The organism is Streptomyces sp. MAI_2237 (assembly GCF_054189285.1).
This window is the reverse complement of the sequence record NZ_JAJPGQ010000005.1, coordinates 784224-841768: the sequence shown is the minus strand read 5'-3', so window position 1 is coordinate 841768 and position 57545 is coordinate 784224. Positions and strand designations below refer to the sequence as shown.

Below are 57545 nucleotides of genomic sequence, written 5' to 3'. Positions count from 1 at the left end.
CCCTCCAGCAGGTCCAGCGGCTCGAAGCCGGTCACCACGATCGGCACCCGGTAGCGGGCGGCGATCGGCTCGTACTCGCGCCAGCCCATCACCGCGCATACGTGTCCGGCCGCCAGGAACGCCTGCACCTCGCAGTCGGGGTCCTCCAGCAGCGCGGTCATCGCCGGCGGCACCAGGACGTGGCTGACCAGCAGGGAGAAGTTCGTCAGCCCCAGCCGGGCGGCGTGCAGGACGGCCGTGGCGTTGGCGGGCGCCGTCGTCTCGAAGCCGACCGCGAGGAAGACGACCTCCCGGTCGGGGTTCGCCGCGGCCAGGCGCACGGCGTCCATCGGGGCGTACACCACCCGGACGTCCGCGCCGCGCGCCCGCAGCGACAGCAGGTCGGTCTCGCTGCCGGGCACGCGCAGCATGTCCCCGAAGCTGGTGAAGATCACGCCGGGGCGGGCGGCGATCGCCATGGCCCGGTCGAGGGTCTCCAGCGGAGTCACGCACACCGGGCAGCCCGGGCCGTGGATCATCCGCATCCCGGCGGGCAGCAGCTCGTCGATGCCCTGGCGTACGAGGGTGTGGGTCTGCCCGCCGCACACCTCCATGATCCGCCAGGGCCGGGTGGCCGTGCCCCGCAGCTCCTCCAGCAGCCGCCGGGCGAGCGCGGGGTCGCGGTACTCGTCGAGATACTTCATCGGTGCGTGAGGTCGAGCCGGATGTCCACGACGCCCTCCACGGCCCGCACCGCCCGCGCCACGATCGGCACCAGGGTGCGGTCGGGCAGCACGCCGCCCAGGGTGACCACGCCGTCGGCCACGCTCACCGTCAGGGGAGTGGTGATCGGCAGGTGGCCCAGCACGCTGTGGCGGACCTCGTCGGCGATCTCCTCGTCGTCCCGCAGGAAGACCTTGAGCAGATCGCTGCGGCTCACCACCCCTTGCAGGATGCCCACCGAATCCACCACCGGCAGCCGCTTGACGTGCCGGCGGGCCATGATGCGGGCCGCCTCGGCGACGGAGGCGTCGGCGTGCACGGTCACCGCGGGGGTGCTCATCAGCTCGCCCGCGGTCAGCGCGGCAGCCTTCTCCCGCTCGGTGCGCTCCGCGTTCTCCTCGCCGCCGTCGCGGAACTCCTCCTTGGGCAGCAGATCCGCCTCGGAGACCACGCCGACGACCCGGCCCTCGCCGACGAGGACGGGCAGGGCGCTCACCTTCCACTGGTCGATGAGGCCGACGACCTCCTTGAAGGAGGCGTCGCGCCCGACGGCTATGACGGTCTGCGTCATCACATCGCTCACGGTGTACGGAGATTCAGGCACGGTGGCCTCCCGCGGTCGGGCCCGAGGTACGGACGACGGTCAGGTCGAGGAAGTGGGTGGAGCACGAGATGCACGGGTCGTGGTTGCGGATCGCCCGCTCGCACAGGTCCGTCAACTCCTCGTCGCCCACGTCGCCTTCACCGATGGCGGCCTGGGCCAGCCGGCGCAGGTCGTCCTCGATCGCGCCCTGGTTCTGAGCGGTGGGCGGCACCATCGTCGCGTCGGCGACGAGGCCGTCGGCGTCGATCTCGTAGCGGTGGTAGAGCACCCCGCGCGGGGCCTCCGTGGCACCGTGCCCGACGCCCGCGACCGGCGGCACCTCCACGTAGGGGGACGCGGGCGGCTCGTAACCGTCGATGATGCGCAGCGCCTCGCCGACGGCGTACACCACCTCCACCGCCCGCACCAGGATGGACCGGAACGGGTTGCGGCACACGGCGCCCTCGCGCGGGTCACCGAGCCCCGCCGCCACGGCGGCCTGCCGCGCCACCGGCGACAGCAGGGAGCCGCTGACCGCGAACCGGGCCAGCGAGCCGGTCAGGTGCAGCCGCCCGTCCAGCCGCGAGTGCAGCGCGGTGGAGTGGGCCACATGGGTCTCGGTGACATGCTCGAGGAACTCCCGCACCGGGAAGGAGCCGCGGCTGCCGTCGGCGCGCAGCACGGTCGGTGTGCCGCCCTCGATCGCGTACGTGTCGGCCGCGGCCAGCGCCAGCAGGTCCGCATCCGTGTGCCCCTCGGGGAAGTCGAAGCCCGCCACCCAGTGCACGGTCTCCCACGCGTCGTCCAGCGCCTGCTTCAACTGCTCGCGCAGCGGCCGCAGTTCGGCGTGGGTCGGGGCGCGGTGGAAGCCGCCCAGCCGCACGTTGATCGGGTGCACGGCACGGCCGCCGACCAGCTCCATGATGTCGTTGCCGGCCTTCTTCAGCCGCAGTCCCCGCTCCACCTCGGCCCGGTGCGTCCGGGCGAGCTCGATCGCGCTGGGACGGCCCAGGAAGTCCGGGGCGTGCAGCAGATAGATGTGCAGGGCCTGGCTCTCGATCCACTCGCCGCAGTACAGCAGCCGCCGCAGATCCCGGATCACCGGGTCCACCTCGACCCCGCAGGCGTCCTCGATCGCCGCGCAGGCGCTCATCTGGTAGGCCACCGGGCAGATGCCGCACACCCGGGCGGTGATGTCGGGCGGCTCGGTGTAGGACCGGCCGCGCAGGAACGCCTCGAAGAAGCGTGGCGGCTCGTAGATCTCCAGCCGCGCCTCGGTGACCGTGTGGTCGTGGACGTGCAGGCGCAACGCGCCCTCGCCCTCGACCCGGGACAGCGAGCCGACGTGCAGGACACGGGATCCGCGGTGCGTCACTTGCCCAACTCCTTGTCGAAAGCAGGGGCGTTGAAGGTGTGCAGGAAGCGCTCCACGGCGTCGTCGTCCAAGCCGTCGCGGCGCAGTACGGGGATCAGCGCGGGCAGGTTCACCGAGCCGGACGGCCCGAAGCAGCCGAAGCAGCCGCGGTGGTAGGCCGGACACAGGGCCCCGCAGCCGGCGTGCGTGACGGGACCCAGACAGGGCGTGCCGTGCGCGACGGTCACGCAGACCGTGCCGCGTCGCTTGCACTCGAAGCACACGCTGTGGTCGGGGATGTCCGGCTTGCGGCCGGCCAGGAACGCGGTGAGCACCTCGATGAGCTGGCGCCGGTCGATGGGACAGCCGCGCAGCTCGAAGTCGACGTCCACATGGGTCGAGACCGGGGTGGAGGTGGCGAGCGTCTCGATGTACTCGGGGTGCGCGTAGACGGTGCGCCGGTACTCGTCGACGTCGGCGAAGTTGCGCAGGGCCTGGATGCCGCCGGCGGTCGCGCACGCCCCGATCGTCACCAGGTGCCGGGAGGCGGCCCGGATCTGACGGATGCGCTCGGCGTCGGAGGGCGTGGTCACCGAGCCCTCGACCAGGGACAGGTCGTAGGGGCCGGGCTGCACCGCGCTGGTGGCCTCCAGGAAGTGCGCGATCTCCACCTCGCCGGCGAGCGCGAGAAGTTCGTCCTCGCAGTCCAGCAGCGTGAGCTGGCAGCCGTCGCAGGAGGCCAGCTTGAACACCGCGAGTTTCGGCGCCATCTCACAACTCCCTTACCGCGAGCAGGGGTTCGGCGTGCGCCCAGTCCACGACGGGGCCCGCCTGGCACACCAGCACGGGTCCCAGCTGGCAGTGCCCGCAGTGCCCGGTCGCGCAGCGCATGTTGCGTTCGAGCGAGACCTGCACCCGGTCGTGGGGCACGCCGTGCTGGATCAGTTCGCGTGCGGTGGCCCGGATCATCGGCTCGGGCCCGCACACGAACGCCGTCGTCTCCTCCGGCTCGAAGTGGGCCCGCCCCAGCAGCTGGGTGACCACGCCGACGTCCCCGCGCCAGTCCGGCTCGGGCTGGTCCACCGTCACCCCGGTGTACGCGGTGGCCCAGCTCGCCACCTCGGCGCGGGCGATCAGGTCGCTCGGGGTGCGCGCGCCGATCAGGACGTTGATGCGCCGGTACGCCTCCGGCTCGGCCAGCGCGCCCAGGATCAGCGGGCGCAGCGGCGCGAAGCCGATGCCGCCCGCCACGATCATCACGTCCCGCCCGCGCGCCCGCTCAAGCTCCCAGCTGGTGCCGTACGGCCCGCGGATGCCGACGACGTCGCCGACCCTGGCCGCGCACAGCCCGTCGGAGACCGCGCCGACCGACCGCACGGTGTGCGCGAGGCCGCCCGTGGCCTGCACCGAACTCACCGACACCGGGATCTCGCCGCGGCCGAAGGCATGGACCATCGCGAACTGTCCCGGCAGGAAGTCCGCGAGCGGGCGGCCGACCGGCTCGAACCGCAGCGTGACCGTGTCCGCGGTCTCCGGGCGCCGGGAGATCACACGATGGGGGACCGGTACGGCGGTCATCGCTCTTCCTTCGTCTCGTAGATGCCGTAGAGGTCGACGAGCCGGGCGCGCGCCGCGTTGAGCCGGTGCGCCAGCACCCGGCCCACCCAGTGCTCGACCGCGCGCCCGAACTCGGCGTCGTTCAGGCACATCAGACGGACGGCGACCGCGTCGAACTCGTAGGCCCGCAGTGCCGTCACGGCTCCCGCGCCGAGCTGCCACACGAACGGCTCGTACAGCCAGGACCAGCCGACGAGGTCACCGGTTCCGATGGTCTCGATGACCGGCGGCCGGCGGCCCGGCACGTGCATGTCGAGAGCGACCGTCCCGCTGCGGACGATCCAGAAGCGGTCGGCGTGCCCGCCTTCCTCGAACAGACGGGCGCCCTGCGGGAACTCGGCCTCACGGCCGATGCGCAGCAGCCGCTCGCGGTGCTCGGCGGGCAGAGCGTGGTTCATGCGCAGGGCGATCGAGGGGGGCATCAGTCGGTCTCCGTTTCGAGTTCGGCCTTGAGCGCGGCCACTTCCTCGGTGATGTCGATGCCGACCGGGCACCAGGCGATGCAGCGCCCGCAGCCCACGCACCCCGAGGTGTCGAACTGGTCGTGCCAGGTGGACAGTTTGTGAGTGAGCCACTGCCGGTAGCGGCTGCGGGCCGAACGGCGCACCGGCCCGCCGTGCAGATAGGAGAAGTCCAGGTCGAAGCAGGAGTCCCAGCGCTGCCAGCGCTCGGTGTGGTCACCGGTCAGGTCGGTGACCTCCTCCGTGGTGGTGCAGAAGCAGGTCGGGCACACCATGGTGCAGTTGCCGCAGGTCAGACAGCGCTCGGCGACGTCGTTCCAGCGGTCGGCGTCCAGGCTCGAGCCCAACAGCGTCCGCAGGTCGACCGGCGGCAGCGAGCGCCCCATACGGGCCCGGGCACCTTCCACCGAGGCCCGGGCGGTGTCCTCGGTGACCGGGTCGGCCGCGCGATGCGGCACCTGCTCCAGCAGCCGGGCGCCCTCCTCGCTGCCCACCCGCACCAGGAACCGGTGCCCGTGCTCGTCCACGACCTCGGTCAGCGCCAGGTCGTATCCGGGGTCGGCGGCGGGTCCGCCCCCCGTGGAGACGCAGAAGCAGGTGGCGCCGGGCTCGGTGCACTCGGCGGCGATCAGAAGCGCCCCGGAGCGCCGCCTGCCGTAGCCGGAGTCCTCGAACCGCCCCCCGGTCAGCACCCTGTCCTGGATCGCGATGGCCCGCAGATCACAGGGCCGCACGCCGAGGAAGGCGTACGACGGGTCGGCCGGCTCCTCCGCGCCGAAGACGACCTCGCCGTCCGGCTTCCGGTCGGCGCTCCACAGCCGCTCCCGCGGCGGGTGCAGGAAGTTCTTCCAGGACTGCGGCCCCGCGCTGTGCGCGAAGGCGGCGCCGTCCTCCCGGCGCACGAGCCGGTAGCGCCCGGCCTCCAGCTCGACTCCCCAGCCGAAGGGCAGGGCGTCCGCGGAGGTCATCTCCGCCAGCACCACCGCTCCGTCGCGGACGGTCGGTCCGACGACGGTCCGCCCTTGTGCCACCAGTGCCGCGACCAAGGCGTCCAGGCCCTTGCGGTCGAGCACGGCCGGCGCTGCGGTGGCGGTCATGACGGTCCTCCTCGTCGAAAGGCGGGTCGTACGGATCCACTTTCAGATTGGGTCGGGGAGGCAGGCCCGTGGCAGGGGCCGACCGGCCCTCCCGCACGAGCCGACCGGGTCCTCGCCCCGGGACGACCCGAACCCCCAGGGCCTGTCGTTTGGATCAGGTCGGCTGCGGGAGACGGTGCGTCATGGCCGACCAGACCCCGCGACGCCGAGCCGATCCAAACGACAGGCCCTAGGGCAGGGGCTCGCCCAGTTCGCCCTCGACCGCTCCCGCCATCGCCCGCAGCACGTCCAGCGTCCGCCGCGCCTCCGCCTCGTCGACCTCGGTGATCGCGAAACCGACGTGCACGATGACGTACGTCCCCACATCCGCGTCCGGCGTGCAGCTCAGACAGACCTCACGGCGTACGCCCCCGAAGTCCACCGTCGCCATCCGCAGTCCGGCGTCGTCGTGCACCTCCACGACCCGCCCCGGAATCCCCAGGCACATCCGTCCTCATCCCTTCGCGCCCAGCCGCGCCGCCGCGACCGCCGCCTGTCCGTAACTGATCCCGCCGTCCCCGACCGGCACCTCGCCGCCGACCAGCACCCGCAGCCCCTGCGCGTGCAGGCGCCGCTTCACCTCGGTCAGCAGCCGGCGGTTGACGAAGCAACCGCCTCCCAGACACACCGTGTGCGGCGCGCCGTCGGCCACCACCTGGGCGACCAGCTCCGCGGTGACGATCCCGAGCGTCAGATGGAAGGCCGCTGCCAGGGTCTCCACCGGTTCCCCGTCCAGCCGCCGCCGCAGCAGGTCCGCGACGGTCGGCGTGGGGTCGTACACCCACAGGCCCTGCGCCCGCACGATCCGGTGCGCCAGCGGCACCGCGTGCAGATCGCCGGCCGCCGTCTCCAGCAGGACGGCCGCCTCGCCCTCGTACCCTGTCCGGTCGCACAGTCCCAGCAGGGAGGCGACCGCGTCGAAGAGCCGTCCGGCGCTGGAGGCGCGCGGGCAGTTGACGTCCCGGGCCACCATCGCCCGTACCGCGACCACCTCGGCCGGGTCGAGCCGGTCGGTGAAGGTCCGGGTGAGCCAGGGGTACGGCCGCGGGGAGCCGAGTGTCTCCCCGCCGAGCAGCAGGCCCAGGGCCGTACGGGAGGGGTGGCGCACCGCCGAGTCGCCGCCCGGCAGGGGCGCGGTCGCGAACCTGCCGACGCGGCGGTAGCCGCCGAGGCCCGCGACGAGGATCTCGCCGCCCCACAGGGTTCCGTCGTCGCCGAGCCCCAGGCCGTCGTAGGCGACCCCGATGAACGGGCCGCGCACCCCGTGCTCGGCCGCGCACGCGGCGACGTGCGCGTGATGGTGCTGCACCGCGATGCGCCGCACCGGCTGCTCCTTCGCCCAGCGGGTCGACAGATAGCCGGGATGCAGGTCGTGGGCGAGGACGGTGGGCTCGATGCCGGTCAGCCGCTTGAGGTGTTCGTACGACGCCACGAACGCGTCGTGGGTCGTGACGTCCGCCAGGTCGCCGGTGTGCGGCCCGAGGTGGGCGCGGCCGTCGGCGGCCAGCGTGAACGTGTGCTTGAGCTGGGCGCCCACCCCGGCGACCGGCCGCTCGGCGCGCAGCGGCAGGGGAGCGGGGGCGAGGCCGCGGGCGCGGCGGACGGTGATCCGGGTCCGTCCGGCGAACTGCACGACGGAGTCGTCGTAGCGGGAGCGGATGGACCGGTCGTGGGTGAGGAAGCCGTCGGCGACACCGGCGAGCGCGTGCCGTGCCTCGGCGTCGTCGATGCAGAGGGGCTCGTCGCTCAGGTTGCCGCTGGTGACCACGAGCGGGCGGGCGAGTTCGTCCAGCAGGAGGTGGTGCAGCCCGGTCGTGGGCAGGAACAGGCCGACGCGCGTCAGACCCGGGTGCACCTCGGCCGCCAGCGGGGGAGCGCCGTGCCACCTGCGCCGGGCCAGCAGCACCACGGGGCGTTCCGGCGAGGCCAGCGCGGCCCGCTCGGTGGCGCCGACGCGGGCCAGCCGGTCCGCGGTGGGCAGGTCGGGGACCATCACGGCGAAGGGCTTCGCGGGCCGGCGCTTGCGCCGCCGCAGTTCCGCGACGGCCGCGGACTCGCCCGCGTCGCACACCAGTTGGTAGCCGCCCAGGCCCTTCAGCGCGACGATCCCGCCGTCGGCGACCGTCTTTACGGCTGACCGCAGCGCCTCCTCGCCGCGCAGCTCGTCCCAGGCCAACCGCGGCCCGCAGGCCGGGCAGGCGACGGGTTCGGCGTGGAAGCGGCGGTCGGCCGGGTCGGCGTACTCGGCGGCGCAGTCCGCGCACAGCGGGAAGTGCCGCATGGTGGTGCGGACCCGGTCGTAGGGCAGGTCCTCGATGATCGAGGCCCGCGGGCCGCAGTCCGTGCAGTTGATGAAGGGGTAGCGGTGCCGGCGGTCGGCCGGGTCGCGCAGCTCGCGCAGACAGGCGTCGCAGATCGCCGCGTCCGGGGGGATCTCGCGGGGCGCGGCGTCCGGGGCGCCGGGCGGACTGTGCCGGACCCGGAAGCCGGCGGGCAGATGCGCCCGGGCGTCGTCGCTCAGCCGGATCCGGCGCACCCGCGCCAGGGCCGGGGCGTTCGTGCGCAGGCGGTCCGCGAACTCCTCGACGTCCCGGCACGGGCCCGCGACCTCGCCCTCCACGTGCCCGTCGACATTGGCCACCCAGCCGTCCAGGCCCAGCGCGGACGCGGTGCGGTACACGAACGGCCGGAAGCCGACGCCCTGGACGATGCCCTCCACCTGGAAGCGCCGTACGGTCATGTCCCGCTCCCGGCCGTGATCTCGTCCTCGACCGCCGTCACGAGCGGCTCCACGGCAGCGGCGACCGCGGCGGACAGGCCGGTGCCGAAGTCGCTGTCGGCGCCCTCGACGGCGTAGACCACGAGATGTTCCGGCAGCAGGCCGAGGACGCGGGCCAGCTCGACGGCCTCGCCCAGCCCCAGCCCGTGCGAACTGGTCGCGGACGACGGTGCGATGTGCCCGGCGTCGAGTTCGAGGCGGTGCACGCGGCCGGGGGTGCCGGGGTGGGCGTGCGCCGCGTCCACGACCACGGCGAGCCGGGCGCCCTCCCACAGGCCGATCAGCCGCCCGGGGTCGCCGTCGCAGGTCGCGAACACCGTGCCGGCGGGCAGCGGATGGTCCGCCGCCCGCTCCTTCAGACGTGCGACCACGGCCCAGCCCACGCCGTCGTCGCGCCGGAACTCGTTGCCGACGCCGATCACGGCGATACCCGTGCGAGTCCTCATGCCCCTCACGGTGGTTCGCCGCGCCCCACCCCGGCATGGGCCGAACGGACCCGTACACCGGGCCGACCCTCCCCACCCAGCACACCGACCGCCCGCGCGGCCTTCCCCTTCCCCGAAGCCACCGGGGCAGGAGGGCTGAGGGCGCCTTACGGCCGGGTGACATGTCGCCGTGCTCACAGGGCGCGACGGTGACCGGGTGCCGGGCCGGCACGCAGCCTCGGACGTCACCTGCCACGGCGACCGCGGGCGCCGTACGGCCCGGGCGGCCTGTCGCCAGGTGCCGGGTATGTGTGGTGCCCCGTGCGTCAGTCGGCCACCACCGCCACCGCGCAGTGGACCCTGCCCAGGAGTGCCGACGCCGTGTGGCCCGTGCGGTGACCGAGGACCAGGAGGCCGGCGGTCGTGGAGCCGTGGGTGAGGGCGTGGGCCGGGGGGAAGCACAGGACGTCCGGCCACACCTCGACGTCCGGGTGTCTCGCCCGCCACGGCCGCAGGGCGTCGGACAGCAGCTGCACCTCCTGGTCCTCCCACCTCGCACGGTCCTCCTCGGGTACGGCGAACGGCGTCCCGGCGGCCTCGGCGGGCAGCGTCCAGGCGTGCACCGCGTGCAGCCCCGCACCGCGCAGCCGCGCCGACTCGAAGGCGAAGCCGATCGCCGCCTGTGCCGGGTCCCGTCCGTCGACGCCGACCGCCACCCGGCCGGGCAGCCTGTCCGGGGCGCCGGGCACGAAGACGACGGGCCGGCCCGGCACCGCGGTCACCGCGCCGTCCGTGTCCGCCGCGGGAGAGGGCCGTACCAGCAACTCGACGTCCCGGCCCACCCGGTGGGGCTCGGCGAGGTCGTCCGAGGACAGTGCCAGCCCGCGCAGCCGCGCCTCCCGTTCGGCCCATGCCACCGCGGCCCGTCCCGCCGCGGAACCGTCGTCACGCGCGACGACCACACGCCCCATGCCGTGTCCCCTTTCCGTCCGCCGGACCCCCACCGTGCCCTCCGGACGCCGCCCGCGACAGAGGGCCGAACGGTCCCCGCCCGAAGACCCGGCGGCCCATATCGCCGCCCCGGGCAGGGGACCACGCTGGGACCGAGGAGCAGTCCGAGCGCTGGAGGTGCGCACATGCTTCCGCCTGTCATCGCCGGAGTCGACGGCTCCGCCGAGAGTCTCGCCGCCGCGGAGTGGGCCGCCCGGGAGGCGGCCCGCCGAGACCGGCCGCTGCGGCTCGTGCACGCATGGAACTGGGGTCCGCGCCAGGACGAGGGCGAGCCGGCCACGGCCGCCCAGCGGTTCCTGGCCCGCCGCGTCCTGCGGGACGCCGAGCACCGTGTCCGCCGTGTCTGCCCGGGCGTCAAGGTCGAGGACGAGCAGGTCGAGGGACCCGCGACGGCCGCCCTGCTGAAGGCCGCCGAAGGAGCCGACCTGCTGGTGCTGGGCTCGCGCGGTCTCAGCGGCTTCACCGGCTTCCTGGTCGGTTCCGTCGCCCTCGGTGTGGTGGCGCGGGCCGCAGGGCCCGTCGTCCTGGTCCGGGCGGACGAGGAAGCCGCCGACGAGCACCTTCCGGGGCCCGAGGGCCGGGCGTCCGAGGAGACCGGGTACCGCGACGTCGTCCTCGGCATCGACCTGAACGACCCCTGCGACGACGTGATCGAGTTCGCCTTCGAGGCGGCCCGGACGCGCGGTGCGCGCCTGAAGGCCGTCCACGCCTGGCAGCAGCCCTCCGCGATCGGCCTCGGCCCGGGCGATCTCGGACTGGTCGCCGAGTCCGAGCGGCCCGGGGAGTGGCTCGGCTTCCTCGGCGCCGTGCTCCACGTGTGGCGCGACAAGTATCCCGACGTCGAGGTCGTCGAGACCGTGACCGAGGGCCGCCCGCAGTCCGTGCTGGTCCGCGCCGCCTCCGGCGCGAGCCTGCTGGTCGTCGGCCGCCGCACCACCGAACACCCGACGGTCCCGCGCACCGGTCCCGTCGCGCACGCCGCCATCCACCACGTCGGCTGCCCCGTGGCCGTCGTCCCTCACGCCTGAGAGGCCTCTTCAATGAGCACGCCCGTGAAGTACGTGTACCGATTCGCAGAGGGCGGCCGCGACATGGCCGACCTGCTCGGCGGCAAGGGAGCCGGACTCGCCGAGATGACCCGGATCGGTCTGCCCGTCCCGCCCGGATTCACCGTGACCACCGAGGCCTGCAAGGTCTACCTCAAGACCGGCGAGGAGCCGCCCGAGCTCGGCGTCGAGGCCGCCCAGGCGCTCGCCGGCCTGGAGCAGGCCATGGGCCGCAGCCTCGGCGCGGCCGACGACCCCCTGTTGGTGTCCGTACGCTCCGGTGCCCGTTTCTCCATGCCCGGCATGATGGACACCATCCTCGACATCGGACTCAACGACCGCTCCGTCACGGGCCTCGCCGAGGCATCCGGGCAGGAGAGGTTCGCGTGGGACTCCTACCGGCGGCTCATCCAGATGTTCGGCCACACCGTGATGGGTGTCGACGGCGACCTCTTCGAGAAGGCCATGGTCGGGCACAAGAAGAAGGACGACCACGACCTCGACACCGACGACCTCAAGCGGCTCACCGAGGAGTTCAAGGCCATCATCCGCGAGGAGACCGGCGAGGACTTCCCGCAGGACCCGGCCGTCCAGCTCTCCCGCGCCATCCGCGCGGTCTTCGAGTCCTGGAACACCGAGCGCGCCCGCGTCTACCGCCACCGCGAACACATCCCCGAGGACCTCGGCACCGCCGTCAACGTCCAGGCGATGGTGTTCGGCAACCTCGGCTCCGACTCCGGCACGGGCGTCGCCTTCACCCGCGACCCCGCCACCGGCGAACGCGGCCGGTACGGCGACTACCTGCCCGACGCGCAGGGCGAGGACGTCGTCGCCGGCGTGCGCGACGCGCTGCCGCTGAGCGAACTCGGCAAGCTCGACCCGGAGGCCTACGCCGAGCTCGGCAGGCACCTGCACACCCTGGAGGACCACTACCGCGACCTGTGCGACGTGGAGTTCACGGTGGAGCGCGGCAAGCTGTGGGTCCTGCAGACCCGTGTCGGCAAGCGCACCGCCGAGGCCGCCTTCCGCATCGCCCACGACCTGCGCGAGGAGAGCACCATCACCGCCGACGAGGCCCTGGTCCGGGTCGACGGCGCCGAGCTGACCCGGCTGATGTTCCCCCGCTTCGACGTCAAGGCCACCGACCGTCCGCTGGCCCACGGCGTGCCCGCCTCGCCGGGCGCCGCGGTGGGAGCCGTCGTCTTCGACTCCGCCGAGGCCGTACGCCGTGCCGCGGCCGGCGAGCACGTGATCCTGGTCCGTCGGGAGACCACCCCCGACGACCTGCCCGGCATGATCGCCGCCGAGGCGGTGCTGACCAGCCGGGGCGGCAAGACCAGCCACGCCGCCGTGGTCGCCCGCGGCATGGGCAAGGTGTGCGTGTGCGGCGCCGAGGAGCTGGCCGTCGACACGGTGGCCCGGCAGTTCACCGCTCCGTCCGGCACCGTGGTCCGCGAGGGCGACGTCGTCTCCGTCGACGGCACCGCGGGCACCGTCCACCTCGGGGCTCTGCCGCTGACCGCGTCCGAGGTCGGACGCGCGCTGGAGACCGCCACCGCCTCCGACACGCTCACCGACGCGGTCCTGGGCGCCCTCGCCCACGCCGACTCGGTGCGCCGTCTGGAGGTCCGCGCCAACGCCGACACACCCGAAGACGCCGTCCGCGCCCGTGCGCTGGGCGCGCAGGGCATCGGCCTGTGCCGTACCGAGCACATGTTCCTCGGTGAGCGGAGGGCGCTGGTCGAGGCGATGATCCTGGCCCGCGACGACACCGCGCGCGAGCGGGCGCTCGACGCCCTGCTGCCGCTGCAGCGGGCCGACTTCACCGCCATCCTCGAGGCGATGGAGGGGCTGCCGGTGACGATCCGGCTGATCGACCCGCCGCTGCACGAGTTCCTGCCCGACCGCACGGAACTCGCCGTCCGCCTCGCCCGCACCGAGCACCCGGACGAGCACGACCGCGAACTGCTGGCGGCCGTCGAGCGGATGCACGAGCAGAACCCGATGCTGGGCCTGCGCGGCGTCCGCCTGGGCCTGGCCGTGCCCGGCCTGATGGCCATGCAGGTGCGGGCGATCGCCGAGGCCGTGGCCCAGCGGCTGCGCGACGGCGGCACCCCGCGCGCCGAGGTCATGATCCCGCTGGTCGGCACGGTCGAGGAGCTGCGGCTGGCCCGCGACGAGGCGCAGACCGTGCTCGGCGAGGTGCAGCGGGAGACCGGTCTGACCCTCGACTGCCCGATCGGCACGATGATCGAGCTGCCGCGCGCCGCGCTCACCGCGGGACGCATCGCCGAGGTCGCCGACTTCTTCTCCTTCGGCACCAACGACCTCACCCAGACCACGTGGGGCCTGTCCCGTGACGACGCGGAGGCGTCCTTCTTCCCCCTGTACATCGACAAGGGCGTCTTCTCGGTGTCGCCCTTCGAGACGATCGACCAGGAGGGCGTCGGACGGCTGGTGGAGATCGCCGTCGAGGCCGGCCGGGCCGTCAACCCCCGTCTGGAGACGGGTGTGTGCGGCGAGCACGGCGGTGACCCCGAGTCGATCCACTTCTTCCACCGCGCGGGCCTGGACTACGTCTCCTGCTCGCCGTTCCGGATCCCGGCGGCCCGGCTGGAGGCGGGACGCGCGGCTCTGACGGAGACCACCGGCACGAGTGACAGCAGGTGAGAGACCCCGGGGACGGCGAGTGGGCTCGCCGTCCCCGGGTACCCGCCGCCGCATGGCGTTGGACAGGAGGACGGCGCGGTCGCGCCAGGCGCCGGTGCGGCCGCGCACGCGCTCGTCCCTGGGACGGGCGCTGCTGCGTTGGGCGACCACGACCGATCACAAGGTCATCGGCAATCTGTACCTCACGACCGCCTTCTCCTTCTTCCTCTTCGGCGGCATCCTGGCACTGCTGATGCGGGCCGAACTGGCCCGTCCCGGGCTGCAGTTGGTCAGCCAGGAGCAGTACAACCAGCTGTTCACCATCCACGGCACGGTCATGATGCTGCTGTTCGCGACGCCGATGTTCGCCGGGTTCGCGAACGCGGTGATGCCGCTGCAGATCGGCGCCCCGGACGTGGCGTTCCCGCGGCTGAACGCCCTGTCGTACTGGCTGTACCTGTTCGGCGGGCTGACGGTCGTCTCCGGGTTCCTGGCGCCCGGGGGAGCGGCGGCCTTCGGCTGGTTCGCCTACGCGCCCCTCAACAGCGCCGTCCACAGCCCCGGAGTCGGCGGTGACCTGTGGGTCATGGGACTGGTGGTCACCGGTGTCAGCACCACGCTCGGCGCCGTCAACTTCATCACCACGATCCTGTGCCTGCGCGCCCCCGGCATGACCATGTTCCGGATGCCGATCTTCACCTGGAACGTGCTGTTCACGTCGATCCTGGTGCTGCCCGCGTTCCCCGTGCTGACCGCCGCCCTGCTCGCGCTGGAGGCGGACCGCAAGTTCGGGGCGCGGATCTTCGAGGCCGCCTCCGGCGGAGCACTGCTGTGGCAGCACCTGTTCTGGTTCTTCGGCCACCCCGAGGTGTACATCGTGGCGCTGCCGTTCTTCGGCATCGTCTCCGAGATCATCCCGGTGTTCAGCCGCAAACCGATCTTCGGCTACGTCACCCTCGTCGGCGCGACCATCGCCATCACCATGCTGTCCGCGGTGGTGTGGGCCCACCACATGTTCGCCACCGGCGCCGTCCTGCTGCCGTTCTTCTCGCTGATGTCGTTCCTGATCGCGGTGCCGACGGGCGTGAAGTTCTTCAACTGGATCGGCACGATGATGAGAGGCTCGCTGTCCTTCGAGACGCCCATGCTGTGGTCGTGCGGCTTCATGGCGACCTTCCTGCTCGGCGGCATGAGCGGGGTCCTGATCGCCTCCCCGCCGCTCGACCTCCACCTCACCGACTCGTACTTCATCGTCGCCCACCTGCACTACGTCCTGTTCGGCACCGTGGTGTTCGCGATGTTCGCCGGGTTCTACTTCTGGTGGCCCAAGCTCACCGGGAAGATGCTCGACGAACGCCTCGGGAAGATCCATTTCTGGACGCTGTTCGTCGGTTTCCAGACCACCTTCCTCGTCCAGCACTGGCTGGGCGAGCAGGGCATGCCCCGCCGCTACGCCGACTACCTGGCCGCCGACGGTTTCACCCTGCTCAACACGATCAGCTCGATCGGCGCCTTCCTGCTGGGCCTGTCCACCCTGCCGTTCCTCTACAACGTGTGGAAGACGGCCCGGTACGGCGAGAAGGTCGACACCGACGACCCCTGGGGTTACGGCCGTTCCCTGGAGTGGGCCACCTCCTGCCCGACGCCGCGGCACAACTTCACGGCCCTGCCCCGGATCCGTTCCGAATCACCGGCGTTCGACGCCCACCACCCGGAGGTCGGGGCGGCGCAGCAGACGGAACGGAGCGGTTGATGCGTACCGAGTCCCGGCTGTTCGCCGGTGTCGCCGTCTTCTTCGCCGTCACCGCGGCCGGCTACGGGTGGCGTTCGCGTGAGCCCGCGGGCACGGCCGCGTTGGGCATCGCCTTTCTCATGGCCGCACTCGTGGCGCTCTTCCTGCACATCCAGTACCGCCGCCGCGGATTGCGTGCCCAGGACCGGCCGGACGCCGAGATCATCGAGACGGCGGGCCCGCTGGAGTTCTTCTCCCCGCACAGTCCCTGGCCGATCGTCGTCGCGCTCGGCGCGGTCCTGCTCGCGCTCGGCGTCGTGTTCGGGCTGTGGCTGGCCCTGCTCGGGCTGGGCGTGCTGGGGACGGGCGTGTTCGGCATGGTCTTCCAGTACGCCGACCGCCCCGACCCGGGCTCCGAGCCGTCCGGGCCCGCCGCCCCCTCGCCCGATCAGCCCTTCAACTCACGGTCGCGCTGAGCGGCCTCGCCGTTCGCGGGGAGCTCGCCCTCGGTCGCGACGCGCGAGTCGTCGCCCGGGACCTCCCCGTGGCCCGGTTCCTGGACCCGGTGGGCGTAGTACCAGGAACTCAGCGCGGCCCGCAGCCGCTCCACCCGCCCGACGTCGGCGCGGCGCTCGGGCGACGGCGAGGGCAGCGGTCGGGCCTCCCGGCGCGCCCGGAGCACGTACTGCTTCCGCTCGTCGAGCGGCTCGTGGTCCTCGGTGAAGCCGCCCGTGATCGTCTGCCGTACCGCCCCCGTCTCCTCGCCCTCGGCCAGACGCTCCAGCTCCGCCTCCTGCAAGGCCAGGCACACGCGCTTGGTGACCACCGCCGCCAGCGGTGGCAGCACCACCACGGCGATCCGGAACACCCAGGTCAGCGTGTTCAGGGAGACCCTGAACGTGTGCGCGAGGATGTCGTTGCCGCCGGCCAGGAGCAGCACGCCGTAGAAGCAGATGCCGGCGACGCCGAGGCCCGTCCGGGCGGGGTTGTCCCGGGGCCGGTCGCACAGGTGGTGCTCCCGGTCGTCGCCGGTCACCCACCGTTCGAGGAAGGGATACGCGTACAGCACGGCGAACAGGGCGAGCGGCAGCACCACGGCGGGCAGCAGGACGTTCCACATCACCGTGTGCCCGGCCACCGTCGTCTCCCACGGCGGCACCAGCCGCAGCGAGCCCTCCAGGAAGCCGACGTACCAGTCCGGCTGCGAACCCGTCGACGCCATGTCCGGCCGGTAGGGGCCGTACACCCACACCGGATTGATCTGCGCGACTGCGGCCAGCACCGACAGCAGGCCGAACACCATGAAGAAGAGCCCGCCCGAACTGGCCGCGAACTGCGGGACCAAGGGCTTGCCGACGGCGTTGCGGTTGGTGCGGCCCGGGCCCGCCCACTGGGTGTGCTTGAGGTAGAACACCAGGATCAGGTGGACGGTGACCAGGGCCAGCAGCAGGCCGGGGATCAGCAGGATGTGCAGCGAGTACAGCCGCGGGATCAGCTCGTGCCCGGGGAACTCGCCGCCGAAGACGAACATGCTGAGGTACGTCCCCGCGACCGGGATCGACAGCATGACACCCTGCGCGATCCGCAGGCCGGTGCCCGACAGCAGGTCGTCCGGCAGCGAGTAGCCGGCGAAGCCCTCGGCCAGCGCCAGCACGAACAGGGTCACGCCGATCAGCCAGTTGACCTCGCGCGGCCGGCGGAACGCGCCCGTGAAGAAGATCCGCAGCAGGTGCACACCGATGGCCGCGACGAACACCAGCGCCGCCCAGTGGTGCAGTTGCCGGATCAGCAGACCGCCCCGCACGTCGAAACTGATGTCGAGGGTGGAGCGGTACGCCTCCGACATGCGCACCCCGTCCAGCGGCCGGTACGAGCCGCCGTAGACGACGTCCGTCATGGAGGGGTGGAAGAACAGTGTCAGCCAGACGCCGGTCAGCAGCAGGACGACGAAGCTGTAGAGGGCGATCTCGCCCAGCAGGAAGGACCAGTGGTCGGGGAAGGCCTTGCGCAGCAGCTTCCCGCCGTCGTACACCGGAAGCCGCGCGTCGAGCGCGTCAGCGGCCCGCTCCGCCGCGGGCAGGGCGTGGTCACTCTTCCTGGGCAGCACGGCGCACGGGTGCCCGTGCGCCGTGACCGGAAACTCCCTAGGTGCGGTCGCCCTTCGGCTTGCCCCGCTGGTCCGGGGTGCCGTGCGGGGGCGGGCTGGACGGCTGGGGAGAGGTCGCCGGAGAGACGGGGGAGCCCGTGGTGCGGCCGTGCTGCTCGGGACGCAGCGCCGAGGGGTCGCCCGACGTCGGCTCGGCGCCCGCGCGCAGCTGCTCCCGCCGGGCCGACAGCACTTCGGTCACCGGCAGCCGGTCGGCGTGGGCGCGTTCGTAGGCCAGCAGCTCGTCGACTTCGTCGGCGGTCAGCGACCGTACCCGGCTCTCCAGGCCGCCCAGGGGAAGATGGTCGTAGTCGGGCAGCGGCAGGGCGGCGCGGGCGGAGTCGGTCATGGCTCTCACTTCCTCTCGGGACGCCGGTGGAGGCCGCGGACTCAGTGACCGCCCGAGCCGAACGACCCGCTGTTGCCGCCGGTCCAGCGCGGCCGTTCCTGCGAGGCGGCGGACCGGGTCGGCGAGTTGCCGTGCCCCGGCAGCTCGTGCGGGGTCAGCCGCTGGTCGGAGCGGGGCACCTCGTCGGGCTCACGGACCTCCCGCACCTCGCGGACCGGCCCCCCGTCCGGCAGTCGGGGCTGCTCCTGCGGACTCGGCGGACCGGGCTCCCGGCGTCGGATGCGTGAGCCCATGAGGAAGGCGCCCAGCAGCAGGGCCACGACCACCACGCCGGCCGCGATGAGCCCCAACGCGGAGGCGCTGCTTGCGGCGATGTCCATCGATGCGCTGTTCATGACCCGCGGGTACCCCGAGCCCGGCGCGTGAACCGGGCCGGGCGCCCGGGCGGCGCGAACCGCGCGGTCGCCGGCGGCCGGGTGTTTGACGGCGAGGGCTCCGGCTACCCGAATCGGGTGACTACGACAACGACCCAGCAGGAGCTCTTCCAGTTCCTGGAGGACCGCTTCGCGTGCGCCCAGGCGTGCACGGAGTGCGCACGCGCGTGTGCTCTGCGCGCGAGCCTCGTGGACCCGGACGGCACGGAGGAGCAGGAACTCGTACGACGCAAGGGCATCATGTGCGCGGAGGTGTGCGACGCGACCTGTCGTGTGCTGTCCGAGCAGAACCGGCTGGACGAGGCGGGCATCCGCATCCAGCTGGAATGGTGCCGCACGGTGTGCCTGGAGGCCGCGCACGCCTTCGACCGGCTGGCGGGCGCCGAGGACGGCGCGAAGGCCTGCCGGGAGTGCGCGCAGGCCTGCACGGACTTCCTCGCCACCCTGCGCTGACGCTCCGCCCGGCTCTTTCCGCATCCTCGCCATTCCCAATTACTGGAACACGTTCTACGGTGTGCGCCGTCAGGACCGGCCTGGGATGCCTGGAGGCGCCGTGCACCTCGAATACACGCCCGAGCAGCAGCGGCTGCGCGCCGAACTGCGCGACTACTTCGCCGAGCTGGTGCCGGACAACGCCTACGCCCGCCACGCCGACCCCGCCGCGCAGAAACGCTTCTACCGCGAGACGATCCGCCGCCTCGGCACGGACGGCTGGCTCGGGGTGGGCTGGCCCGAGGAGTACGGCGGCCGCGGCCTGACGGCGATGGAGCAGTTCATCTTCTTCGACGAGGCCGCGCAGGCAGGCGTCCCGCTGCCCCTCATGGCGCTCAACACCGTCGGCCCCACGATCATGCGGTACGGAACGGACGAGCAGAAGGCGTACTTCCTGCCCAAGGTCCTCTCCGGCGAGATCGACTTCGCCATCGGCTACAGCGAGCCCGACGCCGGCACCGACCTCGCCTCGCTGAAGACCCGCGCCGTGCGGGACGGCGACGCGTACGTCGTCAACGGGCAGAAGATCTGGACGACCAACGGCGACACCGCCGACTGGGTGTGGCTCGCCACCCGCACCGACCCGGACGCCCCGCCCCACAAGGGCATCACCATGCTCCTCGTCCCCACCACCGACCCCGGCTACTCCTGCACCGTCATCACCACCCTCGCCTCCCACGACACCACCGCCAGCTACTACGAGAACGTCCGCGTCCCCCTTTCCCGCAGGGTCGGCGCCGAGAACGAGGGCTGGCGGCTGATCACCAACCAGCTCAACCACGAACGCGTCACCCTGGCCGCCCACGGCACCATGGCCATCCGCGCCCTGCACGACGTGCAGCGCTGGGCCATGGAGACCAAGCTCGCCGACGGCCGCCGCGTCGTCGACCTGCCCTGGGTACGCCGCCGCCTCGCCCGGACGCACACCCGGCTCGACGCGATGAAGCTCCTGAACTGGCAGATGGTCAACGCCGTCCAGAACGGCACCCTCACCCCGCAGGACGCCTCCGCGGTCAAGGTGTACGGCTCCGAGGCCCGCCGGGACGCCTACGCCTGGCTGATGGAGATCGTCGCCGCCGCCGGCGCCCTGAAGGAGGGCTCCGCGGGCGCGGTGCTCCACGGCGAGCTCGAACGCGGCTACCGCTCGGCCGTCATCTTCACCTTCGGCGGCGGCAACAACGAGATCCAGCGGGAGATCATCTCCTGGATCGGCCTGGGGATGCCCCGGGTTCGGCGTTAGCCTGCGGACATGGGTGATCCCGGGCTGTTCACACCGAACTCCGTGACCTGGCAGATGCACGGCGACCCGATGATGTGGGTCGCCGGCATCCGCGCGCTCTACCTCCAGGCCCTGCACCCGCGCGCGGTGCGCGGCGTCATGCAGAACTCCGACTTCCGCCGGGACGCCTGGGGCCGGCTGATGCGGACCGCCGACTTCGTGGGCACCACGACGTACGGCACCACCGAGGCCGCCGAGCGCGCCGGCGCCCGGGTGCGCAAGATCCACCGCATGCTGTCGGCCGTCGACCCGGACACCGGCGAGCGGTACGGCGTCGACGAACCCGAGCTGCTGCTGTGGGTGCACTGCGCCGAGATCGACTCCTATCTGCAGGTCCTGCGCCGCTCCGGCTTCCGTCTCACCGACGCCGAGGCCGACCGCTACATCGGCGAACACCGCGTCAGCGCCCGCCTGGTGGGCCTCGACCCGGACGCCGTCCCCGCGAACCAGGCCGAGATGAACGCCTACTTCGACAAGGTCCGCCCCGAACTCGCCGTCGGACCCGAGGCACGCGAGGTGGACGACTTCCTGCTCCGCCCGCCGACGCACCCCCTCCTGGTCCCGGCGCGCGAGGTGCTGTGGCGGCGCGTGGCGCACCTGGCGTACGCCGCCCTGCCGCCGTACGCCCACGAGCTGTACGGCAGAGCGGCACCGAAACCCGAGACCGTCACCCTGCGCCTGCGGGCCACGGGCAACCTGCTGCGCTGCGTCCCCGCACGTGTGCGCTGGCAACTGCCGCCCAAACACATCCTGCGGGCGATGGACCGGCTCGGCCCCGGGTCCCGTCCGGCACCGTACAAACTCGGACGATAGGTCGCCATACTGGACGAGCCAGGGGTGGGCGGGGCGAAGAGGTACGGGGGCGGTCGCGGACGATGGGGGACAGCAGGCTGATCCAGGGCCGGTACCGGCTGCTCGACCTGATCGGGCGGGGCGGTATGGGCGAGGTGTGGCGGGCCCGGGACGAGTCGCTCGGCCGGCATGTCGCCGTGAAGTGCCTGAAGCCCCTCGGGCCCCACCACGACCAGGCCTTCGCCAGGGTGCTGCGGGAGCGGTTCCGGCGCGAGGCCCGGGTGGCCGCCGCCCTCCAGCACCGCGGTGTGACCGTCGTCCACGACTTCGGCGAGACCGACGGCGTGCTCTTTTTGGTGATGGAGCTGCTGGAGGGCCGCAACCTCAGCCAGCTGCTGGAGGACAACCAGCACCACCCGCTGCCCGTCCCCGACGTCGTCGACATCGCCGACCAGGTCGCCGCCGCCCTCGCCTACACCCACAAGCAGGGCATCGTGCACCGCGACCTGAAGCCCGCCAACATCGTGCGACTCACCGACGGCGCGGTGAAGATCTGCGACTTCGGCATCGCCCGCCTCGGCCACGACATCGGCTTCACCTCCCGACTGACCGGCACCGGCGTCGCGATGGGCACCCCGCACTACATGTCCCCGGAGCAGATCGGCGGCTCCGAGGTGGACCACCGCAGCGACCTGTACTCGCTGGGCTGCGTCCTGTACGAGATCGCCACCGGCGTGCCGCCCTTCGACCTCGACGACCCCTGGGCGATCCTCGTCGGCCACCGCGACACCCCGCCCCGGCCGCCCCGCAGCCACCGCGCCGAGCTGCCCGAGTACCTCGAGCGGATCATCCTCGACCTGCTCGCCAAGCGGCCGGAACAGCGCCCGCCGGACGCCCAGGAGCTGGGCCGCCGCATCGGCCTGGCACGTACGACACCGGCGTACGTGCCGACCGTCGTCACCCCGCGGCCGGCTCTCGACCCGCCCGGGCAGCGGCCCGCGGGCACGCCCCGCCTGCCGTCGTGGACGCGCGGCATGACCATGGGCCACAAGGCCACGGGTGCCGGCCCGGACGCCGGCCCGCGCGACGCCGGCGCCGGGCTGACCGGCGAGTGGACCCCGCGCCCCGACGCCGCACGACCGGGCGCAACCGCGCCGGAGCCCGCCCCGGAGACGCTCACCGCGCTGGCCGGACGGCACAACGCCGGGCTCGCGCTGGCCCGTTCGGGCCGCTGGGCCGAAGCCGGGGACGTGCACCGGGCGGTGGCCGCCGACCGCGCGCGGCTGCTGGGGCCCGAGCACCCCGACACGCTCGCCAGCCGCTACGAGGTCGCCTTCACCCTCAGCCGCACCGGCCACGCGGCCGACGCCCTGCGGGAGTACAAGTTCGTGGCCGCCGCGAGAACGCGTGCCCTGGGCGCCGACCACCCCGACACCCTGGCCGCCCGCCAGGAAATGGCGTACGTACTGGGCCAGTTGGGCCGCCACTTCGACGCGCACCAGGTGTACACCGCCGTCCTCGCCGCCCGTGAGCGCGTCCTGGGCGCCGACCACCCCGACACCCTGCGCTGCCGCCACAACCTCGCCTTCAACCTCAGCAGGCTCGGCCGCCAGGAGGACTCCTACCGCATGGCCCGCGACGTGGCCGCCGCCCGCGCCCGCGTCCTGGGGCCCGAGCACCCCGACACCCTGGTCACCCGCTACGAGGTCGCGTACGCGCTGGGGCAGTTGGGGCGCTGGCAGGAGGCGCTGCAGGCCTACCGCGAGGTCGCCGAGGCCCGCGCCCGCGCCCTCGGCCCCGACCACGCCGACACCCTCGCCGCCCGCTACGAGATCGGCATCAGCCTCGGCAGGCTCGGCCGCAGCGAGGACGCGCTGGCCCTGTACCGCGCACTCATCGACGACCGCACCCGGGTCCAGGGGGCCACCCATCCCGAGACCCTGCGCGCCCGGCACGGTCTCGGCGTCAACCTCGGCCGGCTGGGCCGCTGGGAGGAGGCCCTGGCCGAATCCCGCGACGTGTGCGCGATCCGCGAGCGCGTCCTGGGGCCCGAGCACCCCGACACCCTGGTCAGCCGCCGCGAGGTCGCCGTCGGCCTGGGCTGGCTGGGCCGCTGGGCCGACGCCCTGGCCGAGTACCGGCGGGTGGCCGCCGCCCGCGAGCGCGTCCTGGGCGCCGAGCACCCCGACTCCCTCGCCAGCCGCAACGACGAGGCCCACTGCCTGGAGCAGCTCGGCCGCGGCGCGGAGGCCGTCGAGCTGTACCGCAGAGTCGCGGTGCTGCGCCAGCGGCAGCAGGCGTCCGGCGGGCAGTGATCGCGTCGCCGCGTCCGCATTGCCGACGAGGGCGGCACCGGCTGCTCACCGCTCGGTGTCCCTCTCTGGCCGATCCGGATCACCGCGTGTTACCAAGAACCATGACCGCACACGAGGCACACCGCAGCTACGACGCCGTCGTCGTCGGCGCCGGCCACAACGGCCTGGTCGCCGCCGCCTACCTGGCCCGCGCCGGACGATCCGTGCTGGTCCTGGAGCGCCTCGGGCACACCGGCGGCGCCGCCGTCTCCACCCGGCCGTTCGCCGGCGTGGACGCACGGCTGTCGCGCTACTCGTACCTGGTCAGCCTGCTGCCGAAGAAGATCGTGCGCGACCTCGGCCTGGACTTCCGCGTCCGCACCCGCACCATCTCCTCGTACACCCCCGTGGAACGCGCCGGCCGGGCCACCGGACTGCTGGTCGGCGGCGGCGAGAGGCGCACCCGGGAGGCCTTCGCCCGGCTCACCGGCTCCGAGCGCGAGTACGAGTCATGGCAGCGCTTCTACGGCATGACGGGCCGCGTCGCCGAGCGCGTCTTCCCGACCCTCACCGAGCCGCTGCCCACCCGGGACGAACTGCGCCGCCGCATCGACGACGAGGAGGCGTGGCGCACCCTCTTCGAGGACCCGATCGGCGTCGCCGTCGAGGACCGCTTCGCCGACGACCTCGTGCGGGGCGTGGTCCTCACCGACGCCCTCATCGGCACCTTCGCCGACGCCCACGATCCCTCGCTGGCCCAGAACCGCTGCTTCCTCTACCACGTCATCGGCGGCGGCACGGGCGCGTGGGACGTCCCGGTCGGCGGCATGGGCGCGCTGACCGAGGCCCTGGCCACGGCGGCCCGGGAGGCGGGCGCGGTCGTCGTCACCGGGCACGAGGCGGTGCGCATCGCCACGGACGGGCGAGCCGCCGAGATCACATACCGCACGGCCGACGGCGAGGCCACGGTCGGCGCCCGCCACGTGCTGGTCAACGCCTCCCCGCAGGCCCTGGCCGAGCTGACCGGTGACGCGCCGGCCGCCCCCGCCGAGGGCGCCCAGCTGAAGGTGAACATGCTGCTCAAGCGGCTGCCCCGGCTGCGTGACGACACCGTCGACCCGCGCGAGGCGTTCGCCGGCACCTTCCACATCGCCGAGGGCTACGAGCAGCTCGCCACCGCCCACGCCCAGGCCGCCGCGGGCCGGCTGCCCGCCGCACCGCCCTCGGAGATCTACTGCCACTCCCTGACCGACCCCACGATCCTCGGTCCGGACCTCGTCGAGCAGGGCTACCAGACGCTCACCCTCTTCGGCCTGCACACCCCGGCCCGGCTCTTCGAGGCCGACAACGACTCCGTACGCGAGGAACTCCTGAAGTCCACCCTCGCCCAGCTCGACGCCCACCTCGCCGAACCGCTCGCCGACTGTCTGGCCGTCGACGCGGAGGGCCGCCCCTGCATCGAGGCGAAGACCCCTCTGGACCTGGAGCGCGACCTGCGCCTGCCCGGCGGCAACATCTTCCACCGTGCCCTGGCCTGGCCCCACACCCAGGAAGGCACCGGCCGCTGGGGCGTGGAGACCGGTCACGACAACGTCCTGCTGTGCGGCGCCGGAGCGGTACGCGGCGGCGGCGTGAGCGGCGTCCCCGGCCACAACGCGGCGATGGCGGTCCTGGAGGCGACCGGCGCATGACCTCCCCGGCCGGAGACTTCTACGACTCGCCGGCCCCCGACTACCACCGGATCTTCCCGGACTGGGAGGCGAGCATCGCCCGTCAGGCCGCCGTCCTGGACGGCCTGCTCCGGAGCGAACTGGGCCCGGGGCCGCACCGGTTGCTGGACTGCGCCTGCGGCATCGGCACCCAGGCGATCGGGCTGGCCCGCACCGGACACCGCGTCGTCGGCAGCGACCTGAGCCCCGTCGCCGCCCCACGGGCCGCCGCCGAAGCCGCGGCCCGCGGCCTCGAACTCCCGGTCACGGCGGCCGACATGCGCCGGCTGCCGTTCCGGCCGGGCACCTTCGACGCGGTCGTCTGTGCCGACAACTCCATCGCCCACCTCATGACCCCCGAGGACACGGCCGTGGCGCTGGGCGAGATGTGGCGGATGCTGCGCGACGACGGGCTGCTCCTGCTCACCCTCCGGGACTACGACGCCCTCCGGCGCACCCGTCCCGCGTCGACGCCGCCGCAGGTGTCGTACGGCCCCGACGGCCGCACGATCACCTTCCAGCTCTGGCACTGGCATGAGAACGGCGAGCACTACGACCAGGAGTACTTCCAGCTCCTGCCGCAAGGGGAGGGCTGGGAGGTCCGCCTCCGGCGTGCCGCCTCCCGTGCGCTGTCCCGGGAGCAGCTGGTGGAAGCCGCGAGCACGGCGGGGTTCGACGGCCTCGACTGGCGTACGCCGGACGCCACCGGCTTCCGCCAGCCGGTTCTGACCGCCCGAGCGGCAGGCTAGGACGGCATCGCGCCCAGTCCCGCCACGAGGAGTTCGACCAGGCGGCGGGCGTCGTAGGCGGGGTCGCTCTCCGCGCCGGCGCACAGGTTGCCGACGCCGCGCATGAGCTCGTAGGCCGTCAGCCCGGTGCGGATCTCGCCGGCGGTCTCCGCCGCGGTGAGGAGCTGTGCGCAGACGGGCACGAGGCGGTCGAGGAAGTAGGCGTGCAGCGTCTCGAACCCGGCGCTGTCGGACTGCAGCACGCCGGCCAGCCCGTGCTTGGTGACCAGGAAGTCGACGAACCGGTCGATCCAGAGTGCCAGCGCGGTGTACGGGCTCCCGCTGCTCTCCAGGAGGGCGGGGCCGGCCTCGGCACAGGCCTCCACCTGGTGCCGGTACACCCCGATGATCAGGTCCGCCCGGGTGGGGAAGTGCCGGTACAGCGTGCCCAGCCCGACGCCCGCCTCGGCCGCGATGTCCCGCACCGGCGCGTCCACGCCCTTGGCGACGAAGACCGCGGCGGCCGCTTCCAGCAGCGTCTCCTTGTTGCGCCGGGCGTCCTTGCGCCGGGACGGGGCCCCGCGCCCGCCCGTCTCGTCGCTGTCGCCGTCGCCGTCGATCACAGCGTTGATTCCTTCCACCGTCGCCTTGCAAAAACGGAACACGGTTCCGTATCGTCGTACCGGAACGAGGTTCCGGTTCTGTTCATTCTGGCAGAGCGCGAACCCGGTCACCACCCCTGCCATGAGGAGACACGGACATGCAGTACCGCACCTTGGGCCGCACCGGTGTGCAGGTCAGCACGCTCGCCCTCGGCGCCATGAACTTCGGCGCCATCGGGAACACCACCCAGGACGAGGCCACGGCCATCGTCGACGCCGCCCTGGAGGCGGGCGTCAACCTCATCGACACCGCCGACATGTACAGCGCCGGCGGATCGGAGGAGATGGTCGGCAAGGCCATCGCCGGCCGCCGCGACGACATCGTGCTCGCCACCAAGGCGACCATGCCGATGGGCGACGAGCGCAACCACCGCGGCAGTTCCCGCCGCTGGCTGGTCACCGCACTCGAGGACAGCCTGCGCCGGCTCGGCGTCGACCACGTCGACCTCTACCAGATCCACCGCTGGGACCCGACGACCAGCGACGAGGAGACACTGTCGGCACTCACCGACCTCCAACGGGCCGGGAAGGTCCGCTACTTCGGCTCCTCGACGTTCCCCGCCCACCGCATCGTGCAGGCCCAGTGGGCCGCCCGCGAGCACCACCTGGGCCGCTACGTCACCGAACAGCCCAGCTACTCGATCCTGCAGCGCGGCGTCGAGGCCCATGTCCTGCCCGTGGCCGAGGAGTACGGCCTTGGCGTACTGGTGTGGAGCCCGCTCGCCTCGGGCTGGCTGACGGGCGCCGTCCGCCAGGGCGGTGACGTCACCACCAACCGCTCGGCGTTCATGCCGGAACGCTTCGACCTGAGCCTGCCCTACAACAGGGCCCGGCTCGACGCCGTCGAGCGGCTCGCCAAGATCGCCGACGAGGCCGGACTGACCCTGATCCAGCTCGCCCTCGGCTTCGTGACCGCGCACCCCGCCGTCACCGCCGCGCTCATCGGCCCGCGCACCCTCGACCACCTGCGCAGCCAGCTCGCCGCGGCCGACACGGTGCTCTCCGCCGACGTGCTCGACGCCATCGACGCCGTCGTCGCGCCCGGCACCGACCTCGCCGCGCACGAGAAGTTCGACGCGCCGCCGGCGCTGCTGGACGCGACGCTGCGGCGCCGCTGAAACCCAGGGAGAACCGCCATGTCACAGACCACCCCGCGGGCCACCCCCAGCTTCGGGATCATGACCGCCCCCATGCAGGTGTCGTACGAGGACGTCCTCACCGTCTGGCGCGAGGCGGACGCCGTTCCCGAGATCGAGCACGCCTGGCTGTTCGACCACCTCATGCCGATCGGCGGCGACCCGGACGGGCCGATCCTCGAAGGCTGGACGCTGCTGTCGGCCCTCGCCGCCCAGACCCGGCGGCTGCGGCTGGGGCTGCTGGTGACCAGCAACAGGTTCCGGCCGCCCGCCGTCCTGGCCAAGATCGCCACGACCGTCGACATCGTCTCCGGCGGCCGGCTCGACTTCGGCATCGGCGTCGGCTCCCGCCCCCACCCTCCCGAGGCCCGGCGCGAGTACCCGGCATACGGCCTGCCCTTCCAGGACACCGCGGACGCGGTACGGTCTCTCGCCGAGGCCTGCACGCTGATCCGGCGGCTGTGGACGGAGGACAAGCCCTTCGACTTCCACGGCACCCAGCACCACCTCACCGGAGCCTTCGCCAACCCCAAGCCCGTCCAGCGCCCGCATCCGCCGATCCTGATCGGCGGCCGCTCCGCCGCGACCCTGCGGGTGGCCGCCGAGCACGCCGACCTGTGGAACATCCCGGGCGGTGACCTCGAGGACGTGGTCCGCCGCAGCGCGCTGCTCGACCGCTACTGCGCCGAGATCGGCCGCGATCCGGCCGCCGTCACCCGCTCGATCCACCTGCCCGTGGACTACGACCGGCCCGGCACCACCCGCGCCGCGATCGACGAGGCCCTCGACGCCGGCTTCGGGCACATCGTGCTCGGGCTGCCGGCGCCGTACCCCGCCGGGGTCGCGCGCTGGGTCGCCGACGAACTGGTCAGCCCGCACCGGCCGCGGTGAGGAGTTCGACGGTGCCGGGGTGCGGGCCGTGCTCCGCCCACCGCAGCGGAGACCAGCCGGTGCCGTGATCCTCGCGCAGGGACGGATCGGCGCCGTGTGCCAGCAACTCCCTTACCACCTCGGTGTGTCCCCAGCACGCGGCGGCGCACAGCGGTGTGCCCTGCGCGCCGATCCCGCCGCTCTCGGCGTCGGGCGGGGCACCGGTGGCCAGGAGCAGGCGGACGATCGGGGCCCGGCCGTTGACGGCGGCCTCGTACAGCGGGGTGGTGCCCTCACGGTCGGCTCGTCCCGGATCGGCTCCGGCCCGCACAAGCGCGGCCACCTCGGCGGCGTCGTCCCGCAGGATCGCCTCGAAGAGCCGGCCGGTGAGCTTCTTCTGCCGCCGTCGGTTCATGGGCCGCACGCTAGCCGACAACGGCGCCGGAGCCGACAACGGCGCCGGCCGATCAGAGATTTTGGTCCGGTCCTAGTCCGCCGACGCGGTCCAGCCCACCGGCGTGATCCGTGCCGAGTCGGCGGGACGGGCTTCGTCGAAGAGCACCTCGCCGTCCGCCCGGACCCGGATCGCGTCGACGTACGCACCCCGTCCCACGTACAGCTTGTCCGTCGAGTACCGCCAGCGCACGGCCAGTTGGGCGGCGGCCGGAAGATCGGCCGTCAGGCGGTGCCAGACGCGGCCCGACCAGCCCGTGACCGAGCCCGAGGGGTGTTCCTGCGGCGGCTCGCCGTGGCGCGTGGTCGTGAACGGCAGGGGCCGCCAGGTCGTCCCGCCGTCGGCGGTGGTCTCCAACGCCAGTGTGTCCGAGGCCGGTTCGGTGTCCCACCACAGTGCGGCGCCGAGCAGCGCGCCGCCCCGCAGCGTGTCGAGCGAGGGCAGGGTGAGCGTGGCCGTCGTGGCGTTCGCCATGCCGGAGAACCAGGCGGCATGTCCGCGCACGGGGCGGACGGGCACGGCCCGCGCCAGATGGTTGCCGGCGGCGACCCGGGGAGCGGAACCGGAGCGCCATGTGCGCACCGGGTGGACCGAGTTGCCGAGCACGACCAGGAAGGAGTCCGTCGTCGGGTCCAGGACCAGCGAGGTGCCGGTGAAGCCGGTGTGGCCGGCGGTGCGCGGGGTCGCCATCGCGCCCATGTACCAGTGCTGGTAGAGCTCGAAGCCCAGGCCGTGCTCGTGCCCGGGGAAGGCGGTGTTGAAGTCGGTGAACAGCGACTCCACCGATTCCGGACGCAGGATGCGGGTGCGGCCGTAGGCGCCGCCGTTGAGCAGGGTCCGGCCGAGCACGGCCAGGTCCCAGGCGCAGGAGAACACCCCGGCGTGGCCGGCGACCCCGCCGAGGCTGTAGGCGTTCTCGTCGTGCACCTCGCCCCACACCAGCCCGCGGTCGAGACCGGACCAGGGCGCCCGCTCGTCCTCCGTGGCCGCGATCACCGGCCGCCAGGAGGCGGGCGGGTTGTAGCGGGTGCGCTCCAGGCCGAGCGGCTCGGTGATGTCCTCGCGCAGCAGGACGTCCAGGGTCCGGCCCGTGACCCTTTCCAGGACCAGCTGGAGGGAGATCAGGTTCAGGTCGGAGTAGAGGTACTTCGTGCCGGGCGGGTTGATCGGGGCCTGGTCGTAGACGAGTTGAATCCTGGCGTCGTACGTCGGTGCCTTGTACAGGGGGATCCAGTCCCGGAAGCCCGAGGTGTGGGTCAGGAGTTGGCGGACGGTGACGTCCTGCTTGCCGGCGGCCCCGAACTCCGGGACGTACGAGGCGACCGTCGCCTCCAGCTCCACTTCTCCCCGCTCCATCGCCCGCACCGCCAGCAGTGAGGTGAACAGCTTGGAGACGGAGGCGAGGTCGAAGACGGTGTCCTCGGTCATGGGGATCTGCTGGTCGGCCGGGAACTCGACACCGGTGTCGGTCTTCTCGTCGTACGACCGGTAGCGCACCGCCATGCCGATGGGCCGGTGCAGCGCCACGGTCCCGCCGCGCCCGGCCAGCAGGACGGCGCCCGCGTACCACGGGTGCTTGGGGGAGGGGCCGAGGAACGCCTCGGCGTCCGTGACCAGTTGACCCAGGTGCTCGGCGAGCAGGCCGGCGCGCTCGGGCGAGCCGTGGCGCAGAGTGGGGTGAGCCGGGCCGGGGGAGGCCGCGGCCACCGGGCCGGCGGGGAACGGGGCGATGGCCAGCGCGCCGCCCAGGGCGAGGGTTCTTCGGGCCAGTTGGCGCCGGGAGAGTCCCGGCCGGGTCGCCGCGTCGTCCGTCATGGGTGAGCCTCCCGTGCCTGAAAGATTCTTTCCGGGATCACCTTGCGGACTGAAACTTTCGTGTCAGGGGTGCGGTGTGTCAACAGGGCGGGCCGTCGGCAAGAAATCTGACGGAGCATCAGAAAAGGCCTTCCGTCGTCCAGAGGACTGCGGCATCCTGCGCCCATGCAGACGGAGCTGAGCAAGAAACTGGGAGTCGAGCACGCCATCTTCGGCTTCACGCCGTTCCCCGCCGTCGCCGCGGCCATCAGCCGGGCCGGCGGCTTCGGAGTGCTCGGCGCAGTCCGCTACACCGCCCCCGACGACCTCAAGCGCGACCTCGACTGGGTCGAGTCCCACGTCGACGGCAAGCCCTACGGCCTCGACGTCGTCATGCCCGCCAAGAAGGTGGAAGGGGTCACGGAGGCCGACGTCGAGGCGATGATCCCCGAGGGGCACCGCCAGTTCGTCCAGGACACCCTCGCCAAGTACGGCGTGCCGGAACTCGCCGAGGGCGACGCGGCCGGCTGGCGCATCACCGGCTGGATGGAACAGGTCGCCCGCAGCCAGCTCGACGTCGCCTTCGACTACCCGATCCGGCTGCTCGCCAACGCCCTCGGCTCCCCGCCCGCCGACGTGGTCGCCCGCGCCCACCGGCAGGACGTACTGGTCGCCGCGCTCGCGGGCAGCGCCCGGCACGCTCTCAAGCACAAGGAGGGGGGCATCGACATCGTCGTCGCCCAGGGCTACGAGGCGGGCGGCCACACCGGCGAGATCGCCTCCATGGTCCTCACCCCGGAGGTGGTCGAGGCCGTGGACCCGCTGCCGGTCCTGGCCGCCGGAGGCATCGGCAGCGGACAGCAGGTGGCCGCCGCCCTCGCCCTCGGCGCCCAGGGGGTGTGGCTCGGCTCCCTCTGGCTGACCTGCACCGAGGCCGACCTCTCCTCGCCCGCCGTGACCCGCAAACTGCTGGCCGCGGGCTCCGGCGACACCGTCCGCTCCCGCGCCCTGACCGGCAAGCCCGCACGCCAGCTCCGTACCGAGTGGACCGACGCCTGGGACGACCCCAGTGGACCCGGCACCCTCCCCATGCCCCTTCAGGGCCTGCTGGTCGCCGACGCCCTCACCCGCATCCAGAAGTACGAGGTCGAGCCCCTGCTCGGCACGCCGGTCGGCCAGATCGTCGGCCGGATGACCAGCGAACGCAGCGTCCAGGCCGTCTTCGACGACCTCACCCGCGGCTTCGAGGAAGCCGTCGACCGCGTCAACCGCATCGCCGGAAGGAGCGGTGAATGACGAGCACGACGAGTACGCCCCCGGCCGGATTCTGGGCCCAGGCCGCCGCCGACCCCGACCGGAAGGTCCTCATCGCCCCCGACGGCGAGGAGTGGACCGCCGGACGCCTGTACGCCGCCGCCAACCGCCTCGTGCACGGCCTGCGCGCCGCGGGACTGTCGCGCGGGGACGCCTTCGCGGTCGTCCTGCCCAACGGCGTCGAGTTCCTCACCGCCTACCTCGCCGCCAGCCAGGCCGGTCTCTACCTCGTGCCGGTCAACCACCACTTCGTCGGACCGGAGATCGGCTGGATCGTCGCCGACTCGGGCGCCAAGGTGCTCATCGCCCACGAGCGGTTCGCCGGGCCAGCCCGGCACGCCGCCGACGAGGCCGGCCTGCCGGCCACCCACCGCTACGCCGTCGGCGCGGTCGAGGGCTTCCGCCCCTACACCGAACTCCTCCACGGACAAACGGAGTCGGCGCCCGCGGACCGCGAACTCGGCTGGGTCATGAACTACACCTCCGGCACCACCGGCCGCCCGCGCGGCATCCGCCGCCCGCTGCCCGGCCGGGCGCCGGAGGAGGCCTACCTCGGCGGCTTCCTCGGCATCTTCGGCATCAAGCCGTTCGACGACAACGTCCACCTCGTCTGCTCACCGCTCTACCACACGGCCGTCCTGCAGTTCGCGGGCGCGTCCCTGCACATCGGCCACCGCCTGGTCCTGATGGACAAGTGGACGCCCGAGGAGATGCTGCGCCTCATCGACCGTGAGAAGTGCACGCACACCCACATGGTCCCCACCCAGTTCCACCGGCTGCTGGCCCTGCCCGAGGACGTCCGGCGCTCCTACGACGTCTCCTCCATGCGGCACGCCATCCACGGCGCCGCCCCCTGCCCCGACCACGTGAAACGGGCCATGATCGACTGGTGGGGGAACTCCGTCGAGGAGTACTACGCGGCCAGCGAGGGCGGCGGAGCCTTCGCCACCGCCGAGGACTGGCTGAAGAAGCCCGGCACCGTCGGCAAGGCGTGGCCCATCAGCGAACTCGCCGTCTTCGACGAGGACGGCAACCGGCTGCCGCCCGGCGAACTGGGCACCGTCTACATGAAGATGAACACCGGCGGGTTCGCCTACCACAAGGACGAGGCCAAGACGCGGAAGAACCGCATCGGCGACTACTTCACCGTCGGCGACCTCGGCTACCTCGACGAAGACGGCTACCTCTTCCTCCGCGACCGCAAGATCGACATGATCATCTCGGGCGGGGTCAACATCTACCCGGCCGAGATCGAGTCCGCCCTCCTCGCCCACCCCGCCGTGGCCGACGCCGCCGTCTTCGGCATCCCGCACGACGACTGGGGCGAGGAGGTCAAGGCGGTCGTCGAACCGGCGCCGGGACACGAGCCGGGCCCCGCGCTGGCCGCCTCGATCCTGGAGCACTGCACCGAACGGCTCGCGGGCTACAAGCGGCCCAGGACCGTCGACTTCATCACGGAGATGCCCCGCGACCCCAACGGCAAGCTGTACAAGCGGCGGCTGCGGGAGCCGTACTGGGAAGGACGCACCCGGCCCGTGTGACGGGCACGGCCCCTGCCCCACGCGCGCCGCGCGAGGCAGGGGCCGTGCGGTACTCAGTCGTGCGTCCCGATCCGGACCACCCGCAGCGCGGGCGAGACCAGGACGTCCTACACTGCGAGGCCCGCCTGCGGGTAGGTGATCTTGCCCAGGTCGGTGGAGCACCGGGCCGCGAGGTCGTCGGTGATCCGGGGCAGCACCTGCGACTGGGTGTACAAGGAGTGCCCCGCGGAGCCCGCGGCGACCGTGTTCACCCAGGGAAGCCCCTGGTGACGCCGGAGGGAGGCGAGGACGCCCGCGGTGGAGCGCGCCCGGGCGAAGCCGAGGGAGCTGTCGGCGAAGCGGAAACCGGCGGCGTTCGGGTCGTCGAGCGCGTACGCCGTCGTCGTGGTCCAGGGCAGCGGCGGATCGCTCTGGGGATCGGCGACGACCGGACCGTAACGCGACCACCACTGGCTGCGGGTGACGGACGTGCCGCCCGCGACCGGCACGGTCACGGTCCGCTTCGTCATCCGCTCCCGCTTGCCGTCCACCAGGGAGACGGTGGGGTCGGCCGGATCGAGGGTCAGCCGGGTCAGGTCGAACGGCACGCGGGTCGCGACGGTGTGGGTCCTCGCCACGCGCGAGTTGTAGCCGAGGGAGACGGTCGGGGGCCGTCTCCCACGGGTGCGCAATGGTGTCTCCCAACTTCCGTCAGCGGAACGGCGGTTGAACATGCCTGCGGCTGTGACCCGCCCGGGTGCTTGACCCGCCCCGGCCACGGACCGAGGATCATGAGTCATGACGCAGGGACAGGGCAGCACGGTTGACGGGGTGCTGCGGCGCAGCGCCCGGCGCACCCCGGCGCGGGTCGCGATCGAGTACGGCGACCGCAGGTGGACGTACCAGGAACTCGACGACGCCGTCTCCCGCGCGGCGAGCGTCCTCCTCGGCCAGGGCCTGGCGCCCGGCGACCGGGTCGGCGCCTACGGCCACAACTCCGACGCCTACCTGATCGGCTTTTTGGCGTGTGCCCGAGCCGGGCTCGTGCACGTCCCGGTCAACCAGAACCTGACCGGTGACGACCTCGCCTACATCGTCGGCCAGTCCGGCAGCGCCCTGGTCCTCACCGACCCCGACCTGGCGCCGCGGCTCGCCGACGGCACGAGGACGCTGCCGCTGCGGGACGCCGAGGACTCCTTCCTCGCCCGCCTGGCCACGGCTCCCGCGTACGACGGTCCCGAACCGCGCACCGAGGACCTCGTGCAGCTGCTGTACACCTCGGGCACCACGGCCCTGCCCAAGGGCGCGATGATGACCCACCGGGCCCTGGTCCACGAGTACCTGAGCGCGATCACCGCCCTCGACCTGAGCGCCGGCGACCGTCCCGCGCACTCCCTGCCGCTGTATCACTCGGCGCAGATGCACGTGTTCCTGCTGCCCTACCTCGCGGTCGGCGCCACCAACATCATTCTCGACGCCCCCGACGGCGACCGGCTCTTCGATCTGATCGAGGCCGGCCGCGTGGACAGCCTGTTCGCCCCGCCCACCGTGTGGATCGCTCTCGCGAACCGCCCCGACTTCGCCACCCGCGACCTCGACGGCCTGCGCAAGGCGTACTACGGCGCCTCGATCATGCCCGTGCCCGTCCTGGAGCGGCTGCGCGAACGGCTGCCGAAGCTCGCCTTCTACAACTGCTTCGGCCAGAGCGAGATCGGCCCCCTCGCCACCGTCCTGGCGCCCGACGAGCACAAGGGCCGCATGGACTCCTGCGGCCGGCCCGTCCTCTTCGTCGACGCCCGCGTGGTCGACGAGGACGGCAAGGACGTGCCCGACGGCACCCCCGGCGAAATCGTCTACCGCTCCCCGCAGTTGTGCGAGGGCTACTGGGACAAGCCCGAGGAGACCGCCGAGGCCTTCCGCGACGGCTGGTTCCACTCCGGCGACCTCGCGGTGCGCGACGCGCACGGCTACTTCACGATCGTCGACCGGGTGAAGGACGTCATCAACTCCGGTGGCGTACTGGTCGCTTCACGCCAGGTCGAGGACGCCCTCTACACGCACGGCGCCGTCGCCGAGGTGGCCGTGGTCGGTCTGCCCGACGACCGGTGGGTCGAGGCCGTCACGGCGTTCGTCGTCCCCCGCGGGGAGGTGACCGAGGCCGAACTGATCGAGCACGCCCGCGAGAAACTCTCCCCCTTCAAGGCGCCGAAGCGGGTGGTGTTCGTGACGGAGCTGCCGCGCAACGCCAGCGGGAAGATCCTCAAACGGCAGCTGCGGGACCGCTCCGGCACGTGACGCGATGCACAGGCGGTCTCCTGCCGTATCCGGTGTTGCCACCGCTAGCATGAGTCATGTATACGGCAGGAGGGCACCCCACAAGCATGCGATGCTGCTTCTCCGCTCCTCTCGCCGCCCTCGCCGGAGTCCCCGGGCCCTGTGAGGTGCTGCGCTCGGGAGCCTTGCTCGCTCCGGCCCTGCTCAGGGCCGCCTCCGCCGCCCGCTCACGGCTCCCGCACCCGCACCAGATCGCGGCCGTCCACCTGGAACTGGTCACCCTGACCGAGGACCGCGCCGTCATCACCTGGTACACGGGCGTCCCCGGCACCGACGACGGCTTCGGCCGCATGCTGCCCGCCGTCACCGAGGGCGAGGTCGTGTACGGCACCCACCCGGCCCACCTCAACCGCGTCGCGGGCGAGGACCGGGCCACCGCCCACCACCACGTGGAGCTCACCGGCCTGGAGCCGGGACAGACGTACTACTACCAGGCCCGCTCCCGGGGCGTGGCCGCCCGGCCCACCACCCTGCACCTGGTGCGCGGCAACGCCGCGGGCACCTCCCTGCACGGCCTGGGCTCGCTCGGTGACCCGTACGCCTTCACCACGCCGCAGCCCCCGCCCGGCCGGCACCTGATGTCCCTCGCCCTCTGCAACGACCTGCACCTCGGCGAGACCGTCGCCGGGCTCGTGACCGGCTTCCCCCTGCTGCGCGGGGTCTCGCAGGAGCCCGGTCTGCCGCCGTATCCGGAGATCATGACCCGGGCCCTGGTCCAGGAGGCCCTGCGGCGCGGAGCGGACGTGCTGCTGGCCGCGGGCGACATATCGGCCGGCGGCGGGCCGGCCGACCTGGCCCGGGCCAGAGGCATCCTGGACGGCTTCGGCACCCACGACCGCGACTACTTCGTCGTCCGCGGCAACCACGACCGGCCCGGCGCGCAGGACGACGACGGCGACGGCTTTCGCCGCGGGTTCGGCCGGGCGGACGAGCCGGGCTACTTCGCCCGCGAGCTGGCCGGGCTGCGGATCATCGGCCTGGACACCTACGAGAAACGGGGCAACGGCGCGGACTCGGGCGGGCTCGGCGCCGAGCAGCTGGCCTGGTTCCGCAGCCGGCTGCGGGAGAACCGGGAGCAGCCCACCGTCGTCTTCGGCCACCATCCGCTGACCGTCCGGGACTCGCTCTTCCCCGTCAGCTCGGGCCAGCGCCTCAGCCGCCGTCAGGCCCGCTCGATCATCGACGCCTACGCCACCACCCCCGGCGTCTTTCTCCACCACGCCGGCCACACCCACCGCAACAAGCGCACCGTGGTGCCGCAGGCCCCGCACGTCGCCCTGCAGGAGGTCGGCGCCGCCAAGGAGTACCCCGGCGGTTTCAGCCTGCTCCGCATCCACACCGGCGGCTACGCCCTGAACTTCTTCAAGGCGCGCGGAGCCGAGGCCCTGGAGTGGGGTGAGCGCAGCCGCCGGATGGCCGGCGGGCTGTGGCCGCATCACGCGCTGGGCCGCTCGGTCACCGACCGCAACAGCGTGGTCTTCCGCGACCTGTCCGGTATCACCCGCCCCACGTCGACGACCCTCGCACAGAGCCTCTGACCGCGGGTCTCAAGCGCGCGGACGCAGGTCCACGATGCGGCGGATCTTGCCCACCGACCGCTCCAGGGACTCCGGTTCCACGATCTCCACGGCGACCGAGACGCCGATGCCGTCCTTGACGGCCGTCGCGATCGCCGCCGCGGCCGCCTTCCGCACCTCCGCGCCGGCGTCGGAGCGGGCCTCGGCCCGCACCGTGAGGGCGTCCATGCGGCCCTCGCGGGTCAGCTTCAGCTGGAAGTGCGGTGCCACCCCGGGCGTCCGCAGCACGATCTCCTCGATCTGCGTCGGGAAGAGATTCACCCCGCGCAGGATGACCATGTCGTCGCTGCGCCCGGTGACCTTCTCCATGCGCCGGAACACCCGGGCCGTCCCCGGCAGCAGCCGCGTCAGATCGCGGGTGCGGTACCGCACGACGGGCATCGCCTCCTTGGTCAGCGAGGTGAACACCAGCTCGCCCTCCTCGCCGTCGGGCAGCACCTCACCGGTGAAGGGATCGACGATCTCCGGGTAGAAGTGGTCCTCCCAGATGTGCAGCCCGTCCTTGGTCTCCACGCACTCCTGGGCCACGCCCGGGCCGATCACCTCGGACAGCCCGTAGATGTCGACGGCGTCGATCGCGAACCGTTCCTCGATCTCGCGCCGCATCTCCTCGGTCCACGGCTCGGCGCCGAAGACGCCTACCCGCAGTGACGTGCCGCGCGGGTCGACGCCCTGCCGCTCGAACTCGTCGAGCAGGGTGAGCATGTACGACGGGGTCACCATGATGATCCGCGGCTCGAGGTCCTGGATCAGCTGGACCTGACGGGCCGTCATGCCACCGGAGGCCGGGACGACCGTACAGCCGAGCCGCTCGGCGCCGTAGTGCGCGCCGAGGCCTCCGGTGAACAGCCCGTACCCGTAGGCCACATGGACCGTGTCGCCGGGCCTGGCGCCGGCCGCGCGGAGCGAGCGGGCCACCATGTCGGCCCACAAGGAGAGGTCGCCGTCCGTGTAGCCGACGACCGTGGGGCGTCCCGTGGTGCCGCTGGAGGCGTGGATGCGGCGGATGCGGTCCCGGGGTACCGCGAACATCCCGTACGGGTAGTTCTCGCGCAGGTCGCCCTTGGTGGTGAAGGGGAAACGCGCGAGGTCGGCCAGCGACTCGCAGTCCTCCGGCCGCACCCCGGCCTTGGCGAAGGCCTCACGGTAGAACGGCACGCGTTCGTAGGCGTGCCGCAGCGAGGCCCGCAACCGCTCCAGCTGCAGGGCCCGCAGTGCCTCCGCGTCGAGCCGTTCCCCGCTGTCCAGCAGCTCCGCACCATCCGCCATGGGGGCTTCTCCCTCGCCGACCACACCAATTCGGGCGACCGATCATTCGGTCGAGCTCTTCGGGATCAAGTAATTCAGGCCACCCACGGGCAGGCAAGAGTTCGGCCCGGATTTTTCTCACCGGTGCCCTCGCCGCCGGACGCAGAACCCCCTTGCGGCGCGCTGCGGCCGTCCGTGAAGATCGACGGCATGCCTTCCTTCACCGCACCGGACGGAACCGAGCTGGCCTACCACGCGCGGGGGAAGGGCGCCCCGCTCGTCGTCCTGCCCGGCGGCCCCATGCAGGCCTCCTCCTACCTCGGTGACCTGGGCGGACTGACCGCACACCGGCGGCTGATCCTGCTGGACCTGCGCGGCACCGGTGACTCGGCTGTGCCGGCGGAGCCGGCGACGTACCGCTGCGACCGGCTCGTGGACGACGTGGAGGCCTTGCGCGTCCACCTGGGGCTGGAACGCATGGACGTGCTGGCCCACTCGGCCGGCGGAAGCCTCGCCATGCTCTACGCCGCCCGGTATCCGCGGCGGGTGGCCCGGCTGGTGCTGATCACCGCGATCCCGTGGGCGCTGGGCCTGAAGGCGACCCCGGAGCAGCGGCTGGCGGCGGCTCGCGCGCGCGACGGCGAGCCCTGGTTCGCGGAGGCGTTCCCCGCCTTCGAGGACTGGCTGGCCGGGAAGAGCGACTACGACCCCACGTTCGCGCCGTTCTTCTACGGCCGCTGGGACGAGGCCGCCGCCGAGCACGTGGCACGCTCCGAAGCGGAGTTCAACGACGAGGCCCACGACATCTACGGTTCCGACGGCGCCTACGATCCGCCCGCCACCCGCGCCGCCCTCGCCGAGGTCACCGCGCCGGTGCTCGTCCTGGCGGGCGGCCTCGACGGAGGGCCCTGCCCCGAGCTCGCGCGCGTCACGGCCGAGGTGTTCCCGAACGCCGAGTTCGACGTGCAGCCCGGTGCCGGGCACTACCCGTGGATGGACGACGGGGAGTGGTTCGCGCGCCGTGTGGCGGCGTTCCTCGACCGGTGACCCACCGGCCGGGCTCAGTGCCGTCGGGCCGGGGCGGCCCCGCGGCGCCGGCGCAGCACGAGGTGGCCGGCCGCCAGGCCCGCGCCGAGGACGGCGAGCCCGACCCCGCCGACCACCTCGAAGTCGGCGGGCCCCGTACTGCCGCCGAGCCCCGCGTTGACGCCCCGCCGCGGTACGGCGGTGGCGGCCGCCGTGGATGTCGCCGGGGATGTGGCCGTGGCCACGGGCCGGTGTGGTAGGTCCTCGCAGGCGATGCCGTCGTTGTCCGCGTCCAGGCGGTTGGGATCGCTCGGATCGCTGTTGAACACGGCCTGCGCGTCCTCCTGGAACCTGAAGTCGGGGCAGTTGAAGTTGTTCTGCGCGTGGGCCACGGCGGCCGCGGGCCCGACGGTCGCGAGGAGGGCCAGCGCGGTCGTGCTCAGGGAGCGGGTGCATATGTTCATGGGGGTCCCTTTCAGCGACGGTGGATCCGATCCACGTCACTGCGACCCTAGGAACGGTCCTGGGCCCCCAGCGCGCTTTGCTACGCCGTCCGAAGGCCCCCGCCGTCACCCGTTCGGCGGTTCCGATCACCCGCCCTGAGGCCCGTACGCCGTCATGAAGCGGTCCCGGAAGGTGTTCATGCTCCACTCCGGCGCGTTGTCGGCGGGCTTGATGCCCTCCGTCCAGCCCCAGCCGGAGATGCGGTCCAGCACCTTGGGGTCGCGGGCGACGACGGTGACCGGCACGTCCCTGTTGCTGGTGCCCCCCGTGACCGTCGGGACGGGCTGGTGGTCGCCGAGGAAGACGAGCACGGTCTTGTCGTCGCCGTACCGCTGGACCCACTGGGTGAGGCTGTCCAGGGAGTACTGGATGGCCTTGCGGTACTCGGTCCGCACCCGCTTGGCGCTCTTCCAGACCTCCGTCGGGTTCGTGCCCTCCTTCTTGATCTTGTAGAAGACCTTGCCGTCGCCGAGGTCCTTCCAGTCGATCGTGTGGGCGATGGGGGACCAGGGGTTGTGGCTGGAGGCCAGGATGATCTCCGCCATGATCGGGTCCCGGTTCTTCTTGCCGTGCTCCAGCTTCTGGAAGGCCTCCAGGCTGAACTGGTCCGGCACCGGCGTCCAGCTGAAGTAGGGGCCCTGGTAGCCGAGATGGGTGGAGTCGTAGATGTGGTCGAGGCCGAAGTACTTGCCCTCGGGCCAGGCCTTGCGGACACCGGGGACGATGCCGACGGTCCGCCAGGCGCCGGTCTTGCGGAAGTAGCTGGTGAGGGTGGCGCGGTCGCTCGTGGTCAGGGTCCGGTACCGCTGCTGGTTCTTCACCCACAGGCCCGACAGGAACGTCGAGTGGGCGAGCCAGCTGCCGGCGCCCGTCACCGGCGACCTGAGCCAGCCGCTGCGCGCGGAGAAGCCGGCCGCCTTCAGCCGGGCGTCGCCCGCCTTGAGCGTCCGGTCGACCTCCGGTCCCATCGTCGGATCGTCGATGGCGACCCGGCCGTAGCTCTCGATGAAGGTGAGCATCACGTCCTTGCCGCGCAGTCCGGTCAGCAACTGGTCGGACGGGGTCTTGGCGTAGGCGTCGACGGTGAGCTGCTTCTTGAAGACCTCGGCGTCCCCGAGGCCGTCGCGGACGTACTGCACCCGGTTCGACAGGTACTGGGCGTACCCCTTGGTGGCCACGGTGACGCCGCCGAACTGCACGCCCAGCGTGAAGCAGATGATCCACACGACGCCGAAAACCAGCGTGGAACGCACGGCCACGGTGCGGTGCCGGGCCAGCACGTTCGCCAGCCGCACCGTCGCCAGCGCGCTCAGCACGAGCACGGCGACGACGAGGGCGATCACCCCGATCACCGCGAGGACTTCGCCGGTGCGTCCGAGCGAGTCCTTCAGGAAGGCCGCGGCGTCGCTGAGCAGGACCCAGTCGAAGACCAGGTCGAACGGCCGGGCCAGGGTCTGCCGGAAGCCCATGTCGAGGCACTTCAGGACCGCGGACAGCCCGAGGATCACGCCCAGGGCGGCGGCGGTGATCCGCCGTGCCCGCGACGGCAGCGCGAGCAGGACGGCGGCGAGGAAGATCCCCTCGACGGGAAGGCGCAGGAAGGACTGGACGGTGATGTAGTCCAGACGGTTGGGGACGAGCAGCACCACGAACACCAGCACGGCGGCCAGCACGGTCGTGCCGAGCCACACGCCCCGCGCGGTCCGCGGAAACCGCCGGCGCCAGCCGAACCAGCCGGGACGGGCGGGGGAGACGGGTGCGGCGGCCTGCGATTCTGCCTGCGCGTCGGGTTCGGCTTCGTCGTGGGTGGCGGTCTTCAGCGCGTCGGGTCCGGCCTCGTCGTGGGCGGTGGTCCGCACAGCCGGTTCGCCCTCGTCGCGCGCGGCGGTCTCGGTGGCGGGTTCCGTGGCACTGGGAGTCCTCGGCGTCGGCTTGCCGGCCGGCTCGGGGTCCTCGTGGGATGCGTCGGTCGCCGTCACGTCGGGGTCCGGGCTCCCGTCGGCGTCCGCGTCCGTGTCCGGCAGCTGGCGAGGGGGCGTGAGGTGCGACACCCGATGGTCCTTCCGTGCGGTTTCCCGGTGCTGGTACGGCGGACCGGGCCCGCAGGTCGGGGCCGCCTACCTCGCGTACGGCCCCCCGTCACCCTCCGTTCAAGCGCGCAGGTCAACCGCGGGCAAAGACTACCCCCGGCCCCGCGCTCACCGGTCGGCCGCCTCCGCCACGTCCCGGGCCCAGCGGTAGTCCGCCTTGCCGCTCGGCGAGCGCCGTATCGCGTCCGTGATCACCAGCTGCCGGGGGATCTTGTAACCGGCGAGATGGGTGCGGCAGTACGTCTGGACGTCCTCCAGGGACGGCCGCGGCGCGCCCTCGCGCAACTGCACCACCGCCGCGACGTGGTTGCCCCACTTCGCGTCCGGCACCCCGGCCACCAGCGCGTCGTACACGTCGGGATGGGACTTCAGCGCCTGCTCGACCTCCTCGGGATACACCTTCTCGCCGCCGGTGTTGATGCACTGCGAACCCCGGCCGAGGACGGTGACCACGCCCTCCTCGTCCACCGTCGCCATGTCCCCGAGCAGCACCCAGCGCTCGCCGTCCTTGTCGAAGAAGGTCTCGGCGGTCTTCCGTGGGTCGTTGTAGTAGCCGAGCGGGACGTGGCCGCACTGCGCGACCCGGCCCACCTCGCCGGCCGCGACCGGCTCACGGGTGACCGGATCGACCACCTGGGTGCGGGAGTTGACGCGGATGCGGAAGCTCTGCCCGGCCCCGGAGTCGGCCGTCGCCGTGCCGTTGAAACCGGATTCGGAGGAGCCGTAGTTGTTCAGCAGGACGGCGTTGGGCAGCAGTTCCTGGAACTGCCTGCGGACGGTCTCCGACAGCACCGCGCCGGACGAGGACACGCTGAACACCGACGAGCAGTCCGTGCCCTTCATGGGTCCGGCCAGCGCGTCGACCAGCGGCCGCAGCATCGCGTCGCCGACCAGCGAGATGCTGGTGACCTTCTCCTTCTCCACCGTCCGCAGCACCTCCTCGGGCACGAACTTGCGGTGGATCACGACGCGTTGGCCGAAGTTGAAGCCGATGAGCGAGGTGAGGGTCGAGGTGCCGTGCATCAGCGGGGGAGTGGGGAAGAAGGTGATCCCGCTGCCCCCGGCCGCGACCCGCTCGGCGAGCTCCTCGGGCTTCTTCACCGGCTCACCGGTCGGCGCCCCTCCGCCCAGCCCCGAGAAGAACAGGTCCTCCTGACGCCACATCACCCCCTTGGGCATGCCGGTGGTGCCGCCGGTGTAGATGATGAACTGGTCGTCGCCCGAGCGCGCCGGGAACCCGCGCTCCGGCGAGCCCGACGCCTCGGCCCCGGTGAACGGCACCGCGGCGAGAACCCCCTCGTCGTCGCCGCCCACCCGCACCAGATGCCGCAGTCCCGGGCACTGCGGCAGTGCCGCGGCCACCCGGGCGTCGAACTCCGCATCGAAGACCAGGGCCGCCAGATCGGCGTCCCGGTACAGGTACACCAACTCGTCCTCGACATAACGGTAGTTGACGTTGACCGGCACGATCCGCGCCTTCAGGCAGCCGAACACCGCCTGCAGGTACTCGATGCCGTTGTAGAGATGCAGCCCGAGATGCTCACCGGGACGGATCCCCGCGTCGACGAGGTGGTGGCCGATGCGGTTCGCCGCCGCGTCCAGCTCCGCGTACGTCAGCCGGCGTTCCGCGCCCGTCCCCGGATGGTCGATGTACACCAGCGCCTCGCGGTCGGGCACCACGTCGACGACCGACTCGAACAGGTCCGCAAGGTTGTACTCCACCGCTCCTCCTGACCCCGTGCAGCCGTGACGAAGAAAGGCGCATCCGTCGGTTCGCCGGTCATCAGAGCAAAGGGCGCGGCAACTGTGAAGGGTTCGCGCGAAGAAATCTGACTACCTGTCAGAAAACCCTTGAAGTGCCTCCCGCGCTCCTGCAACCTGTTCTCGTTCCCGGAGAGGGGAGATGGTCATGGGTGGGACGGAACACCTCACCGTCCGGCGCGAAGGCGCCACACTGGTGCTCACGCTCGACAGGCCCGAAGCCAAGAACGCGCTCTCACTGCCGATGCTGGTCGGTCTGTACGACGGCTGGGTCGAGGCCGACGAGGACGACGAGGTCCGGTCGATCGTGCTGACCGGTGCGGGCGGGTCGTTCTGCGCGGGCATGGACCTCAAGGCCCTGGCCGGGAAGGGCACCCAGGACGACCGCCACCGCGACCGCCTCAAGGCCGACCCGGACCTGCACTGGAAGGCGCTGCTGCGCCACCACCGCCCCCGCAAACCGGTGATCGCCGCCGTCGAGGGCCACTGCGTGGCGGGCGGCACCGAGATCCTCCAGGGCACCGACATCCGGGTCGCCGGCGAGTCGGCGACCTTCGGACTCTACGAGGTCAGGCGCGCACTGTTCCCCATCGGTGGCTCGACCGTCCGGCTGCAGCGCCAGATCCCGCGCACCCATGCCCTGGAGATGCTGCTCACCGGCCGTCCCTACACCGCCCGGGAGGCCGCCGGCATCGGCCTGATCGGCCATGTCGTGCCCGACGGCACGGCACTCGACAAGGCCCTGGAGATCGCCGAACAGGTCAACTCCTGCGGCCCGTTGGCGGTCGAGGCGATCAAGGCCTCGGTCTACGAGACCGCCGAGATGACGGAGACGGACGGCCTCGCCTCAGAACTCAAGCGCGGCTGGCCGATCTTCGACACCGCCGATGCCAGGGAAGGCGCCCGCGCCTTCGCGGAGAAGCGGCCGCCCGTCTACAAGCGCGCCTGACCCGAAGGAGACCGGGCATGCCCGAAGTCCTCAAAGCCCCCCTCGCCGTCGAGTTCCCCTTCACCCGCTCGCTCGGCCCCGTCCAGAGCGCCTTCCTGACCGGCCTGCGCGAACGCGTCGTGCTCGGCGTGAAGACCGTCGACGGCCGCACCCTGGTCCCGCCCGTCGAGTACGACCCCGTCACCGCCGACGAACTCCACGACCTCGTCGAGGTCGCCCCCACCGGCACCGTCACCACCTGGGCGTGGAACGAGCACCCCCGTCGCGATCAGCCCTTCGACACCCCCTTCGCCTGGGTCCTGGTCCGGCTCGACGGCGCCGACACAGCCCTTCTGCACGCCCTCGACGCCCCGGGCCCCGAGGCCGTGCACACCGGCATGCGGGTGCGCGTCCGCTGGGCCGGGGAACGCGCCGGAGCCATCACGGACATCGCCTGTTTCGAGCCGTACGACGGCGAACCCGTGCGACCGGCGGGCCACGACGGCCGGTTCGCGGAGCCGATCACCGGCATCGTCGCACCCGCCCGGCTCGACTACACCTACTCCCCGGGCCGCGCCCAGTCCGCCTACATCCACGCCCTCGCCGAACGCCGCACGGTCGGTGAGCGCTGCCCGTCCTGCCGGAAGGTGTACGTCCCGCCCCGAGGCGCGTGCCCCACCTGCGGTGTCGCCACCTCGGAACAGGTCGAGGTGGGCCCGCGCGGCACCGTCACCACCTTCTGCATCGTCAACATCAAGGCCAAGAACCTCGACATCGAAGTGCCGTACGTCTACGCCCACATCGCCCTCGACGGCGCCGACCTCGCGCTGCACGGACGCATCGGCGGCATCCCCTACGACCAGGTGCGCATGGGCCTGCGCGTCGAGGCGGTGTGGACCGAGGGGGCCCGCTACCCGGACCACTACCGGCCCACCGGTGAACCCGACGCGGAGTACGACGCCTACAAGGAGCTGCTGTGACACGGGACATAGCACTGGTCGCCTTCGCCCAGACCGATCACCGGCGCACCACCGACGAGCTCTCCGAGGTCGAGATGCTCATGCCGGTCCTGCACGGCGTCCTCGGCAGCACCGGCCTGAAGACCGCCGACATCGGCTTCACCTGTTCCGGCTCCAGCGACTACCTGGCCGGCCGCGCCTTCTCCTTCACCCTCGCCCTCGACGGCGTCGGCGCCTGGCCCCCGATCTCCGAGTCGCACGTCGAGATGGACGGCGCCTGGGCGCTGTACGAGGCGTGGACCAAACTCCTGACCGGCGACGCGGACACCGCACTCGTCTACTCCTACGGCAAGTCCTCCCCGGGCTCCGTGCGCGACGTCCTGACCCGGCAGCTCGACCCGTACTACGTGGCGCCGCTGTGGCCCGACTCCGTGGCGCTGGCCGCCCTCCAGGCGCAGGCCCTGATCGACGCGGGGGAGACCGACGAGCCCGCGCTCGCCGCCGTCGCCGCCCGCAGCCGCGCCGACGCCGCCGCCAACCCCCATGCGCAGCTGAAGGGTTCGGTCCCGCAGGGCGACCATCTCGTACGGCCGCTGCGCACCGGAGACTGCCCGCCCATCGGCGACGGCGCCGCCGCGGTGATCCTCGCGGCCGGCGAGCGGGCCCGCGACCTGTGCGAGCGGCCCGCCTGGATCCGCGGCATCGACCACCGCACCGAGGCCCACAGCCTGGGCGTGCGCGACCTGACCGACTCGCCCTCCGCCCGGCTGGCCGCCGAGAAGGCCGGCGCCTTCGAACGGCCCGTCGACACCGCCGAGCTGCACGCGCCGTTCACCTCCCAGGAGGTCGTGCTGCGCAAGGCGCTCCGGCTGGACGACACCGTGCGCGTCAACCCCTCCGGCGGCGCCCTCGCCGCCAACCCGATGATGGCCGCCGGGCTCATCCGCATCGGGGAGGCCGCCGCCGCCATCCACCGGGGCGAGTCCGACCGGGCGCTCGCCCACGCCACGTCCGGCCCGTGCCTGCAACAGAACCTGGTCGCCGTACTCGAAGGGGATCCGCGATGAGCAAGGAGCCCGTGGCCGTCACAGGGATCGGCCAGACCAAGCACGTGGCCGCCCGGCGCGATGTGTCCCTCGCGGGACTCGTCCGCGAGGCGGCCCGCCGCGCCCTCGACGACGCCGAGCTGACCTGGGCCGACATCGACGCCGTCGTCATCGGCAAGGCACCCGACTTCTTCGAGGGCGTCATGATGCCCGAGCTGTACCTCGCCGACGCGCTCGGCGCGGTCGGCAAACCGATGCTGCGCGTGCACACCGCCGGCTCGGTCGGCGGCTCCACCGCGCTCGTCGCCGCCAACCTGATCGCGGCCCGCGTCCACGGCACCGTGCTCACGCTGGCCTTCGAGAAGCAGTCCGAGTCCAACGCCATGTGGGGGCTGTCCCTGCCGATCCCCTTCCAGCAGCCCCTGCTCGCCGGGGCGGGCGGCTTCTTCGCGCCGCATGTACGCGCCTACATGCGGCGCACCGGCGCCCCCGACACGGTCGGCTCGCTGGTGGCGTACAAGGACCGGCGCAACGCGCTGAAGAACCCGTACGCCCATCTGCACGAGCACGACATCACCCTGGAGAAGGTCCAGGCCTCGCCGATGCTGTGGGACCCGATCCGGTACTCCGAGACCTGCCCCTCCTCCGACGGCGCCTGTGCGATGGTGCTGACCGACCGGGCGGGCGCGGCCCGGGCGCCGCGGCCCCCGGCCTGGATGCTGGGCGGCGCGATGCGCAGCGAGCCCACCCTCTTCGCCGGAAAGGACTTCGTCTCCCCGCAGGCCCGGCAAGGACTGCGCCGCCGACGTGTACCGGCAGGCCGGCATCGCCGACCCGCGCCGGGAGATCGACGCCGCCGAGATCTACGTGCCGTTCTCCTGGTACGAGCCCATGTGGCTGGAGAACCTAGGCTTCGCCGACGAGGGCGAGGGCTGGAAGCTCACCGAGTCGGGAGTGACGGAACTGGACGGCGATCTTCCCGTGAACATGTCGGGCGGGGTGCTGTCGACCAACCCCATCGGCGCCTCCGGCATGATCCGGTTCGCCGAGGCGGCCCTGCAGGTGCGCGGGCAGGCCGGAGAACACCAGGTGGAGGGCGCGCGGCGGGTTCTGGGGCACGCCTACGGAGGCGGTTCGCAGTTCTTTTCCATGTGGCTCGTGGGCAGCGAACCACCCACCTCCTGAGGGACTCGCCAAAGGTCCCCCTCACGTGCTCTGTTGGCATCAGAGGTCGATCGCTAGGCTGGCCGCGGACGACGCAATCGGGAGGAGCACGGACGTGGCCGAGAGCACCACCATCCAGCAGCACCCGCTCGCGGGCTGGGACAAGCCGGAGCTGGACCTCAGCAGCGCCGAATGGCACTCCAGCAGCCGTGGCCTGGGGGATGTCCAGATCGCCTTTGTCGAGGGTTTCATCGCGATGCGCAACAGCGGCCGCCCGGAAAGCCCTTCCCTGATCTTCACACCGGCGGAGTGGGGCGCGTTCGTGTCGGGCGCGAGGGAGGGCGAATTCGACCTCACCTGAGCCCTGGGGGAGAGGTGCCCGCCGGGCGGTGTCCTCCGCCCGTTTCCCGGACACTCGACCGTGAACACCTTCCCGGTGCCGGCACCCGAGCGAGGCCGGCCCGGGAGGACGGGTCGTGATCCGGAGGTGAGGACCCCATGAACAGCCTGCCCGTCGTCGCGGCGGTCGACGGTTCGGACGACAGCCTGCGCGCCCTGGACTGGGCCCTCGACGCCGCCCGAGAGCGCGCGGCCCCGCTGCGCGTGGTCCATGTGCGGCAGTACGCCGCCTGGGCCCAGCCCGACGTCCTGGTCGCCGGACCGCCGGACGCGGGCGACGACCCGGTGCTCGCCCAGGCGCGCGGCCACCTGGAGGACCGGGCCCACCCGCCCGGGATCGAGTACGTGGGCCTCGACGGCGCACCGGGCGCCGTGCTGCCCGGGCTGGGCGCCACGGCGCGGCTGCTGGTCCTCGGCTCCCGCGGCCGGGGCGGCTTCGCCAGTCTGCTGCTCGGCTCCAACGGCATGGCCGCCGCCCGCGACGCCGAGTGCCCGGTCGTCGTGGTGCCCCGGCCCGGACGCGAGGTGCACGGCGACGCGCCCGTCGAACCGGGGCCGCGGGTGGTCGTCGGTCTCCAGGTGGACGCCCCGGACGACGCGACCCTGTCCTTCGCCTTCACCGAGGCCGCGCTGCGCGGCGCCCGCCTCCAGGTCGTCGCCGCCTACGCCTGGCCGGTGCGGTCCTGGGCGGTCCCCGCCGAACTCGCCCCCGAGATGATCGACCAGGAGGCCGTCGAGAACGAGACCTGGACGCTCGCCGAGGGCTTCCTCACCCCGCACCGCAAGCACCACCCCGACGTGCGGGCCGACGCCTTCGCGCTGCCGGGCGACGCGGCCGGTCTGCTGGTCGCCGCCTCCAGGGACGCGGAACTTGTCGTGGTCGGCCGCCACCGCCGCCGCCTGCTCGCACCGGCCCGCATGCTCGGCTCGGTCACCCATGCGGTCCTCCTGCACGCGGCGAGCCCGGTCGCCGTCGTACCGCCGGAACCCGGGGACGCCTGAGACCGGCGCCCCTACCGCCACAGGTCTCGCGCAGAGCCTCCGGTCCCGGCTGCCACAGGCCCTAATGGACAGCCTCCCCTCTGTCATCAGCCGCATGCAGGACCCGCCGGCTTCGGGAACACGCCTCTGCCTCGCCCTCGCCCTCACCGTCCGGCGCGACGGTCACGGCGGCGTCGCCGACGGCCTGAGCGACACCGGCGGCCTCACCGCCTGGGTCCGCGACCATCCCGAGGTGGTGCCGGACGCCGACCGGTGGGTCGCCGGCGAGGGCGACCTGACCGCCGTACGAGAACTGCGGGCGGCCGTCCGCGCCCTCTTCGCCCACGCCGTCCGCCCCGCCGCGCCCAGCCCCGCCGACGCCGCCCGCCTCCTGCCCGTGCCCGACGCCCTCGCCCGCCCCAACGACGCGGCCGCACGTACCCCCACCGTGCCGGTCCTGCGCTGGGAGGAATGCGCCGAACCCACCGTGCGCCGCCGTGCGCCCGGCGGTGCCGAGGACCTCACGGCGCCCCTCGCAAGGGCCGCCATCGCCTTCCTCGCCGGCCCCGACCGGCAGCGACTGCGCGCCTGCCACGCACCGCGCTGCGTCCGCTACTTCCTCAAGGAGCACCCCCGGCAGGAGTGGTGCAAGCCCTCCTGCGGCAACCGTGTCCGGGTCGCACGGCATCACGAACGACACCGAAGCACTGTTTGAACCGGTTTCGGTCAGTAATGCTCGGACCACGTCGAGCAACCCCCTCGCGGCGTACCCTGAGCTGCCTGGAGGCCACGGTGCGTGTCCGCTCCCCGCGCGGACACACCACCGCGGCAGGGGGTATGCCATGGTGCAGCATGTCGTACGGAGCAGCCGGACCCTCTTCGAGCGCGAGAGCGAACTCGCCGCCGTAGATGAGGCGTTGGCCGCACTCACCGGTCTGCGCGCGGACGGGGCCGAACCGCCCGACCGTCCGCGCGGAGCCCTCCTCGCCTTCGCCGGGCGCGCCGGCATCGGCAAGACCACCCTCCTCGCCGAAGTCAGGCGGCTCGCCACCGCAAAGGGCTGCACCGTGCTCTCCGCGCGGGGCGGCGACCAGGAACAGCGGGTCGCCTTCCACGTCGCCCGCCAACTGCTCCAGCCCCAGTTCGCCGGCGCCTCACAGGCCCAACTGCGCGCATCACTGGGCAGTTGGTACGACATCGTGGGCCCCGCCCTCGGCCTGTGCGCGCCTACCGCGGTCGCCCCGCCCGACCAACAGGGCCTGCGTGACGGCCTGGACTGGATCCTCACCCATCTCGCCGCCCTGCGCGCCCCGATGGTGCTGGTGCTGGACGACGCCCACTGGGCCGACCCCGAATCCCTGCGCTGGCTCGCCGCGTTCGCGTCCCGCGCCGAACAGCTTCCACTGCTGATCGTCGTCGCCTACCGGCCCGACGAACTCCCCGAACACGCCGAGTCGTTCAGGGGACTGCCCGGCCGGACGGGCACCCGTCCCCTCGGTCTGGAACCGCTCAGCACCGCCGCCGTCGCCCGGCTGGTACGGGAGACGCTCGGCACACGCGCCGACGACGCCTTCTGCCGCGAGTGCTGGGCCGTCACCACCGGAAACCCCTTCGAGACCGTCGAGTTGCTCGCCAAGGTGCGCGAGCGCGGCCTCGCCCCGACCGAGTCCGCCGCGCCCCTGCTGCGCGACCTCGCCGCCGCCGTCAAGGGCAGCGGCCTGGTCTCCCGGCTCGAACGCCTCGGCGCCTCCACCGTGCGCTTCGCCTGGGCCTGCGCCGTCCTCGGCACCGAGATCCACCCCCTGCTCGCCGCCGCCGTCGCCGGACTCGGCCACGAGGAGGCCGCCGACGCCGCCGACGCCCTGCGCACGGCCCGCATCCTCACCGGCGCCGAGACCCTGGAGTTCGTCCACCCGCTGATCGCCACCGCCGTCTACCGCGCCATCCCGCCCGGCGTCCGCGTCGCCCTCCACGGCCAGGCCGCCTGGTGCGTGATCGACGACGGGCAGGGCCCCTCCGCGGCCGCCCGCCACCTTCTGGAGACCCACCCCGACGGCGACCACTGGGTCGTCCAGCAACTGCGCGCCGCCGCAGCGCAGACCCTGCGCGCCGGAGCACCCGACGCCGCCCGCGGCTACCTCGCGCGCGCCCTTCGCGAACCCCCGCCCCCCGGGGACCGCGCCGCCGTTCTGTACGAACTGGGCTCGGCCTCCCTGCTCACCGAACCCGCCACCACCGTCAACCATCTGCGCGCCGCTCTCGAGGAACCGGTCGCCGACCCCGGCCTGCGCCAGAACATCGTCTACCGGCTCTCCCAGGTCCTCGCCCACAGCGACCACCTCGCCGAGGCCTCCGACACCCTCGCCCGCGAGATCCGTGTCACCGACGACGCCCGGGTCAGGCTGCGCATGGTCGCCGAGCAGTTCATGTGGGACGCCTTCCGCGCCGACGAACCCGACCACCCCTCCCGCTCCCGCCGCCTGACCCGGCTCGCCGACCGCCTGAGCGGCCGCGACCTCACCGAGCGCTACGTCATCGGCCTGCGCACCTGGGACGCCGTCCTGCGCGGCGAGCCCGCCCGCGTCGCCCTCCACCACGCCGAACGCGCCCTGGCCGGCGGCCTGGGCTGGGCCGAACCCGACCGCGGCTTCGAGGTGCCCGTCCTCGTCGCGCTCGCCTTCATGTACGCCGACCGGCCGGGCCGTACCGAAGAACTCTTCGCGGCCGGTATCGCCGACTACGAACGCCAGGGCTGGCGCGGCGCCCACCTCTCCTTCGCCTACACGCTCCTCGCCTACGTCCGCTACCGGCGCGGCCGGCTCGCCGAGGCCGAGGACTTCGTCCGGGCGGGACTGCGGCTGGCCGAGCGCGTCGGCCCCGGCACCCCCGCCCACTGGTACGCCGTCGGCATCCTCATCGAGGTGCTGCTGGCCCGCGGCCGGGTCGCCGAGGCCGCCCGGACCGGCGAGGACTACTCCTTCTGCGCGCCCTACCCGGCGGCCGTCGTCTTCCCCGACGCCCAGACCGTGCGCGGCGAACTGCTCCTCGCCCGCGGCCTGCACCGCGAGGCGGCCGAGGAGCTCGCCGCGGCGGGCCGCCGCCTCGACCCGCGCGGCATCCGCAACCCCGCCTGGTGCCCCTGGCAGCTCCACCTCGCCCGCGCCGAGGCCCACACCAGCCCGGAGCGGGCCGTGACCACCGCCCTCGAAGCGGTCGCCCGGGCCCGCCAGTTCGGCACCCCGTCGGCCGTCGGCCAGGCCTTGCGCACGGCCGCGGAGGTCTCCTCCGGCTCCGCCCGGGTCAAATACCTGGAGGAGGCCGTCACCCACCTCGAACGCTCCCCGGCCGCCTACGAGCTGGCCTGCGCCCTGGTCGGCCTCGGTACGGAACTGCGCCGCACCGGCCGCCTGCGGGAGGCGGCCGAGCACCTCTACCGGGGCCTCGACGTGGCGGTCCAGTGCGGAGCCGACGGGCTGGTCGAAGAGGCCCGCGACGAACTCACCGCGGCGGGGCTGCGGCCTCGGCGCCTGTACAGCGCGGAGACGGACACCCTGACCTCGCGCGAACGCTCGGTGGCGAACCTCGCGGCCAAGGGCCGCACCGAGGCGGAGATCGCGGGCGAACTGCACATCGACGAGCCGGTGGTCGTGCGGCTGCTGTCCGCGGTCTACCGCAAGATCGGCACGGACCGCACAGGCCTGGCGGCCGCCTTGAGGACGCAGGACCAGGAGACCTAGGCAACGGGAGCCCACCCACCCGCACCACGCTCGCCTGCCCCGTACCATTGGCGCATGTCGTTCCTCCGCCGCCGCAGCGCGACCCCCGCCGGCCCAGACTTCGACGTGCTGGCCATGGACCCGGGCGACTGGCCCGGCAACCTCGGCGCCGGCCTGCTGCCCGCCCCCGACGGCAGCTGCCAGGGCGTCTTCCTGCGCTACGACCTCTTCGGCGGCCGCGGTCCCGCGATGATCATCGGCAATCTGCCGGAGGGCTCCCCGGCGCGCGAGGTCGCGGAGGGCGAGATCCCCTTCGAGGTGGCCCAGCTGCTGCTCGCGCTGGAGAACGAGGAGGAGGTGACGGTCGCCGGCGTGGAGGACATGCCCGTCATGCAGGGCGACAACCTCCTGATCGTGCGCCGCCTCAAGCTCTCCGAGAGCCGGATCTCCTGCGTGCAGTTCGACCGCAGCGACAACGTCCTGGTGACCATCGCCGCCTGGGACCGCCCCATCACCGACGACCTGTACGCCCTGCTGAAGCCGCTCCCGGCGGAGCTTTTCCAGCAGGGCTGACCCGGCTCTACCGGCCGGCCGGCACCGGCGTCACGTCCGCGGCACGCACGAACTCCACGCGATGGCCGTACTGGATCTCGTAGTACAGGTCCTTGCCCACCACGACCCGGTGCGAGTCGGTGGTGAAGGTGACCGCGTAGTAGTACTCGCCCGGCACCACGTCACCGACCACGTACCGCTGCCCCTTCGGAAGCGTGTACGGCAGCGGGGACACCGCCTGCGCGGGCACTCCCTCCGGATACGCCGACGCCTCCGGGTAGGCCCGCCCGTACACCGGCACGCTGTCCAGGCCCGCCCTCGGGGTCACGACCAGTCCGGAGGCCGGCACCGCGGTGGGGTCCTTGTGCGGGTTGCGGAACCACGCCTTCTGGCCCAGGTACCAGATCGCCGTCCAGTCCTTGTACCGCCCGGCGACCGCGTACTGCTGGCCGGTCGACACCCGTGAGCCCACGTCGTTGACGTCGATCGTGGAGTCGGCGCCCTTGTGCAGGCCGACGTCCTTGATCAGCGGCGAGTTCTCGTCGTGGTCCGAGTACAGGCGCACCTCGCCGGAACCGTGCGCCGCACAGGGCTCGCCCGAGATGACGCAGCCGGTGTACTGCGGCTGGTTGGTCGCGTAGTCCGGCAGGATCGTCACCACTCCCGTGCTCTTCCCCGCGGTCCGCTTGAAGGGGTGGCCGAGCAGCTCGAAGTAGTGCCGCCAGTCCCAGTAGGGGCCGGGGTCGGTGTGCATGCCGGGGATGGTCGCCGTCGTCGGACCGGGGACGTTCTCGTGGCCGAGGATGTGCCGGCGGTCCAGCGGGATGCCGTACTTCGCGGCGAGATACCGGACCAGGCGGGCCGACGCGCGGTACATCGCTTCCGTGTACCAGGCGTCCGGCGAGGCGAGGAAACCTTCATGCTCGATGCCGATCGACTTCGCGTTGACGTACCAGTTGCCCGCGTGCCAGGCCACGTCCTTGGCCTTCACATGCTGGGCGATCAGACCGTCCGTGGAGCGGATCGTGTAGTTCCATGACACATAGGTGGGGTCCTGGATCAGGTTGAGCACACCGTCCCAGGCGCCCTCGGTGTCGTGGACCACGATGTACTTGATGCTCTGGGACGCCGGGCGGTCGCCGAGGTCGTGGTTGCCGTAGTCGTCGTCCCCGAACTGCTGGTAGGGGGCGGGGATCCACTCGCAGGACACGGACTTCGGGCACTCCGCGCCGTCGGCGGGGACCGTCCGCAGGCCCGCCGCGCGCAGCTGCCCGGTGTCGGGGGCGAGGCCCGGCCGGGCGGCCAGGACGACCTGCTGCCCGGCGTCCGTCATGCGTTCCTCGCCGGTGCGGATCACGTCGTAGACGTCGTTCGCGTACGCGGCCGCCGTCGCGGTGTCGTCGGCGCCCGAGAAGCGGGCCACCGCCCCGTACCAGTCGGCCGGGTCCGCGCTCGGCGGCTCACCCAGGTCGCGCTGCGTGGCGGCGAGCAGCGCGGCGCCGCCGGCCACGTTGGCGGCCTCGTCCGTGCGCAGCCGCTCGGCCGGGATGCCGGTCAGCTCGGCCGCCTTCGGCAAGGTCCGCAGCCGGGCCGGCAGTGGGGTGGGGGCCGGGACCGCGGCGTCGGGGTGCAGGGCGGCGCGGGCGCTGTCGCCGCGTGCGTCCTCCGTGCCCTGACTGTGGTGCGAGGCGGCGGCGAGCGCGGCGCGGGCGTCGGTGAGGTGCATCGGGCCGTAACCGCCGGAGACGCTCGGCGCGCCCTCGTGCGCGTCCCAGCGGGACTGCAGATAGGAGACGCCGAGCAGGACGCTCTGCGGGACGTGGTACTCGGCCGCAGCGGACGCGAACGCCCGCTGTAGCGAGCCCGCCGACGACTCGGCCGGGCTCGGTGCCGGGGCCGCGCCCAGCAGCGGCAGCAGCAGGGCCCCGGTCACGAAGGTGCCGGCGGCTCGACGGGTGTGTCTGTGGCCGGCGGCGGATGTGGGGTCGGTGACGGATCCTCGCAATGCAGCCTCCTGGGACGAGCGGGCGTGGCGGGGCGTGCAGGGCCGGTGGTGGGTCAGTGGTACCGGCTTGCCGACGATCCGTCAATCATGCCCACGAGCAGGAGATTTCCCATGTCAACACGAGGATGGAGGAGTTTCGGGGGCGGCGGCTTTCGGGCCTGCGGGGCGTCAGTGGAGTACACCAATGGCCCGTACGGAGGAGCCCTTCCACACAAAGGTCCGCGGCGCGCTCCTCTCGGGCGCACCGCGGACCTTCGTCCCCGTCAGCGAGTGCCGACCGCCGCGCGTACGGCCCGACGGGCCAGCTGGCAGTCGTCGTGCAGCCGCCTGAGCAGCAGCCGCTGTTCCTCGCCGGACGGCGCAGCACTCGGGTGGGCCACCCCCGGTGCCGCCGGGGTCGTGTCGTGCATCGAACGCTGCACGGCCGTCTCGTAGGTGCGGATCTCACGGGTCAGGACGAGCATCAGGTTCACCAGGAACGCGTCCCGGGAGGCCGGACCCGCCGACTGGGCGATCTGGCTGATCTGACGGCGGGCCACCGGGGCGTCACCGAGGACCGTCCACAGCGTCGCCAGGTCATAGCCCGGCAGATACCAGCCCGCGTGCTCCCAGTCCACCAGCACTGGACCGGCCGGGGACAGAAGGATGTTCGAGAGCAGTGCGTCGCCGTGGCAGAACTGGCCCATGCCCTGCCGGCCCGCCGAGTGCGCGATCCCGTGCAGCAGCTTCTGCAGGTCACCCATGTCCCGGTCGGTGAGCAGCCCCAGCTCGTGGTAGCGGGAGATCCGGGCCGCGTAGTCCAGCGGGGCGTCGAAGGTGCCCGCCGGCGGCCGCCAGGCGTTGAGCCGGCAGACCGCGCCGAGTGCCGCTCTGATGTCCGCCCGGGGAGGAGCCTCGGTCGGATGCCGCTGCAGTGCGGCCACCCGTCCCGGCATCCGCTCGATGACCAGTGTGCAGTTGTCCGGGTCCGCCGCGATCAGCCTCGGCACCCGCACCGGAGGACGGTGCCGGACGAACGAGCGGTAGGCCGCTATCTCGTGCCGGATCCGCTCGGACCACGCGGGGGAGTGGTCCAGCAAGCACTTGGCGACGGCCGTACTGCGTCCGGTCGTGCCGACCAGGAGCACGGACCGTCCGCTGCGGCGCAGCACCTGTACCGGAGCGAACTCCGGACAGATCCGGTGCACCGACGCGATCGCCGTACGTAACTGGGCGCCCTGAGGGCCGGACAAGTCGAGTCTCCCGCTGAGCGGTTGGGTGCCGGACCCCGGGGCGCGCCGTGGCCGGCCCGCGCCGAGCACGGGGGCCGCCGGTCGCGCGGCGGGGTCGAGGTAGGGGCCGCTGCCCGCCGGGCGGGAGCGCAGCGACCGGGGCGGGGCGGACACGGAGGACGATGCTGCGTACATGGGCGAAACAGATCCCTTCGTGTGCCTGCATTGCCTGTGTGCTGATGTGCTGGGTGCGCTGCCCGGCCCGGCTCCCTGGGAAGCACCCTGGGGAATGCGTCCCTCGTTCACGAAGGCAACCGGGTCGGGGTGGCGCGTTCCTACCTGACACCCGATGCCCAGTGGCACACCATCTGGCGCACCCTGGCGAACCCTGGCGAATAGTCGCCCGGCAACTCTCACCGGGCTACTGTCAACTCAGCCGAGAACCTGGGGGCTTGACGTGAGCGGACGACCCAACACCCGCCTTGCGGACCTGTTCGGCCTGGCCGGCTGGTCCAAGGGCGAACTCGCGAGGCTGGTCAACCGGCAGGCGGCGGCCATGGGCCACCCCCAGCTGTC

The 57545-nt window shown here is 72.7% G+C and carries 49 protein-coding genes and 2 pseudogenes (2 of these 51 cut by a window edge); 27 read left to right on the top strand and 24 right to left on the bottom strand.

Going from position 1 to position 57545, the window contains the following annotated elements; all coding sequences use genetic code 11:
* From hypD to LN251_RS32130, 11 genes are all read right to left on the bottom strand, one after another.
* Positions 1-683 carry the 5' portion of a hydrogenase formation protein HypD gene (gene hypD, locus LN251_RS32180; protein ID WP_458247675.1) on the bottom strand. The gene continues 424 nt to the left of window position 1, outside the view, so 683 of the gene's 1107 nt are visible here — the first part of the coding sequence; it begins with the start codon at positions 681-683; its stop codon lies beyond the left edge, outside the window.
* Positions 680-1306 (bottom strand): CBS domain-containing protein, encoded by a 627-nt coding sequence (locus LN251_RS32175; RefSeq protein WP_458247674.1) that lies wholly within the window; start codon positions 1304-1306, stop codon positions 680-682. Before LN251_RS32175 ends, hypD begins: the two co-directional genes overlap by 4 nt.
* Positions 1299-2660: a Ni/Fe hydrogenase subunit alpha gene (locus LN251_RS32170; protein WP_458247673.1), complete on the bottom strand. Its 1362-nt coding sequence runs from the start codon at positions 2658-2660 to the stop codon at positions 1299-1301. The genes LN251_RS32175 and LN251_RS32170 overlap by 8 nt, the downstream gene beginning before the upstream one ends.
* A complete protein-coding gene (locus LN251_RS32165; RefSeq protein WP_458247672.1) occupies positions 2657-3409 on the bottom strand; it encodes an NADH-quinone oxidoreductase subunit B family protein in 753 nt (250 codons plus the stop codon). The genes LN251_RS32170 and LN251_RS32165 overlap by 4 nt, the downstream gene beginning before the upstream one ends.
* Before the next feature lies 1 nt (position 3410).
* Positions 3411-4217 carry an FAD/NAD(P)-binding protein gene (locus LN251_RS32160; RefSeq protein WP_458247671.1) on the bottom strand — a complete coding sequence of 269 codons (807 nt, stop codon included), beginning with the start codon at positions 4215-4217 and terminating at the stop codon, positions 3411-3413.
* Positions 4214-4678: a Crp/Fnr family transcriptional regulator gene (locus tag LN251_RS32155; protein WP_058927194.1), complete on the bottom strand. Its 465-nt coding sequence runs from the start codon at positions 4676-4678 to the stop codon at positions 4214-4216. The genes LN251_RS32160 and LN251_RS32155 overlap by 4 nt, the downstream gene beginning before the upstream one ends.
* On the bottom strand, positions 4678-5814 hold the full coding sequence (locus tag LN251_RS32150) for a 4Fe-4S dicluster domain-containing protein (RefSeq protein WP_458247670.1): 1137 nt from the start codon (positions 5812-5814) through the stop codon (positions 4678-4680). The genes LN251_RS32155 and LN251_RS32150 overlap by 1 nt, the downstream gene beginning before the upstream one ends.
* Positions 5815-6043: 229 nt before the next feature.
* A complete protein-coding gene (locus LN251_RS32145; protein ID WP_458247669.1) occupies positions 6044-6301 on the bottom strand; it encodes a HypC/HybG/HupF family hydrogenase formation chaperone in 258 nt (85 codons plus the stop codon).
* 6 nt (positions 6302-6307) lie between these two features.
* Positions 6308-8593 carry a carbamoyltransferase HypF gene (gene hypF / locus LN251_RS32140; RefSeq protein WP_458247668.1) on the bottom strand — a complete coding sequence of 762 codons (2286 nt, stop codon included), beginning with the start codon at positions 8591-8593 and terminating at the stop codon, positions 6308-6310.
* Positions 8590-9078 carry a hydrogenase maturation protease gene (locus LN251_RS32135; RefSeq protein ID WP_458247667.1) on the bottom strand — a complete coding sequence of 163 codons (489 nt, stop codon included), beginning with the start codon at positions 9076-9078 and terminating at the stop codon, positions 8590-8592. Before LN251_RS32135 ends, hypF begins: the two co-directional genes overlap by 4 nt.
* Positions 9079-9383: 305 nt before the next feature.
* A complete protein-coding gene (locus LN251_RS32130) occupies positions 9384-10028 on the bottom strand; it encodes a universal stress protein (protein ID WP_458247666.1) in 645 nt (214 codons plus the stop codon).
* Between the two features lie 165 nt (positions 10029-10193).
* Here LN251_RS32130 and LN251_RS32125 point away from each other — a divergent pair, with 165 nt between their 5' ends.
* The 4 genes from LN251_RS32125 to ctaF are packed head-to-tail and all read left to right on the top strand — an operon-like array spanning position 10194 to position 15971.
* Positions 10194-11096 (top strand): universal stress protein, encoded by a 903-nt coding sequence (locus LN251_RS32125; protein WP_458247665.1) that lies wholly within the window; start codon positions 10194-10196, stop codon positions 11094-11096.
* 12 nt (positions 11097-11108) lie between these two features.
* Positions 11109-13784 carry a pyruvate, phosphate dikinase gene (ppdK, locus tag LN251_RS32120; protein ID WP_458247664.1) on the top strand — a complete coding sequence of 892 codons (2676 nt, stop codon included), beginning with the start codon at positions 11109-11111 and terminating at the stop codon, positions 13782-13784.
* A 52-nt stretch (positions 13785-13836) separates the two neighbouring features.
* Positions 13837-15516 (top strand): aa3-type cytochrome oxidase subunit I, encoded by a 1680-nt coding sequence (ctaD, locus tag LN251_RS32115; protein WP_458247663.1) that lies wholly within the window; start codon positions 13837-13839, stop codon positions 15514-15516.
* Positions 15516-15971 (top strand): aa3-type cytochrome oxidase subunit IV, encoded by a 456-nt coding sequence (gene ctaF, locus LN251_RS32110; protein ID WP_458247662.1) that lies wholly within the window; start codon positions 15516-15518, stop codon positions 15969-15971. The genes ctaD and ctaF overlap by 1 nt, the downstream gene beginning before the upstream one ends.
* On the opposite strand, the gene qcrB is transcribed toward ctaF, so the two are convergent.
* From qcrB to LN251_RS32095, 3 genes are read right to left on the bottom strand one after another with little or no spacing between them, the layout of a single operon-like run.
* Entirely contained in the window at positions 15944-17602 is a 1659-nt protein-coding gene (qcrB, locus tag LN251_RS32105) for a cytochrome bc1 complex cytochrome b subunit (protein WP_458247661.1), read from the bottom strand. The genes ctaF and qcrB overlap by 28 nt on opposite strands.
* A gap of 37 nt (positions 17603-17639) precedes the next feature.
* Positions 17640-17990 (bottom strand): hypothetical protein, encoded by a 351-nt coding sequence (locus LN251_RS32100; protein WP_458247660.1) that lies wholly within the window; start codon positions 17988-17990, stop codon positions 17640-17642.
* 41 nt (positions 17991-18031) lie between these two features.
* Positions 18032-18385, bottom strand: coding sequence for a DUF6479 family protein (locus LN251_RS32095; protein WP_458247659.1), 354 nt, complete (start codon positions 18383-18385; stop codon positions 18032-18034).
* A gap of 117 nt (positions 18386-18502) precedes the next feature.
* On the opposite strand from LN251_RS32095, the gene LN251_RS32090 reads away from it, so the two are divergent.
* The 6 genes from LN251_RS32090 to LN251_RS32065 all read left to right on the top strand — a co-directional run bounded on the left by LN251_RS32090 (position 18503) and on the right by LN251_RS32065 (position 25739).
* Complete coding sequence (locus LN251_RS32090) at positions 18503-18877, top strand: ferredoxin (RefSeq protein ID WP_249837065.1); 375 nt, start codon at positions 18503-18505, stop codon at positions 18875-18877.
* 100 nt (positions 18878-18977) lie between these two features.
* A complete protein-coding gene (locus LN251_RS32085) occupies positions 18978-20156 on the top strand; it encodes an acyl-CoA dehydrogenase family protein (protein WP_458247658.1) in 1179 nt (392 codons plus the stop codon).
* Between the two features lie 9 nt (positions 20157-20165).
* Positions 20166-21008, top strand: coding sequence for an oxygenase MpaB family protein (locus LN251_RS32080; RefSeq protein ID WP_458247657.1), 843 nt, complete (start codon positions 20166-20168; stop codon positions 21006-21008).
* 62 nt (positions 21009-21070) lie between these two features.
* Positions 21071-23302 carry a tetratricopeptide repeat protein gene (locus LN251_RS32075; protein ID WP_458247656.1) on the top strand — a complete coding sequence of 744 codons (2232 nt, stop codon included), beginning with the start codon at positions 21071-21073 and terminating at the stop codon, positions 23300-23302.
* Positions 23303-23403: 101 nt separating this feature from the next.
* Complete coding sequence (locus LN251_RS32070; protein WP_458247655.1) at positions 23404-24972, top strand: phytoene desaturase family protein; 1569 nt, start codon at positions 23404-23406, stop codon at positions 24970-24972.
* On the top strand, positions 24969-25739 hold the full coding sequence (locus tag LN251_RS32065; RefSeq protein WP_458247654.1) for a class I SAM-dependent methyltransferase: 771 nt from the start codon (positions 24969-24971) through the stop codon (positions 25737-25739). Before LN251_RS32070 ends, LN251_RS32065 begins: the two co-directional genes overlap by 4 nt.
* Here the strand turns inward: LN251_RS32065 and LN251_RS32060 are convergent.
* Positions 25736-26341 carry a TetR/AcrR family transcriptional regulator gene (locus LN251_RS32060; RefSeq protein WP_458247653.1) on the bottom strand — a complete coding sequence of 202 codons (606 nt, stop codon included), beginning with the start codon at positions 26339-26341 and terminating at the stop codon, positions 25736-25738. The genes LN251_RS32065 and LN251_RS32060 overlap by 4 nt on opposite strands.
* 137 nt (positions 26342-26478) lie before the next feature.
* On the opposite strand from LN251_RS32060, the gene LN251_RS32055 reads away from it, so the two are divergent.
* Positions 26479-27498, top strand: coding sequence for an aldo/keto reductase (locus LN251_RS32055; protein ID WP_458247652.1), 1020 nt, complete (start codon positions 26479-26481; stop codon positions 27496-27498).
* A gap of 18 nt (positions 27499-27516) precedes the next feature.
* The gene (locus LN251_RS32050) at positions 27517-28407 is read left to right on the top strand and encodes an LLM class flavin-dependent oxidoreductase (protein ID WP_458247651.1); all 891 of its coding nucleotides are present in this window, start codon (positions 27517-27519) and stop codon (positions 28405-28407) included.
* Here the strand turns inward: LN251_RS32050 and LN251_RS32045 are convergent.
* Both LN251_RS32045 and LN251_RS32040 read right to left on the bottom strand, forming a co-directional pair.
* The gene (locus tag LN251_RS32045; protein ID WP_458247650.1) at positions 28385-28801 is read right to left on the bottom strand and encodes an ankyrin repeat domain-containing protein; all 417 of its coding nucleotides are present in this window, start codon (positions 28799-28801) and stop codon (positions 28385-28387) included. The genes LN251_RS32050 and LN251_RS32045 overlap by 23 nt on opposite strands.
* Positions 28802-28873: 72 nt before the next feature.
* A complete protein-coding gene (locus tag LN251_RS32040) occupies positions 28874-30655 on the bottom strand; it encodes a serine hydrolase (protein WP_458247649.1) in 1782 nt (593 codons plus the stop codon).
* Positions 30656-30820: 165 nt separating this feature from the next.
* Between LN251_RS32040 and LN251_RS32035 the strand changes: the two genes are divergently transcribed.
* Together LN251_RS32035 and LN251_RS32030 are read left to right on the top strand one after the other, a co-directional pair.
* Entirely contained in the window at positions 30821-31930 is a 1110-nt protein-coding gene (locus LN251_RS32035; protein WP_458247648.1) for an NAD(P)H-dependent flavin oxidoreductase, read from the top strand.
* On the top strand, positions 31927-33489 hold the full coding sequence (locus LN251_RS32030) for an acyl-CoA synthetase (RefSeq protein WP_458247647.1): 1563 nt from the start codon (positions 31927-31929) through the stop codon (positions 33487-33489). Before LN251_RS32035 ends, LN251_RS32030 begins: the two co-directional genes overlap by 4 nt.
* Positions 33490-33599: 110 nt before the next feature.
* Here LN251_RS32030 and LN251_RS32025 read toward each other — a convergent pair.
* Positions 33600-34133 (bottom strand): annotated as a pseudogene (locus LN251_RS32025) (penicillin acylase family protein); the annotation flags it as partial.
* 133 nt (positions 34134-34266) lie between these two features.
* Here LN251_RS32025 and LN251_RS32020 point away from each other — a divergent pair.
* Complete coding sequence (locus LN251_RS32020; protein WP_458247646.1) at positions 34267-35763, top strand: acyl-CoA synthetase; 1497 nt, start codon at positions 34267-34269, stop codon at positions 35761-35763.
* A gap of 86 nt (positions 35764-35849) precedes the next feature.
* Positions 35850-37340 (top strand): metallophosphoesterase, encoded by a 1491-nt coding sequence (locus tag LN251_RS32015; RefSeq protein WP_458247645.1) that lies wholly within the window; start codon positions 35850-35852, stop codon positions 37338-37340.
* Between the two features lie 9 nt (positions 37341-37349).
* Here the strand turns inward: LN251_RS32015 and paaK are convergent, their stop codons facing one another.
* On the bottom strand, positions 37350-38648 hold the full coding sequence (paaK, locus tag LN251_RS32010; RefSeq protein WP_458247644.1) for a phenylacetate--CoA ligase PaaK: 1299 nt from the start codon (positions 38646-38648) through the stop codon (positions 37350-37352).
* Positions 38649-38837: 189 nt separating this feature from the next.
* Here paaK and LN251_RS32005 point away from each other — a divergent pair, with 189 nt between their 5' ends.
* Positions 38838-39674, top strand: a complete 837-nt coding sequence (locus tag LN251_RS32005; protein ID WP_458247643.1) for an alpha/beta fold hydrolase — start codon at positions 38838-38840, stop codon at positions 39672-39674.
* Positions 39675-39688: 14 nt separating this feature from the next.
* Here LN251_RS32005 and LN251_RS32000 read toward each other — a convergent pair whose 3' ends face one another.
* From LN251_RS32000 to LN251_RS31990, 3 genes are all read right to left on the bottom strand, one after another.
* Positions 39689-40117, bottom strand: coding sequence for an excalibur calcium-binding domain-containing protein (locus LN251_RS32000; protein WP_458247642.1), 429 nt, complete (start codon positions 40115-40117; stop codon positions 39689-39691).
* A 126-nt stretch (positions 40118-40243) separates the two neighbouring features.
* Positions 40244-42208 (bottom strand): sulfatase, encoded by a 1965-nt coding sequence (locus LN251_RS31995; protein WP_458247641.1) that lies wholly within the window; start codon positions 42206-42208, stop codon positions 40244-40246.
* 147 nt (positions 42209-42355) lie between these two features.
* On the bottom strand, positions 42356-43969 hold the full coding sequence (locus LN251_RS31990; RefSeq protein WP_458247640.1) for an acyl-CoA synthetase: 1614 nt from the start codon (positions 43967-43969) through the stop codon (positions 42356-42358).
* Positions 43970-44156: 187 nt separating this feature from the next.
* Between LN251_RS31990 and LN251_RS31985 the strand changes: the two genes are divergently transcribed.
* The 9 genes and pseudogenes from LN251_RS31985 to LN251_RS31945 all read left to right on the top strand — a co-directional run bounded on the left by LN251_RS31985 (position 44157) and on the right by LN251_RS31945 (position 53774).
* Positions 44157-44957 (top strand): crotonase/enoyl-CoA hydratase family protein, encoded by an 801-nt coding sequence (locus LN251_RS31985; protein ID WP_458247639.1) that lies wholly within the window; start codon positions 44157-44159, stop codon positions 44955-44957.
* 17 nt (positions 44958-44974) lie between these two features.
* Positions 44975-45916 carry a Zn-ribbon domain-containing OB-fold protein gene (locus tag LN251_RS31980; protein ID WP_458247638.1) on the top strand — a complete coding sequence of 314 codons (942 nt, stop codon included), beginning with the start codon at positions 44975-44977 and terminating at the stop codon, positions 45914-45916.
* On the top strand, positions 45913-46962 hold the full coding sequence (locus LN251_RS31975; protein ID WP_458247637.1) for a thiolase domain-containing protein: 1050 nt from the start codon (positions 45913-45915) through the stop codon (positions 46960-46962). The genes LN251_RS31980 and LN251_RS31975 overlap by 4 nt, the downstream gene beginning before the upstream one ends.
* Positions 46959-48126 (top strand): annotated as a pseudogene (locus LN251_RS31970) (thiolase domain-containing protein). Before LN251_RS31975 ends, LN251_RS31970 begins: the two are co-directional and overlap by 4 nt.
* Positions 48127-48220: 94 nt before the next feature.
* A complete protein-coding gene (locus LN251_RS31965) occupies positions 48221-48466 on the top strand; it encodes a DUF397 domain-containing protein (protein ID WP_058928597.1) in 246 nt (81 codons plus the stop codon).
* A 137-nt stretch (positions 48467-48603) separates the two neighbouring features.
* Positions 48604-49506: a universal stress protein gene (locus tag LN251_RS31960; protein WP_458247636.1), complete on the top strand. Its 903-nt coding sequence runs from the start codon at positions 48604-48606 to the stop codon at positions 49504-49506.
* A gap of 94 nt (positions 49507-49600) precedes the next feature.
* Positions 49601-50200 (top strand): CGNR zinc finger domain-containing protein, encoded by a 600-nt coding sequence (locus LN251_RS31955; protein ID WP_458247635.1) that lies wholly within the window; start codon positions 49601-49603, stop codon positions 50198-50200.
* 127 nt (positions 50201-50327) lie between these two features.
* Complete coding sequence (locus LN251_RS31950; RefSeq protein ID WP_458247634.1) at positions 50328-53222, top strand: helix-turn-helix transcriptional regulator; 2895 nt, start codon at positions 50328-50330, stop codon at positions 53220-53222.
* 54 nt (positions 53223-53276) lie between these two features.
* Positions 53277-53774: a hypothetical protein gene (locus tag LN251_RS31945; protein WP_458247633.1), complete on the top strand. Its 498-nt coding sequence runs from the start codon at positions 53277-53279 to the stop codon at positions 53772-53774.
* A gap of 7 nt (positions 53775-53781) precedes the next feature.
* Here the strand turns inward: LN251_RS31945 and LN251_RS31940 are convergent, their stop codons facing one another.
* Together LN251_RS31940 and LN251_RS31935 are read right to left on the bottom strand one after the other, a co-directional pair.
* Positions 53782-55758 (bottom strand): N-acetylmuramoyl-L-alanine amidase, encoded by a 1977-nt coding sequence (locus LN251_RS31940; RefSeq protein ID WP_458247632.1) that lies wholly within the window; start codon positions 55756-55758, stop codon positions 53782-53784.
* A 263-nt stretch (positions 55759-56021) separates the two neighbouring features.
* Positions 56022-57164, bottom strand: coding sequence for an aminoglycoside phosphotransferase family protein (locus LN251_RS31935; RefSeq protein WP_458247631.1), 1143 nt, complete (start codon positions 57162-57164; stop codon positions 56022-56024).
* Between the two features lie 262 nt (positions 57165-57426).
* On the opposite strand from LN251_RS31935, the gene LN251_RS31930 reads away from it, so the two are divergent.
* Positions 57427-57545, top strand: partial view of a DNA-binding protein NsdB gene (locus LN251_RS31930; protein ID WP_458247630.1) — the 5' portion only. The gene runs 1375 nt beyond the window's last position; the window shows 119 of its 1494 coding nt (coding positions 1-119); its start codon is at positions 57427-57429; its stop codon lies beyond the right edge, outside the window.

What these genes read in the sequence shown, in the direction of transcription:
- LN251_RS32165 (WP_458247672.1), bottom strand. Translation starts at nt 3,409, where the DNA reads ATGGCGCCGAAACTCGCGGTGTTCAAGCTGGCCTCCTGCGACGGCTGC.
- LN251_RS32160 (WP_458247671.1), bottom strand. Translation starts at nt 4,217, where the DNA reads ATGACCGCCGTACCGGTCCCCCATCGTGTGATCTCCCGGCGCCCGGAG.
- LN251_RS32155 (WP_058927194.1), bottom strand. Translation starts at nt 4,678, where the DNA reads ATGCCCCCCTCGATCGCCCTGCGCATGAACCACGCTCTGCCCGCCGAG.
- LN251_RS32150 (WP_458247670.1), bottom strand. Translation starts at nt 5,814, where the DNA reads ATGACCGCCACCGCAGCGCCGGCCGTGCTCGACCGCAAGGGCCTGGAC.
- LN251_RS32145 (WP_458247669.1), bottom strand. Translation starts at nt 6,301, where the DNA reads ATGTGCCTGGGGATTCCGGGGCGGGTCGTGGAGGTGCACGACGACGCC.
- hypF (WP_458247668.1), bottom strand. Translation starts at nt 8,593, where the DNA reads ATGACCGTACGGCGCTTCCAGGTGGAGGGCATCGTCCAGGGCGTCGGC.
- LN251_RS32135 (WP_458247667.1), bottom strand. Translation starts at nt 9,078, where the DNA reads ATGAGGACTCGCACGGGTATCGCCGTGATCGGCGTCGGCAACGAGTTC.
- LN251_RS32130 (WP_458247666.1), bottom strand. Translation starts at nt 10,028, where the DNA reads ATGGGGCGTGTGGTCGTCGCGCGTGACGACGGTTCCGCGGCGGGACGG.
- LN251_RS32125 (WP_458247665.1), top strand. Translation starts at nt 10,194, where the DNA reads ATGCTTCCGCCTGTCATCGCCGGAGTCGACGGCTCCGCCGAGAGTCTC.
- ppdK (WP_458247664.1), top strand. Translation starts at nt 11,109, where the DNA reads ATGAGCACGCCCGTGAAGTACGTGTACCGATTCGCAGAGGGCGGCCGC.
- ctaD (WP_458247663.1), top strand. Translation starts at nt 13,837, where the DNA reads ATGGCGTTGGACAGGAGGACGGCGCGGTCGCGCCAGGCGCCGGTGCGG.
- ctaF (WP_458247662.1), top strand. Translation starts at nt 15,516, where the DNA reads ATGCGTACCGAGTCCCGGCTGTTCGCCGGTGTCGCCGTCTTCTTCGCC.
- LN251_RS32100 (WP_458247660.1), bottom strand. Translation starts at nt 17,990, where the DNA reads ATGACCGACTCCGCCCGCGCCGCCCTGCCGCTGCCCGACTACGACCAT.
- LN251_RS32095 (WP_458247659.1), bottom strand. Translation starts at nt 18,385, where the DNA reads ATGAACAGCGCATCGATGGACATCGCCGCAAGCAGCGCCTCCGCGTTG.
- LN251_RS32080 (WP_458247657.1), top strand. Translation starts at nt 20,166, where the DNA reads ATGGGTGATCCCGGGCTGTTCACACCGAACTCCGTGACCTGGCAGATG.
- LN251_RS32075 (WP_458247656.1), top strand. Translation starts at nt 21,071, where the DNA reads ATGGGGGACAGCAGGCTGATCCAGGGCCGGTACCGGCTGCTCGACCTG.
- LN251_RS32070 (WP_458247655.1), top strand. Translation starts at nt 23,404, where the DNA reads ATGACCGCACACGAGGCACACCGCAGCTACGACGCCGTCGTCGTCGGC.
- LN251_RS32065 (WP_458247654.1), top strand. Translation starts at nt 24,969, where the DNA reads ATGACCTCCCCGGCCGGAGACTTCTACGACTCGCCGGCCCCCGACTAC.
- LN251_RS32055 (WP_458247652.1), top strand. Translation starts at nt 26,479, where the DNA reads ATGCAGTACCGCACCTTGGGCCGCACCGGTGTGCAGGTCAGCACGCTC.
- LN251_RS32050 (WP_458247651.1), top strand. Translation starts at nt 27,517, where the DNA reads ATGTCACAGACCACCCCGCGGGCCACCCCCAGCTTCGGGATCATGACC.
- LN251_RS32045 (WP_458247650.1), bottom strand. Translation starts at nt 28,801, where the DNA reads ATGAACCGACGGCGGCAGAAGAAGCTCACCGGCCGGCTCTTCGAGGCG.
- LN251_RS32040 (WP_458247649.1), bottom strand. Translation starts at nt 30,655, where the DNA reads ATGACGGACGACGCGGCGACCCGGCCGGGACTCTCCCGGCGCCAACTG.
- LN251_RS32035 (WP_458247648.1), top strand. Translation starts at nt 30,821, where the DNA reads ATGCAGACGGAGCTGAGCAAGAAACTGGGAGTCGAGCACGCCATCTTC.
- LN251_RS32030 (WP_458247647.1), top strand. Translation starts at nt 31,927, where the DNA reads ATGACGAGCACGACGAGTACGCCCCCGGCCGGATTCTGGGCCCAGGCC.
- LN251_RS32020 (WP_458247646.1), top strand. Translation starts at nt 34,267, where the DNA reads ATGACGCAGGGACAGGGCAGCACGGTTGACGGGGTGCTGCGGCGCAGC.
- LN251_RS32015 (WP_458247645.1), top strand. Translation starts at nt 35,850, where the DNA reads ATGCGATGCTGCTTCTCCGCTCCTCTCGCCGCCCTCGCCGGAGTCCCC.
- paaK (WP_458247644.1), bottom strand. Translation starts at nt 38,648, where the DNA reads ATGGCGGATGGTGCGGAGCTGCTGGACAGCGGGGAACGGCTCGACGCG.
- LN251_RS32005 (WP_458247643.1), top strand. Translation starts at nt 38,838, where the DNA reads ATGCCTTCCTTCACCGCACCGGACGGAACCGAGCTGGCCTACCACGCG.
- LN251_RS32000 (WP_458247642.1), bottom strand. Translation starts at nt 40,117, where the DNA reads ATGAACATATGCACCCGCTCCCTGAGCACGACCGCGCTGGCCCTCCTC.
- LN251_RS31985 (WP_458247639.1), top strand. Translation starts at nt 44,157, where the DNA reads ATGGGTGGGACGGAACACCTCACCGTCCGGCGCGAAGGCGCCACACTG.
- LN251_RS31980 (WP_458247638.1), top strand. Translation starts at nt 44,975, where the DNA reads ATGCCCGAAGTCCTCAAAGCCCCCCTCGCCGTCGAGTTCCCCTTCACC.
- LN251_RS31960 (WP_458247636.1), top strand. Translation starts at nt 48,604, where the DNA reads ATGAACAGCCTGCCCGTCGTCGCGGCGGTCGACGGTTCGGACGACAGC.
- LN251_RS31955 (WP_458247635.1), top strand. Translation starts at nt 49,601, where the DNA reads ATGCAGGACCCGCCGGCTTCGGGAACACGCCTCTGCCTCGCCCTCGCC.
- LN251_RS31950 (WP_458247634.1), top strand. Translation starts at nt 50,328, where the DNA reads ATGGTGCAGCATGTCGTACGGAGCAGCCGGACCCTCTTCGAGCGCGAG.
- LN251_RS31945 (WP_458247633.1), top strand. Translation starts at nt 53,277, where the DNA reads ATGTCGTTCCTCCGCCGCCGCAGCGCGACCCCCGCCGGCCCAGACTTC.
- LN251_RS31935 (WP_458247631.1), bottom strand. Translation starts at nt 57,164, where the DNA reads ATGTACGCAGCATCGTCCTCCGTGTCCGCCCCGCCCCGGTCGCTGCGC.